Raw genomic sequence first — 47553 nt, 5'->3', positions numbered from 1 at the left:
AAATACTGAGCATTGACCCGTCACCATTGTGGCTCTACAGTGTACCTCTTATGACGAATGACCGCTTGTTAGCACTTTTAATATAGACGTATTTTTATATTAGAATATGAATGATTTATTTAAGCATCATTCTTTCGCTAGCTAGCAAATAGTCTATAATAGTTCAGCAACTTTATATCTTGAGCAATGAAACTTATTGGTGCTGTTCCTTATTTTATAATACCTTACATTCTAATTAATGGCTTATGTGACTTATGAAATTCATTTTATCAGCGCTACCGACTGCTATGATGACCGTTGCAGTCATGAGCGTGCCTGTCATGACTTACGCGAGCACTGATGCTGACAGTATAGAAGTATCAGATAATGTTACACCAGTGGCTGTGACACAAATCATAGATGCTGATAGTCCAACTGATAATGATAAACCAACTGTGGCGCCTTTTCATACAGTACCAAACCCTCAAAACGCTGAGTCGCAAGCACTGTCTACGCTTGTTGACCCTATCACACATAAAACAGTCGGTAACAGCTACGCATTAGACGTTTCAAGCTTTTTGAGTTTAGAGCAAGCGCAGAAGCTGCTGGTACAAGTATCACCTAAAATCGCTGCCAATCAAGCAGCGATTGCCGCTAGCGAATACCAAACTGACGCGCTAAGAACTATCGACAATCCGCTCGTATTTGCTCGAGTATCTGCCAGTGCCTATCATTTAGATGAGGATATAGATTTATCTTCTCTTAGGAGCGGTATCGTCAACGAAGTAAACAATGGGGTAGATAATATAGTCCCTCCTACAGCAGACTTACCAGATTTTGGTGAGCTGGTTGGTGAGCGTATTCCCGACTCCTACAACCTCAAGCGCTCAGGCTCTACATCAGGCGCAGGTCTTGGAGTCGTTTGGCCTATTTATACTGCTGGACGTACAGACGCATTGACTGGCGCCTCGGATGCACGTACACAAGAAGCGATGGCTGATAGCGTACTGGATAAAAATGAGCTTTATAATACGTTAATTGAGCGTTATTTTAAGGCACAGCTAGCGATTATCGCCGCTTACTTACGAGAAGACGCTTACGATACATTGCAGCAGACCGACCATATGGCCGAGCGTCTGTTTGAAGAAGGTTTTATCTCACGTGTTGATAGACTAGAAGCACAGTCAGCGCTTGCCGATGCCAAAAGCGAATCCGTCAATGCCAATAATGACGCGCGCCTAGCTATGATTGCACTACAGCGCCTACTACGTACCGACTATCGCATCAAGCCAACCACACCCTTGTTTGTCTCTAGTCGCCCTCTACCAGATGTGAGCTATTTTCAGGACTTGGCACTAAACAACCATCCCGGACTGCAAAAAGTTGCAGCCAAGCGGGCACAGGCTCAGCAGTTACATGCGCTATCAGATACGGGCTACAAACCTACGGTATTACTATACGGTTATGGTCAGGTAGAGAAAGATCCAAGCTGGGTCGCTGGTATATCTGCCAGTTGGAAACTATGGGGCGGACTCGATAAAGCCGCATCGCTAGCATCCAGTAGTGCCAAAATACGTCAGGCCGATCTCTCTGAGATTGAAGTTAGTGACAATTTATTGCTACTGGTAGAAAAAAACTGGCACGATGTCAATAATGCTCAATCACGCTATCAAGCATTACAAAGTAATGTTGATTTGGCAGCAGAAGTATTGCGACTACGACGTTTAGGATTACAAGAAGGTGTAAATACTACCGTTGACGTGGTGCAGGCACAGACGCAATCGCTCAAAGCACGTACTGAACAAGCACAAGCTGCTAATGACTATGTACAGTCACTGGCTGCCCTTATGCAAAGCTGTGGTACGCCACTTGCTTTTAATGCTTATCTCAATGCCGCTGACATTCAATTGCCTACTTTATATACTGAGCAATGATGTAACGTGAGAAACCATAAGTCGTGCTGATAAATGCTTTGTATTACCATGAAGTCGACATCAAAAATACTATTACCAACCCTATTACGAACAGCTGCTTTTATGAAAGAATTGACCTCTAAATCAATAAAAAACTGGCTACAGACGTTACTAGAAACGTGGCGTATTGCCAATAATTCTAATGTTTGGGCGCATTGCGCAAGCGTAGGTTTCTTTGGATTCTTATCAATTTTTCCCGTGATGGCTGTGTTTGTCCTACTTTATGGTCTTGCGTTTTCTCCCGCCGAGATGCAAGAGCAAATCTCGCTTTTGAGTCAATTTATACCTGATACAGTATATGAAGTGCTCAACTCCCGTCTGAGCGAGTTGGTTTCTACAACTACGTCTGCTCTGACTTTCAGCCTGCTTATATCGTCCTTGCTCGCACTTTACGCTGGCTCTAAAGGTATTAAGTCTTTAATTATTCTTATTAACCTTGCGTTCCATATTACGCAAGAGCGTAGTTTTGTACAAAGCACGATTCGCGCAGTTGGTTTGACCTTTGCAGCAGTAGTCGTATTGATTATCGCGGTCTCCTCTATCGCGATTATTCCTTTGGGGGCGGCCTACTTCCCTTTCCCTCAGATAGCAAAGACAATTGCGCTTTGGAGCAGGTGGCCAATATTGACAGGTATCATATTCTTAAGCTTTTTGGGTCTTTATCGCCTAGCCCCAAATCGTGATGCCGTCGCTCTCAAAAAGTTGATGCCGGGCGCTGCGCTGGCAACGGTTTTATGGATTATATTGTCCATCTTATTTTCAATTTATGTGCAAAATTTTAATAACTATAGTGCGGAGTTTGGCGCGCTTTCAGCTGCTGTGGTCATTATGCTATGGCTCTACTATTCAGCATTTATCGTCGCTCTTGGTGCTATTTTTAATTCTGAAACCATAGACAACGCCAAGCCTTATGCGTTTCGAGTGTACTAGTAATAAACCCTTTATTTTCAACTTTGTTGCTTTAGGAATCTCATTGTCATGACAGAATTACCACGCGAATCAGACGACTCAAATAAATCAGCTGATGCAACCGAGTCAGTGACCTCTCAAGATACACAAAATTCAGTCGATCCTGTAGAAGACGTGTCTGATATTGAACCAGAGCAACCGACACCTGCTTATAATCGTAGCGCCTCTAAAACTGACAAATCTGCGCGTATGAAAAAAGCACTACTTGCCCTATTCATACTGATTGTCCTTGGTACGATTGCGTACGGCCTATACAAAAGTAATGCGCATAGCGAGCCAGAAGTTATTACGCTACAAGGGCAAATGCAGATGCAGCAAACGTCTATCGCTGCAAAAGTACCAGGGCGTATTGCCCAAATTATGGTAACAGAGGGTGATACGGTAACGGCTGGTCAGCAACTGGTTGAGATGGATTCGCCTGAGATTAATGCCAAGATTAATCAAGCACGTGCTGGTAAGCAAATCGCGCAAAGCCAATTAGACAAAGCAGAAAATGGTGCGCGCCCGCAAGAAATCGCCCAAGCAAAAGCCGCTTGGCAAGCCAATAAAGCCGCGTCTGACTTGGCAGAAAATACCTATCAGCGTGTCAATCGCCTTTACGAAGAAGGACTGATGGCGCGACAAAAGCGCGATGAATCATATGCTCAATATCTTGCTACTCAAGACCAAACCGAAGCAGCCCGCTTGCAGTATGATCTGGCGCTAGAAGGCGCACGTACTGAAGATAAGTCAGCGGCCACTGCACAAGTCGCACAGGTCGATGCAAAACTTGATGAGGCGTTAGTAGCAAAAGAGGAAGCGAACCTAAGAAGTCCTATCGCTGGTATCGTCGATAATGTCATCGTGAGTGCTGGAGAAGTCATCGGTCAAGGAGTTCCGCTCCTGACGTTGGTGGATACCAATGACCAGTGGGTAGTACTTAACGTCACTGAGTCTTATTTAAATCAATTTGCTATTGGTCAGACATTTACCGGTACTATCCCAGCGCTGTCATCAGCGGATAAGTCTTATACAAAACAGTTTACCGTCTATGCGACATCGACCCTATCAGACTTTGCCACTTGGCGTCCGACCAATAACGATGATGGTTTTGATGTGCGTACTTTTGAGGTAAAGGCACGACCATCTAAGCCCGATGCTCGTATCCGCTCAGGTATGAGCGTGGTCGTACGTATCAACCCTACTCCTGTCAATCAGAACCAAGAGTAAGCCATGCACTTGACTAAGTTAAGTGAGGCTTTTTTACGCAGTGCAGCCTACGAGCGCCGTTTTTTGGCAAAAAATCATTGGGACTTTAGCATGGTGGTATGGATACCACTGGCAACGGTGCTGCTAATATGGTGGATATTTTCACAGACTCAAATTACCGATTTGCCTATCGGAGTCATCGATCAAGACAACAGCGCTGTTGCCAATACTGCCGTCCGTTACTTAGAGGCCAGTCCTACTTTGACGGTCAGACAGCTTTATTACTCTCAAGCGGATGCAGAGGCTGCGATTTTACAGCGCGATATTTACGCTGTCGTCATTATCCCAGAGGACTTTTCTCGTAATATCTTATCGAGCCAGCCTGCTCCGTTGACTCTACAAGTTAATGCACAGTACGGTACGCACTCTGGTATTATTCAGGCAGGTGTCCAAGCGGTCGCTAGTACATTATCCGCAGGTGTAGAGATCAAGCGATTGGTCAAACAAGGCGTAGCGCCATCACAAGCGATGACGGCTTATGCGCCTATCAGTGTGCAGCGTATTAGCTTATTCAATGCTGCGACCAATTATCAGCAGTTTTTGGCTTCGACCGTCATACCTGCCTTATTACATATATTGGCAATGGTCATTGGCGCAACCACGATTGGCCGCGAGTTACGTGATAAGAATATCGGTCGCTGGTACCGTTTTATTGATACAGGCAAACCTAGTCTAACCTTATCCAGAGCTTCAAAAACGTCATCTTCGCTATCAACCAAACAAGATAGCAGCGATAACAAAGCATCTTCAAGCGCAAACGTGCCCCATTCGGTCAGCTTATCAGTATTGGTCTTTGGTTTATTGGGTAAATACTTTTGGTCAATATTGGCCTATAGCTTATGGTCGGCTTTGGTATTGTGGCTTGTAACGTCGAACCAAAATATAAGCATTGGGTCAATCATCGCAGTATATATCGGCCTATTGTGTTTGATGATACTGTCATTCTGGCTTGGTGCTATTTTTACTTTGAACTCCTTTTCACTGCGTATGGGTTTGTCAACCACTGGTTTTATTTCAGCGCCTTCTTATGCCTTTGCTGGTGTGACCTTTCCTTATATTGCGATTAGTGATAGCGCGCAATACTGGTCAAATGCATTGCCACTGACACATTACCTCAAGCTACACATTGCTCAATTGCAAATGCAAGCGCCTATTGCTATCTCTGTGCCTATTGTCTACGGTCTGGCGCTTGCCACTATCATCGCCATGCTACTGACAGCCCTATTGACCAAACGCGCATTGGCGCATCCTGAACGCTGGGGAGCCCGCTAATGTCCGCACAATCAAAGCTCAAGCGCAAAGAGCCTCAATCAGCCATCGCTCCAGCATCTCAAACATTTTGGACAAGCTTTATTCAAACGTTCAAAGACGTTTTTGGGGATAAAGGCGTACTTTTGATGCTGATTATTGCCCCGATTATCTATGGGTTTTTCTATCCTTGGCCCTACTCAACTGAAGTGGTCAACCATGTACCAGTGGGTATCATTGATCATGACAACAGCAACTTATCGCGTACTCTTGTTCGCTATGCGAGTGCTAGTCCATACCTAGATACTGAACGATTTATCAATGAGCAGGCGGCCAAAGAAGCCATATGGTCAGATCAAATTGCAGGCTATATGGTGATTCCAGCTGGTCTCGAAGAACAAGTTCAGTCCGGAGAGCAAGCACACGTTAGCGTACTGGGTAATGGCGGTTATTTTATTTTAAATAAAAACGTCCAATTGGGATTCTCTCAAGCAGTAGGTACGGTATCCGCAGGCATCAAGGTAAAGAAAAGCATTGCGAAAGGCGCTTATGCATCTACCGCAGCACAGAATACTCAAGCCGTACCGCTACGGATTATGCCACTGTATAACCAAACTGAAGGCTATGGTGCTTATGTCGTACCTGCTGTCTCTGTTATTATTTTACAGCAGACACTTTTAATGGCGACTGCGATGCTGATTGGCACATGGTACGAGCAGCGCCGTCACAGTACGAGTGTACGTGGTTGGCTAGGACGCATTGGGGCTTTGAGCTCACTTAGCTTTATCGTTGGCTGCTTTTATTATGGGTGGGCGTTTGAGCTACATCATTATCCACGCGGACAAAACATGCTTGGTACGCTGCTGTTTTTAGCACTATTTTGTCCGACAGTCGCAACGCTCGGCTGCGTGCTCGGATTATGGTTCCGGCAGCGTGAGCGCAGTATGCAGATCTTAATTTTTATCTCCTTACCGATATTCTTCTTAAGCGGCTACCCTTGGCCAGCAGACCAATTGCCTCAAGTATTACAAGTAATACGTTGGCTGGTACCGACTACCCCTGCAATCAATACCTCTGTACAGCTTAACCAAATGGGTGCCAGCATCTCTCAAGTCGCTATAGGATTTTACGCGTTAGCTGGCTTATGGTTGCTCTATTTTGTTTTGTTGCTATTTTTACGCAAGCGTATTCCACAGCGAAAAGCCTACTTGTAAATCTTCAAACTAATGAAATCTATAAGCATAAAAAAAGCGCCTGCACTATTAATAATATAGTAGCAGGCGCTTTTTTATTTATACGATATCAATAGCGGTGGTTTAAAACACTCGGTTCAAACCATTCAATGCTGCCACACGATATGCTTCTGCCATCGTGGGATAGTTGAAAGTCGTATTTACAAAGTACTCAAGCGTATTGTTGCTCTTACACTTCATCACGGCTTGACCGATATGAATAATCTCTGAAGCGTGGTTACCGTAGCAATGGATGCCTAGAATCTCTAACGTATCACGATGGAATAATATCTTTAATACGCCTGAACGTTCACCAATGATTTGAGCACGTGCCAGATGTTTAAAGAATGCCTGACCCACTTCATACGGCACTTTTTCATCCGTGAGCTCTTGCTCTGTCTTACCGATACAAGAGATTTCAGGAATCGTATAGATACCAGTCGGTACACTAGATACTGGCTCAGCATCACTATCACCAACCATAAAGGCAGCGGCACAGCGACCTTGGTCATAGGCAGCAGAAGCTAGTGATGGCCAACCGATTACGTCACCAGCAGCATAGATATTGTCGACGTCCGTACAGTAAGTATCATCTACTTTTAGCTGACCACGTCCGTTTGCTTTTAACCCAATGGCTTCTAAATTCAGGCCTTCTGTATTACCTGAGCGACCATTTGACCAAAGAATGGCATCAGATTTGATGCGCTTGCCGCTCTTTAAATGCAAGACCACATAATCATCATGAGTCTCAAGATGATCAATCTCTTCATTACTACGGATAAGCACACCGAACTGTCTAAAGTCATGCGCGATGGCATCACTGATTTCGCTGTCTAAGTAGTTGAGCAATTGATCTTGGTTATTGATTAGATCAACTTTGTAGCCAAGACCAGTAAAGATAGACGCGTACTCACAGCCAATCACCCCTGCACCATAAATGATGATTTTTTTGACCACATAATCCATTTGCAAGATTTTGTCAGAGTCAAAAACGCGTGGATGGTTAAAGTCTAAAATCTCAGGACGGTAAGGACGGCTACCGACAGTGATGATGGCTTTATTGAAAGTGATGGTTTCGTACACATTTTCATCGACTTCAATACGTAGCGTATGAGCGTCAATAAAACTTGCCCAACCTTGAATAACTTCGATACGGTTGCGCTCATAAAAACGTGTGTGGGTACTGACTTGACGACGGATAACTTGACGCGCCTTGGCCAGTACTTCATTTAGCGGTACTTGCTTATATTCCATCGCCTTGGTAAACATTGGATCGCGGCGGAAATTAATCAAGTTAAATACAGATTGGCGCAATGCTTTACTTGGAATTGTGCCGACGTGAGTAGAGTTACCCCCTACTTGATCACGTGGATCGACAACCACCACTCTTTTACCAGACTTAGTCAGCTTCATGGCAGCGGCTTCACCAGCAGGTCCCGCCCCCAAAACAACGGCATCGTACTCATACTCATGATCGTCACTTTTTAGACGACGAGAGTCTTTGGTAAAACCAGATTTAATATCGATTCGTGTGTCATCAAGCGGATTCACAAGGTCCGGATGATGCATGACATCATCAGTCACTTGTTCATGAGTCTGCTCTATCTTTTCTTTTTTGTTCTTACCTTCGGTATGTTCAGGGCTTGGCACGTGTCCGCTAGATTTATTTGATACTTCGGTATGAATATCTTTACCAGTATCGTTGGTCTCGTCGCTTGCACTTTTACTTACCATGATGTCCTCTTTATTTGTTGATTCTATTTGTGTACGAGTTAATATTCTTAAATTTAGGCAATTTATTGAGGTTGAGCCCACAATAAGCCATAAATGTAGTTTGTACACTATTCACATAGAGTAACCACTACAAAAGCCTTTAATTACCCGATACGGCGCTTAAGACCTGTCATCTGCAAAATACGCGTGGCAATTTCTTCAACAGACATCTCCGATACATCTAAGCTTGGGATACCGTGCGTGATATAAATACCCTGAATCGCGCGCTGCTCTTGCTGGCATTGCTGATAGCTAGAATAACGACTGCCTGCACGGCGCTCTTGACGGATTTTTACTAAGCGATCAGTATCAATAAGCAAACCAAACAATTTGTCTTTGTGCTCACGTAATGCTTTCGGTAACTGATTGTCGTACAAGTCATCTTCGGTCAAAGGATAGTTAGCCGCTCGAATACCGAATTGTAATGCTAAGTATAAAGAAGTCGGCGTCTTACCAGAGCGCGATACACCCACCAAAATAATATCGGCTGCATTATAGTGACGAGTACGCGCGCCATCGTCATTGTCTAAAGCAAAGTGAACTGCATCGATACGCTCTTTATAGGTTTCAGAATCGACATCATCATGTGCATGCCCTGAATGACCATCTGGCTCCACACCAGTCTCTTCTGCAACACGGCCAATCAGACCTTCATACATATCTAAATTGCAACTGTGTGCTGAGTTGATCTTTTCACGAATTTCAGGATTGACGATCGTATCGAACACCAACGGCAACGAACCATCTCGCTGATAGGCCATGTTGATTTGTTCAACCGCATCTTCAGCACGCTCTAAGCTATCGACGTATGGCAATACTCTTGTCTCAAAAGGAACCGAGGCAAACTGACTCAAAATAGCGCGTCCAAGTGTCTCAGCAGTAATTGCTGTGCCATCTGAGATAAAAAACGCCGTTCTAATGGCTTGTGAGCTGTCCAAGTTTAGCGCATGGCGATTTTGGATAGTGGACTTAACTTGTTCAGATGGATTGCTTGAGTACATATCGTTGACACCTCGGTTGAAAACTCAATAGTGACCTTCATTTAGTTTTTGGTATAGATCTTAGTAATAATTCAAACTTGGTAAACGTTTAGCAGTTATTACTATTAATAGCGTGACTTTTACTCGGCTTTTTATAGTTGCGTTTATAACTCGTATAACTTGGCTTTATAATTCGTATAACTTGGCTTTATAACTGCCTTCTTAAAACGAACCTTTTTTAGCACCTATATCGCACATTTATTATGCAATGTGCATCAACTATCTATGCGCTACATTATACGCATATTAGCTTCTTAATAGAAATCAATGTTACAGGCGTACACTTAGCACCAACATTGTTTTCATCTTGTTGTCATAGCTAACCCGCCTCTCATTAAGGCAGTTTTTTATGGCACCTTCTATATAGGAACATAAATTATAGAAATACTCTAAATGCCATCTGTTTAAACATGTCTACTTTATGCAGTAATTGGCTTTTGAAACCATATAACATCGTCACTAACAATGATATTTTTTATCCTAGTAAATACGAAACCTGGTGGGACTGGCTCTAATTTATGTAGCAAACCCCACAATTTGTATATTTTTAACAAGTTTTTTGGTGAAAACCCTCGAAATTGTCCTAATATGGCGGTATAATTCACCGTTATAATCTTTACTAAATAACCTTATTTTCTGGAGTTATCATGGCAGCGCAATCTACAGCACTTGTAATCAATCTTGATCAGCTAGGAAAAGACGACATCGAAATGGTTGGTGGTAAGAACGCTTCGCTTGGCGAAATGATCAGCCATCTTTCTGATTTAGGCGTTAGTGTTCCAGGCGGCTTTGCCACCACTTCAAATGCATTCAACCGCTTTTTGACTGAAACAGGCTTGCTTGACAAAATCAACAGCGAGCTAAAAACACTAGACGTAAACGATGTTAATAAGCTTGCGGCTACTGGTAAAAAGATTCGTACTTGGATTATTGAACAAGAACTGCCAAAAGATCTTGAGCAAGAAGTACGTCAATCATTTGAAACCATGAGTGGCGGCGAAGACATCGCTGTTGCTGTACGTTCTTCTGCCACTGCTGAAGATTTACCAGATGCGTCATTTGCCGGTCAACAAGAAACCTTCTTGAACATTCGCGGTATTGATAACGTCCTGATTGCTATTAAAGAAGTATTTGCCTCTCTATATAACGACCGTGCAATCTCTTACCGTGTACACAAAGGTTTTGAGCACGAAGGTGTTGCACTATCTGCTGCCGTACAGCGTATGGTACGTTCAGAGACTGGTGCTGCTGGTGTTATGTTCACGCTAGATACCGAAAGTGGCTTTGATCAAGTGGTATTCATCACCTCAAGCTATGGCCTAGGTGAAATGGTTGTACAGGGTGCAGTTAACCCAGATGAGTTCTATATCTCTAAGAAATTGCTAGCCAATGGCAAACCGTCAGTTATTCGTCGTAACTTAGGTAGTAAGCATAAGAAAATGGTTTATGGTGATGAAGGCAGCACGGCTAAATCAGTTAAAACCGTTGATGTTGAAAAACAAGATCGCATGCAGTTCTCTCTATCGACTGAAGAGCTAACCTCACTTGCCAAGCAAGCGGTAACGATTGAACAGCATTATGGCCAAGCGATGGATATCGAGTGGGCAAAAGACGGCGATACTAACGAGATTTTTATCGTTCAAGCACGTCCTGAGACTGTTAAGAGCCGTCAAGACAGCAACGTAATGGAACGTTATGTCATCGACACGACTGGCGCAAAAGTATTGTGTGAAGGTCGTTCAATCGGTCAACGTATCGGTTCAGGTAAAGTGCGTATCGTTAGCAACCTAAACGAGATGGACAAAGTAGAAGAAGGCGACGTACTCGTATCAGACATGACTGATCCGGATTGGGAACCAGTTATGAAGCGCGCTTCTGCTATCATCACTAACCGTGGTGGTCGTACTTGTCACGCTGCTATTATCGCGCGTGAGCTAGGTGTGCCAGCTATCGTTGGTTGTGGCAACGCAACTGAGCTATTGGTTGATGGTCAAGACGTAACTGCTTCTTGTGCGGAAGGCGACACTGGTTTCATTTATGAAAGCCAGATTGATTTTGAAGTACAGACTAACTCTGTTGAATCTATGCCAGAGCTAGCATTCAAAGTGATGATGAACGTTGGTAACCCAGATCGCGCATTCTCATTCACCCAAATGCCAAACGAAGGTATCGGTCTTGCACGTCTAGAGTTCATCATCAACCGTATGATTGGCGTGCATCCAAAAGCGCTGCTAAACATGAACAGCTTGCCACGTGAAATTGCGCAAGCAATCCAAGAGCGTATCGCAGGCTATGCATCACCTGTTGACTTCTATGTTGATAAATTGGTTGAAGGTATCTCAACGCTAGCTGTTGCCTTTATGGATCAACCAGTGATCGTTCGTATGTCAGATTTCAAATCAAACGAATACGCTAACTTGCTTGGTGGTAAGTTATACGAGCCATCAGAAGAGAACCCAATGCTTGGTTTCCGCGGTGCTAGCCGTTATGTGTCTGATAACTTCCGTGACTGTTTTGAGCTTGAGTGTAAAGCACTAAAACGTGTACGTGATGACATGGGCTTGACCAACGTTGAGATCATGATTCCATTCGTACGTACTGTTGGTGAAGCCAAAGAAGTCATCGAGTTACTTGAGAAAAATGGTCTAAAACGTGGCGAAAATGGTCTACGCGTCATCATGATGTGTGAGCTACCAACCAACGCCCTATTAGCAGAAGAATTCCTAGAGCATTTCGATGGTTTCTCAATCGGTTCTAACGATTTAACTCAGTTAACGCTTGGTCTTGACCGTGACTCAGGTATCGTCTCACATCTATTTGATGAGCGTGATCCTGCTGTTAAGAAGCTATTGTCTATGGCTATCGAAGCTTGCCGTAAGCAAAACAAATACGTCGGCATCTGTGGTCAAGGCCCATCAGACCATCCAGATCTAGCGTTTTGGTTAATGGAGCAAGGTATCAGCTCAGTGTCATTGAACCCTGACTCAGTATTAGATACTTGGTTCTTCTTAGCTGGTGAAGAAGCGAAGTAAACCGCTACGTTTAGTCACAGCGGTCATTCACACAGTCATTAAAGATACCACTATTAGGGTCTATTTGATTTTTTCAAATAGACCCTAATATAATGTCCTAAGACATGACTAACTATGCAGGCAATTATGCAGATTTTCCTTGCTCGAAATAACGTACAAGCTGGCCCATATCAGTTGGAGCAGCTGAATATCATGCTGGCATCTGGTGAAGTATTGCTTGATGATTTGATGTGGCATGAAGGCTTAGCTCAGTGGCAGCGCATAGGTGATCTTACCAATAACCAAACGGTGTATCGCCCGACCAGTGCTAACACGCCTGAAGTAAACGACTCTATCATCAATAACGTGACCGTCTTCCCTGAAGATACCAATAAAGCGAAAGATGATAAGTCAGTATCGTTAGACAGACTATATGGCAAGCCTGAACGTCCTAAAAACGTGAAAGCCGACATGACGACCAATCGTCATCAAACGCCGCACAACAATGTCTCACTGAATAAGTCTACTCTCAAAAAAGCTGTTGCAGACAATGATAAAGTCGTCGGCAACGTGGTACTTGCGCCAATTATGTCACGCGTATTGGCAACCGCGCTTGATTGGCTGCTACTAATAATGGCGTTTCTTCCATTAATGCTAGCTATGAGAAAGTTGGGAGACATGCCCACAGACTTACAGAATATGGAAGCAGTAATTAAATATTCTTTGAGTCTTTCTGAAAGTATTCCGCAAGCGACACAATTAATATCCAATGCGATGGTTTTCGGCCTTATCGCTTTGCAATTACTTTTTATTATCTTGCGGGGCCAGTCGTTAGGTAAATTGATTACGGGAATTCGTGTTGTAGATCAAACCACCCATCATTTACCTTCTTTTCTTAGATTGGTTGTGATACGTACTCTTTTTCTAGCACTACTTTATATCCCCCTTTCTACTTCATTTATAGTACTGATACCTTTAGCCATTCATTACTATATGGCATCTAAAAGCCCTGAAAATATTGGTTGGCATGACAAACTTGCCAAAACCTTAGTGGTCAAAGCAGACAGTAGCCAATTGGTAAAAAAATCAAAACCTGAATAATAGTATTTGATTTGGATATTGGTTTTATAGCTCGTTATACTTAAAAAAGCTGCGTACTATCGCGGCTTTTTTATTTATCAAAGCTTATTTAGCCTCTTTTTATATTTTATTGACAGTAGCTTGGTGATTAACCTTTGTGTTAGTTGCCGAGTACTGTTATAATACGGCGCTTTATAAACTAAGCTTATTCTTGATTGTTTTTTATAAAATATGACTAGAATTGGGCTTACCTTATAAATCTCCTTGCTATTAACATAGGGTTAATAGCTACTAATCCGTAAGGAGTCATAATGCGACATTACGAACTGGTGTTACTTGTACACCCAGACCAAAGCGACCAAGTGGTCGGCATGGTTGAGCGCTACATCAAGTTAGTTCAAGACAACAACGGTGTTATCCATCGTCTAGAAGATTGGGGCCGTCGTCAACTGGCTTATCCAATCAACAAGATTCACAAAGCTCATTACGTTCTTTTCAACATTGAAACTGACGGTGAAACTTTAGCTGAACTTGAAGAATTATTCCGTTATAACGACGCGATCATTCGTAGTCTAGTTATGCGCCGTGACGAAGCTGTCACTGAAGAGTCGCAGTTAGCCAAGAATGCCGATGAAAAACGCGCACGCAAAGCAACTACTCGTCGTCCAGACAATCGTGAAAACGATAATGACGACAACGACAACAGTGAAGACTAATTAAAGGAGAATACTCATGGCACGTTTCTATCGCCGTCGCAAATTCTGCCGTTTCACTGCTGAAGGCATCACTCACATCGACTATAAAGATGTTGAATTGCTAAAACAGTACATTAGTGATAATGGTAAAATCGTACCAAGCCGTATTACTGGTACATCTACTAAATATCAGCGTCAATTAGCGACTGCTATCAAGCAAGCTCGTTACTTATCGCTACTTCCATACACTGATAACCATCAAGGTTAACCGCTAACTAGGAATGACTCATGCAAATTATTTTGTTACAGCGTATCGTCAACCTTGGTAAACTCGGTGAAACTGTCGATGTAAAACCAGGTTACGGACGTAACTTTCTTATCCCTCAGGGCAAAGCGCTACCTGCTACTAAAGCTAACATTGAAAAGTTCGAAGCACGTCGTGCTGAACTTGAAGCTGAAGAAGCAAAAGAGATCGCTGTTGCTCAAGAGCGTGCTGATGCATTGACTGACGTTAATGTTATCATGCGTGCTAAATCAGGTGACGAAGGCAAGCTATTCGGCTCTATCGGTACTCGCGATATCGCTGAAGCATTGACTAACTCAGGTCTAGAAGTAGACCGTGCTGAAATCAAGCTACCTGAAGGCACTCTACGTCAAGTTGGCGAATACAATGTTGATATTCAGCTACACCATGACGTTACTGCTAGCATCTTAGTTACTATTCTTTCTGAAGATGGTAACAACGAAGATTCAGCTGACGAAGAAGCTGCTGAAGAAGACTATTCTGAAGAGTAATCTTCTATATAGTTAGACTCAGTCTGCAAAAAGCCAGCAACTTAGGTTGCTGGCTTTTTTAAGTGCGTCCTTTTTGACATTAGAGTTTATATATTTAGACAATTTATAACGCTAACTTGCACTCCTTTATCTCGATAAATTAGGATTTTATATATTCCTAAACAGCTTAGGATTTTCAAAAAATCTATTGCTATGATAACAGTGTTATCTATGCAATATTGTAGTAACTAAATGCAACAATTGCCTTAAAAACGCTATACCAAACAACAAGATACTGCCTATATAATCATCTTTATTACTATTAGCAGAATTGATAATCTACTGCTATCTAATGTACTAATAGGGCGCAAGAACATGAAAGAAAATCATAACATTCATACCAATGACAAGCTTATCTGTACTCAAGGTAATGCATACTACTCCGAAGGTGAGGTGTATACAGTTGGCAGAATAGTCAATGACAAATACTTTCAGCTGCTGACCAGTGGCAATGATGATCATTGGTATGCCACGTTGGATGATCAAGGCATTTACGTCAGCTTTGATACTGCAACTGCTACCAATAACAAAGCTTTTTTTGATAAGATTGCCTAACTATAAATAACGGTACTTCTTAGAATACCTATTCTAAAAATAATCATTACTCAGGTAGGTAAATATTGTTTAGACAAAAACTGGTCATTATAGATGGCCAGTTTTTTTTGGTTTGAAGTATTAGCAATTGATAGTTATAAAAGTATTTCCACACACCTCTTCGACGTTTTATTACTAACTTCTCTCATTTCAAAATTAAGTATCTCTCGATTTTTTGTCAACAGCGCCAACTATTTAACGAATCTATTTCCTAGCGGCGTCTATTTGCTATAAAATATGCCCCTTTAAAATTTCGTATCGTTAGTGATGCAGATAGTTGGTCCAATATCGTTTAAATGTAGATATGGTAAAAGCACTTGCAAGCACTACGCAAAGTAGAATTAGCAAGCTATATACCGTATTTAATCTCGATATAATTGGCTGTATTGCATTGGTAATCAATTAAGATATAAACCATATTGAGACAGTGATGATTGTATTTTGGCTTGTGCTGACCATTCTTTTTATTATTTTCGCTACCGCAAAATTAAAGTGGCATCCCTTTTTAGTATTGATTCTCTCTGCTTTTTTGGTCGCGCTATTTTATCAAGTACCGCTTAATACTGTCGCCAAAACGATCTCTGATGGTTTCGGTGGTATCTTGGGCTATATCGGTCTTGTGATTGTATTTGGTACAATTATTGGCTTAATCCTTGAAAAAACGGGTGCTGCTATCGTAATGGCAGAGTCAGTCATTAAAGTATTGGGGCCACGCTTCCCTACTTTGACCATGTCTATCGTCGGTGCAGTCGTTTCTATACCTGTATTTTGTGACTCTGGATATATTATCTTGAACTCTCTAAAAGAGTCTTTGGCTGAGCGCTTACATGTATCAAGTGTCGCGATGAGCATTGCCTTGGCCACTGGTCTATACGCTACCCACACCTTTGTCCCACCGACGCCAGGCCCAATCGCAGCGGCAGGTAACTTAGGTCTAGAGTCAAATTTGGGTTTAGTCATCATGGTCGGTGTGGTCGTGACAGCAGTTGCAGTACTGGCTGGCTGGTGGTGGTCTAATCGCTTCCTTAACGCTACTCCTGACAATATCAATGCGGCAGATGCTCCAGCAGCAATGCCTGAAGGAATGAAAACTCGTGACGATTACAGCCATTTGCCTTCAGCGACAATGGCTTTCTTGCCGATTATCGTTCCTATCATATTAATCTGCTTATCGTCGGTGGCTAATTTCCCAAGTGCACCGTTTGGTAGTAGCATGGTAGCGGAGATTTTGATATTCATTGGTAATCCGCTTACTGCACTACTTATCGGTTTGTTCTTATCCTTTTTCTTGATTAAATCAAGCCAAAAAACGCAAGAAATCAGCGACAGTATCTCGCAAGGTTTGGTAGTAGCAGCCCCTATCCTATTGATCACTGGTGCTGGTGGCGCATTTGGTGCCATGCTAAAAGTGACGCCGATTGGCGATTATCTAGGTTCGACGCTATCTGCCTTAGGATTGGGTATTTTTATGCCATTTATCGTCTCTGCTGCGCTAAAAACAGCACAAGGCTCAACCACGGTCGCATTGGTCACAACCTCTGCAATGGTTGCCCCACTGTTGAACCAAATTGGCTTGGACAGTGAGCTTGGCCGTGTATTCTGCGTGATGGCAATTGGTGCTGGTGCCATGACCATCTCGCATGCCAATGACAGCTTCTTTTGGATTGTTAGCCAGTTTAGTCGCATGAGCGTGGCACAAGCGTACAAAGCTCATTCAATGGCCACTGGTATCCAAGGTGTGACTAGCATCGTATTTATCTGGTTATTGACCCTAGTGTTTATCTAGTTCATAAAATTGGGTATTTATACATACGTTTATTTGATGATTGCTAAGTAAACGTTTTAAAACATGACACTATCGCAATGATCGTGTCATTAAGATATTCAAAGAGAGCCGTATGAAAATTTTGATCGCCCCTGACTCGTTTAAAGAAAGTTTAGAAGCACTGGACGTGTGCCATGCCATTCAATCTGGCTTTAGCCAAGTGTTTCCAGATGCTGACTATAAGCTGTTGCCAATGGCCGATGGCGGTGAAGGTACCTCAGCGGTATTGTCTTATGTATTGGGCGGGCGCTGGAAAGAAGTCAGAGTACATGACCCGTTGATGAGGCCGATTACGGCAAAGTATCTGTTATTGCCTGATGCGACTGCTGTTATCGAAGTGGCTCAAGCGTGCGGATTGCACCTACTGACAGCTGATGAGCGTAATCCCGTTATTGCGAGTAGTTATGGTGTTGGGGAGCTGATCGAAGATGCGTTAGAAGAAGGTGCTAAGCGTATCGTTATTGGTCTAGGTGGTAGCGCAACCAATGATGCAGGTCTTGGCATGCTAATGGCGCTAGGCATAACATTTCATGACATGAATGATAGCCTGCTCACTCATGGTGGTGGCGCACTTGCCAGCCTACATAAGCTCGATAATACTAGCCTTCATGCAAAGATATCAGACACGTTATTTGAAGTTGCTTGTGATGTGACCAATCCGTTATGCGGTCTGCTGGGTGCAAGCGCAGTGTTTGGCCCACAAAAAGGCGCTTGTCCAGAGCAAGTCAATACCTTGGACAAGGCACTCAGTCACTTTGCGACTATATGTGGAGAGCACGGCTATGAAGACTGTCAACACGTCGAAGGCGCTGGCGCTGCTGGCGGTCTTGGCTATGCGATGATGACATTCTTTCAAGCTCAGCTAAAGTCAGGCTTTGATACGGTTGCTGAAGTGGCGCACCTGTCACAACATATCGCAGAGGCTGATCTTGTCATCACTGGTGAAGGCAAACTAGATGCACAAACAGCCATGGGTAAAGTGGCAGGCGGTATCAGCCAAATCGCTAACGCCAGCCGTACACCTGTTATCGCTATCTGCGGCAGCGTCGATGGGCTAAAACCTGCTCAGACCAGCCAGTTCGATGTGGTCATGCCGAGTATCCAAAAGGTAGACACGATTGATAACGTGTTGGGTTCTGCTTATAACAATATTGAGACGACTGCTGCTAATATCGCTGCAAGTATCAAACTTGGGCAGACTTTAAAATAGACGCAATCTACCATAGTCGCAATCTATCAATGAACCTCCTCCACTAAATGCACAGCTATCGAGCGTTTTATTAGCCCTTTGTCAGCTGTGCATTTATCATTCTCAACATGTCTATAGCCATTTTTTTACTTCATCAATGACCGTATACATTCTATTAGAAAGTGCCTGCTGTCTTCTGACTGCCAGATATAGCGTTTCGCTAACGGCAACTGGTAAATGATGACTGTTAATCAGCTCAGGCTTTGGATAAGCAGCCACGGCATGGGCTGGCAAAACAGTAAAGCCTATTCCTCTGCTGACTGGCTCTAGTATCAGGCCAATCTGATTCGAAAAGCCCTTTTTCTCAAAGTCATTGATATGCTGAAATTGCTCATAATTGGCAGTTAGTAGCATACCTGCATGATGGGCGCCATCCGGATGATCGATAAATCCAAGCTCGATAAGCTGCTCCCAGCTAGGCTCTACTGTAGCCGCAGGGGTTACTAGTATCAATGCTTCTTGCGCCATAGGCTTGCAGCTAACCGTTTCATCATCTGAGATATCCGTCATAAAGCCAATATCAATCTCGTGATTTGCCAGTGCTCGCTCAATATCAGAATTTGGAGCAAAGCGGTAATCAATCACTAGTTTTGGATGCTGCTGCTGTAATGTCAAAAGCTGCGGATATAACTTGAGTCCCACACTACCCGGTGACATCAACCGCACCAATCCTTCATAAGGCGGATCTTCACCGATACGCTGTTCTAAATTTGATAATCGCTGCAATATCTCACCTGCTTCTTTATAAAGCTGCTCACCTGCATTGGTCAATGAGAACTGCTTTCCTTGTCGAATCAACAAGTCTGTATCTAGTTGCTCCTCTAGCTTACTTATGTGTTGGCTCACACCGGACTGCGTCATATATAGACGTTCAGCTGTGCGGGTAAAGTGCCCAACTTCAGCAAGCGTACAAAAGGTGCGTAACCATGTGATATTTATCATTACGTTTCATACTTATTTATATAATATTTGATAATTTTACATAATGAATATGCGTTTGTATACTGGCCTCACGTTAAACAAGAGTACAGCAAACAGGAGCACAAGCTATGAACAACGTTTATCCAAGAAGCTTTTCGCACATCGGTCTGTCAGTCCCTGACTTAGATGCCGCCGTAAAATTTTATACTGAAGTGATGGGTTGGTACACCATCATGGAACCAACTGAGATTGTCGAAGATGATAGCCCGATCGGTGAGATGTGTATCGAAGTATTCGGTGCTGGTTGGGGCAGCTTTCGTATCGCTCACCTATCTACTGGTGACCGTATCGGTGTTGAGATTTTTGAATTCAAAAATCAAGAAAACCCTGAAAACAACTTTGAATACTGGAAAACTGGCATCTTCCACTTTTGTGTTCAAGATCCAAACGTTGAAGAACTGGCTGAGCGTATGGTTGCAGCAGGCGGTAAAAAGCGTATGGAAAAACCACGTTACTACTACCCTGGTGAAAAGCCATATCGCATGATTTATATGGAAGACCCGTTTGGTAACATTGTTGAAATTTATAGCCATAGCTACGAGCTTATCTATAGCGAAGGCGCATACTAGGTTCAGTATAAATTTAAGTTAGTATAGATTTAGATTATATCTGATTGAAAAACCAATAGCGTACTCATCATCTGAGTGCGCTATTTTTTCGTGCGCTTTCTATGTGCTCCATCTATCATATAGAATATGAGCCATGCTACTATTTAGTCAGCTATATATAAAACTATAAACCAACCCATTATCAAGGATGATAAATGACTCAATTAGGCACCACTCTAGACCTAGACGACCTTCTGGTTATTAGAGAAGACAATAAAGAAAGTGGCGTCGTCACGCTCACCTTAAACCAACCCAAACAATTCAATGCCCTGTCCGTTGAAGTACTATCTGCCATGCAAGCAGAATTAGAGAAGACAATAAAGAAAGTGGCGTCGTCACGCTCACCTTAAACCAACCCAAACAATTCAATGCCCTGTCCGTTGAAGTACTATCTGCCATGCAAGCAGAACTGGATAATATCGCTCAAGACGATACGATCAGAGTCGTGGTTATTCAAGCGACAGGCAAGGCATTCTGTGCTGGTCATAATCTAAAACAAATGCGCGCACACTCAGATGCAGCATTTCACCGTGCCCTATTCCAACAATGTAGCAAAATGATGCTTACCATCAACCGTATGCCACAAGTCGTCATTGCAAAAGTACAAGACATTGCCACCGCTGCAGGGTGTCAGCTGGTCGCAGCTTGTGATTTGGCCGTTGCCGCTGATAATGCAAAATTTGCCACCTCTGGGATAAACGTTGGGCTTTTTTGCTCTACACCTGCTGTAGCCGTCAGCCGTAATCTACCTCGTAAGCAAGCATTTGAGATGCTGATTACGGGTGAGTTTATCGACGCGCATACTGCCTTGCAATATGGATTAATCAATCGAGTTGCGCCAGTAGAGCAACTTGATCTGACACTACAGTCACTGATAACAGTAATCACTGCCAAGTCTCCGGTAGCGGTGAGAACTGGCAAAGATATGTTTTATAAACAACTGGATATGAACGTTGAAGATGCATATGACTATGCCAGTGAAGTAATGACGGGCAATATGATGGTAGACGATGTGGGTGAAGGGATTGATGCTTTTATTGAGAAGCGCCAAGCAGTATGGAAAGGGTGTTAGTACCTATGACACTAATGACTGTATCGTTTAGCTGACGTCATATAGCGTAGGCTTTATCTAGAAAGCTAGCACGCCCTTTTTCAATAATTAAACTTGCTTATTGCCAAGCATAAAAAAGGCCACGATATCATTATCATGGCCTTTTTTATTTCTATTTGATACGGATGCTATAGGTACTATGAGCAGTCTTTACTCAGCAGCGATGGCGATCATCTCAACCAATAGCTCAGGACGTGCCAAAGCTGACTCGCCACAAGCGCGAGCCGGTGGCTGAACACCTTCAAACCACTGGTCATAAACTTCATTCATAGCAGCAAAATCAGCCATGTCTTTGATCCAAACCGTGACTGATAGTAGCTTTGATTTATCACTGCCAACTTCTTCTAGCAACGTTTGGATTTTTTCTAGACAAGTCAATGTTTGCGCTTTGATATCGTCTTCTGCATTACCTACCTGACCACACAAATAGATCGTCTGGTTATGGATTACGGTTTTGCTCATACGTTGATTGCTGTGTAGTTTCTTAATCATGTCTATACCTTTCATTTATTAATTTAATTCTGTGCTAACTATAGTCAATCCACTATAAAAGCGTTACAGCGTTAACCTCGCTTGAAGTATGACATATACATCTGCACTCGGTTGCCTTGTACCGCTCTTAAATTGGATCAACTATATATCAGATGCACGCTTAGTTAGAAAAACGCTGGGCACTAAATGGTGCAAGATCGACCAATGCAGGCTTATCGTGAATCATCTCTTCAACCAGACGACCTGTCATTGGCCCTAAGGTGAAGCCTTGATGGCTGTGACCAAATGCGAACCATAGTTTGTCATGCTTGTCTGCAGGACCGATTACTGGCTTCATATCAGGCATACAAGGACGTGATCCTGCCCATGCTTCGCTCTCAACCGCATCTTCTAATGGCAAGATTTTTTTAGCCAGCTTCAATACGGTTTTTAACTGGCCAAAGTTCTTTGGCGCATTCATCGTGGTCATCTCAGCACCAGTAGTAATACGGATACCCTGCTGCATCGGCCCCATCACAAAGCCTTTGTCCATATCAAACATACTGTGATTAATGGTGTTCTTTTCTGTCACTTTGAAATGCTGATGATAACCGCGCATTGGGAACAACGGCAGATTATAGCCAAGTGGTCTGATCAAATCATTAGACCATGGGCCTGCTGCGATAACCAATTTATCACTATAGTAGGTATCGTTATCAGTGATAATTTTCCAGCCTTCGCCATCTTGAACGATTTCTTTCACATCGCTTTCTTTAATCGTACCCTGCATATCTTGGAAGTTTTTTGCATAAGCTTTGACTAGCGAGCTTGGGTTCGATACTTGCCAAGAGTTTTTCCAATGAATCGCGCCAACGAAACCTTCAAAATTGGCGCGAGGCTCCATTGCTTTTAGTTGTTCAAGGTTCAATACATTGTGCTCAACCCCTTGATTACGCGCATCAATGGCGGATGCTTGCGCTTCTTTGAAAGTCTCTTCTGAGCGATGCAATTGTAGCCAACCATCACGAGTAATGAGCTCGTCAGCACCAGAAGCGCTAATCATGGTTTGGTGCTCACTAGTACAATGCTCAATCAACGTCTGCCACTCTGACTCGATTTTTTTGACAGACGCAGGCGTGGAGTATTTCCAGTATTGCAGCAGCGCTTGATGATAACGTAGAATCGCCGGTATGCGATAACGAATATCAGTACCTTGGTTCGGCAATACTCGGATCATCTCTGTCAGCTGACGCGGAAAAGGATGCGTATGAATCGCTTCGCGCTGAATCAATCCTGCATTGCCATATGAGGTCTCTGACCCTGGCAATTTCTTGTCTAAGAGTAATACATTTGAGTTATTTTTTTGTAGATGCCACGCGATTGACGTTCCAACCATACCTGCACCGATAACGATAACTTCATAGCGCATAACCTATCCTTTTCTTAGGGTGTTAATACAGAGTATCAAATATAAAGGTCTAACAGAATTAGGTGGTAATAGTAACGCATTAGGATAAATTTGAAACCCTTATCTGATAAATATTTTCGCGTCACATACTTTTGGTTATGGGGTTTTTGAGAAGGTATTTTTGATAGGAAGAATATTGGCCTTGAGCAATAATCTAGCAACAATTTTAGTGAAAATAGCGTCAAATTATCCAATGTTTTTAGTTATAAAACGTTCAAGTATTTGACAGCTCACTTGTCTATATTACTGCATAGCCTTATTAGCTTATGTTTAATTGATTGGATAATCAACTAAACATGAAGTATTACCACCATATTGGGTCATCGTCTTCTATCATGGTCCGCCTTGTCGTTTCAACCGTTACCTCATCCGCAGATAGCTCAGCGATAAAACGTGACGGCTTGTCAAAATATCCAGAATAACTGGAAAAATAATTCGGCGCGGTCAGATACAGCTGAGTTTTTGCACGACTACAGGCAACATAAAACAGCTTACGCTCTTCTTCTAATGCTTCAAAGTCATCCAAAGAACGATGATGCGGCGTGATGCCATCTACCAATGAGTTAACAAACACGACTGGCCATTCAAGCCCCTTAGCACTATGAATGGTCGAGATAGTAACTTTGTCATTGCTACTGTCTTGTCCATTATCCAGATTACCCATGACAGCAACCGAATCATTAGGTGGGTCCAAAGCGAGATTTTCTAAAAAGCTATCAAGGCTTGTGTGCTCTGTCGCTAAGTTCTTTAATACCCGAAAATCTTCGGTACGCTCACGCCAATTTTCTTCAATCAGCTTTAAGACTGGAATATAAAACTCAAGAATATGCTCGATAGCTGTCTCGACCGATTCAGCTTGCTGTGCCTTGGTAAGCGCATGATATAGAGGTTCTAGCTGATCACTTTTTTTTGCAAAAGGCGCTGCTAGTAAGGATTCAAATGCATTATTGTCAGCAGTAATAGCTTGGGTTAATCGCGTCGCCGTTACTGCTCCTACCCCTTTAAACAAAGTTAAAATACGATGCCAAGCAATCGTGTCATTTGGGTTATAGAGTATTTTGACAAAGGCCAATACGTCTTTGATATGACGTCTTTCAATGAACTTGATACCGCCCACGACGATAAAGGGAATATTGCGCGCCATAAACTCTAGCTGTATGTAATTGGATTGAAATGACGTACGGCATAATACCGCAAAGTCTTTGTAGTCATACTCTGGCTTTAGCGCGACAATCTTATCAGTGATATAGCCCGCTTCTTTTGGCTCATCACTGAGTCGTCGAAATACTGGCTTGTGTCCTTCTATTGGCGCATCAGAATACAGCTGCTTTTGATAGCCTAGCGTGATTTGCGCGGACAACGCATTGATATAATTTAAAACGGACGGCGAGCTGCGATAATTTTGCTCAAGCTTAATAAGTTTGGCATGAGGATAAGTCTCACCGAACAGCAAAATGTTTTCATAATTGGCACCGCGAAACGCGTAAATACTTTGATTGTCGTCACCGACTACCATCAGCGATACCGTCTCAGGCTCACATATTAAGTCGATTAGCTGCTTTTGCGGAATATTAGTGTCTTGATACTCATCAACCATAATGTAACGATACTGGCTTTGCAGCAGCTGTCGAAAAGTGTCATTGGTTTTTAAATGACGTACCACTTGGCTGATAATATCGTCAAAATCATATAAGTGATTGGCGCGCTTGTACTCATGAAAGTCAACTGCCAGCTGCTCGATGATAGGAGTATGCACAGCGATATCTGGGTAGTTACTTTCGATTAAGTCGCGAATATGTATACGTCTATTTCTAGACGTCGATATGATATTTTGCAGCGTTTTTTTGCGTGGAAAGGCTTGTGACTTGGTCTGATTAGGATACTTTTTTTCTTTATGCACCAAGTCGATAGCATCCTCACTATCACCCGTATCCAAAATCGTAAACCTTGGATTGATACCGAGTAGTCCTGAATACTGACGCAGTAACATATTGCAAAACGAGTGAAAAGTACCACTAGTGATATCGTTGAGCCGCTTATCAGTTGGTAATTTACCCTTGGCCAAATCTTCATCAGAGAAACTATTGGTCAATAAAGTCTTTGCACGACTTTTTATTTCATTTGCCGCCTTACGCGTAAAAGTCAGTAGCAAAATCTCTTTAGGCGACACCCCATTTTCCAGTAGATAACTGGTCCGATAGGTCAAGGTTTTGGTTTTGCCTGAGCCAGCTCCAGCAATGACCAATACTTTGCCCTCGATCGTAGTCGCGGCCATTAGTTGATCGGGATTTAACTCTCTAGCATAATCGACCTTTAACCCCAGTCCACTATCTAGCCTCTGCTTTAACAATTTGATGTTTTTCGGCTCAGCAGTATCGATTAAATTTGCCTCTAACTTTTTAATAGCCTGCTCAAGCCGAGTCAGTTTAGGCTTCATCTCAAGGAAGTTCTGCGGGTATTTATAGTGGCGTGTGTCAAAAATCGAGGTTGTCATTGTCTAAAATTGCCTTACATTTTATTTTGGCGATATTATCAGCGTATATCTGACTGTCTATAGCTTTAGAATAATTATGATTTGCTAAACTTAGCAGAGTATATATGCTGAATTTTCGTGAACTTTCAGTCCTTATCTATGAGTGACAGTTTACCATATTAAAAAATAGAGTTTACCAACCCACATAAGCTATGTGTCACTCCTATGTGTCACTCCTATTGGTTAGCCTTGTTCATTTTTAAGCCTTTAATATGACCTGCTTTTATCGTAAAGATGCATATTGTCATCGGGTAAAAACCTGAGCATATACCGTAACAACCTCACCCCTATTCAGGTAAATTTGCTACAATGTGCCCAATTTTGATTTATCATTTAACCAAACTTTATACCAACTGATTTTATTAATACATTGAGAGAATGTTATGGGTTTTAATTGCGGCATCGTCGGCCTACCAAACGTGGGTAAATCCACCTTGTTTAATGCGTTGACCAAAGCGGGTATCGCCGCTGAAAACTTTCCATTTTGTACCAAAGATCCCAACACGGGTATCGTGCCAGTACCAGACCCACGCCTAAAGCAACTGGCTGATATCGTCAATCCTGAACGCGTTCTACCAACGACCATGGAGTTTGTTGATATCGCAGGTTTGGTCGCAGGCGCATCAAAAGGCGAAGGTATGGGTAACCAATTCCTAGCCAACATCCGTGAGACCGATGCGATTGCTCACGTTGTACGCTGTTTTGATGATGACAATGTCGTCCACGTTGATGGCCGCGTTAGCCCGATTGATGATATCGAAACCATTAACACTGAGCTCGCATTGGCAGATTTAGAAGCTGTTGAGCGCGCAATCCACAACCAAACCAAAAAGGCTAAAGGTGGTGATAAGGACGCGCAAGCATTGCTTGATGTGTTCAAAAAAGTTGAACCATTATTAGCAGAAGGTAAAGCGGCTCGTGCTGCTAACCTAGACGCTGATGAGAAAAAACTGATCAGAAGCTATGGTTTAATTACGCTAAAGCCAACCATGTATATCGCTAACGTCGCTGAAGATGGTTTTGAAAATAACCCATACCTTGACGCTGTTCGTGACTATGCCACTGGTGAAGACTCTATCGTCATCGCCCTATGCAACCAGATCGAATCTGAAATTGCCCAGCTTGATGAAGACGATAAAAAAGACTTCCTAGCTGAGATGGATATGGAAGAAGCGGGTCTTGATCAAGTCATTCGCGGTGGCTATGACTTACTTGATATGCAGACTTACTTTACCGCTGGCGTAAAAGAAGTACGTGCTTGGACTGTCGCTATTGGTGCGACAGCGCCGCAAGCAGCTGGCGTGATTCATACTGACTTTGAGCGTGGTTTTATTCGTGCTGAAGTCATTGCGTATGATGACTTTATCGAATACAACGGTGAAAAAGGCGCTGCTGCTGCTGGTAAATCGCGTTTAGAAGGTAAAACTTACATCGTACAAGATGGCGACGTGATGCACTTTAGATTTAACGTATAACTTTAAATAGTGTAGCGTGTTTAAAGTTAATTAGCCGATGTTGGATATTCTCCATCATCGGCTTTATTTTGTCAGCATATTGTTATATTATAACATATCTTTATTTTGCTTATTTGAGGGTTCATACTGTGACTAATTATTTTTCTTTTCCTTTTTCTAGACTTGCAGGTATTACGATACTAGGTAGTGTGATGGCAGGCTCTTTACTGGGTTGTCAGCCAAACAGCGATACCGATGCAGCGGTATCTGAAAAAGCAACAGTAGATAATCATGCCGAACATGAACAAGGTCATGAAATGCATGATGATAAAGAGCATGAAGATCACGGCCACGAAGAGCATAGCGATATAGAACATGGTCATGAAGGGCCTAATCATGAAGATCACAGTCATGAAAGTCATAGCCACGAGGAACATGCGCACGCAGGTCATGATCATGCAGCTCATGCCAGCAACAGCACTCCTTTCTCTTGTGAGCCTACTGCTATTATTGGTGTTTCTTATCATAGCGACAGTACACCACAGACAGCGCATTTGCTCATCGATGGTATCGAATACGATTTAACAGCTACTGCTAATAGTGAAACTGATGCTGATAAGGGCATCTATACCAGCGATATTGGATTAGACGATACACACGGCATCATATGGCAAGTAAATGGAGACAAAGCCACATTGCTTAATAAAACACTGGACAGCGATGTAGCTATCGACAAGGAAGACGTACTTTTTAACTGTCAAAAGTCTTAATATAGTTGATTCCATATAATTTGGATACAAGCAAGGCGAATGAAAGCACTACCAATAGTAGGCTAAGCGAAACTGACACCGTATCCAATTTATAGGGCATTAACTCTGGTCAAAGAAGTCTAAAACGGGTACAAGGTAGCCGACGGCAGATTGTACAAATAGTAGCTCTAAGGAGGGGAACGCCGTAGCAGTTTAGTAGTTCTCTGACTATATAGCTGAACCAAGGGCGCTATTTTGCTATGCTAGAGGCTCCCTTGGTTCCGGATGTTTCAATATGCTAAATAAACCAACTTCCTTATCGTCCCCTACCACACAATGGTCACATCTTCTCAACTCACAACGTCTTGGTGCTTCCAAAAAATTTAACGCCAATACCAGTACTCGCTCTCAGTTTCACAAAGACTATGACAGACTGGTATTTTCTCACTCTTTTCGCCAGTTAAATCAGAAAACCCAAGTCCATCCATTGACCAATCAGCTCGGTATACATACGCGTCTGACTCACTCGCTAGAAGTGTCTTCTATTGGTCGCTCTTTGGGAATGATGGCTGCCGAAAAAATTCATGATGCACTAGGTAGCGGCCTACCAACAGGAGTTTCACCTGCAGACGTCGGTGTGATCGTACAAGCAGCTTGTCTCGCTCATGACATTGGCAATCCGCCTTTTGGCCATGCTGGAGAGTATGCGATTCGTGATTGGTTTCGGCAGCCTGAACCGCAAGCGATTTTGCAAAATTTAAGCAGCAACGAGCGATTAGACTTACTGGCATACGAGGGTAATGCTCAAGGCTTTCGCCTATTGGCACGTAATGAGCATCATCCTGACAAGGGTGGTATGCGGCTCACCTGTGCCACGCTAGGCGCCTTTATGAAGTATCCGTGGTTGGCAACTCACAGTAACGATGTCAATGACAACCATTATAATGTGCAAAAATTTGGCTGCTTTTATAGTGAGGCCTCTCAACTAGAAGAATTAGCGGCATGCTTGCATTTACCACGCTCGGAGCAACATGATGGCTTTGCGCGCCATCCATTGGCTTATCTGCTAGAAGCGGCAGATGATATCTGTTATGCGCTAATCGATTTAGAAGATGGCATCAATCTGAATATGCTAACCTATAGCGAAGTGGCTACGATATTTTATGAGCTGATTGGTGAACGTCCGAGTAGCGTAAACTTGCCAGCGCATATGTCTGTCAGACAAAGTCTCGCCTCCCTGCGGGCACGAGCCATGATGCGTTTGGTCAATACCGTCACCGATGCCTTTGTAGCCAACAGTGATGCATTGCTAGCTGGCACGTTGCAAGGCAGCCTATTTGCCCATTGCGATACCAGCGTACAAAATGGTATTAATCAAGCTAAGCAACTGGCACGCGAAAAAATATTTAATCATCCGAGCAAAGTAAGAATGGAGCTGATGGCCAATCAGTGCTTGCATAGCCTATTGAATGCCTTTATGCCACTCGCTTGGACAGGGTCGCAATCTGCTACTATGCAGCCGCCGATGTCTTTTGAGCAGCAACGTCTGTTAAGATTACTACAGCCCCATCTTGACGAACATCGCCGCATCTTGTCTGACGATATCTATCATAATGTCTTAAATATTTTGGATTTTATTACAGGTATGAATGACCATGAAGCTTATCGACTGGCGCAAGAATTGCAGGGTCATTGGGGCACAGTGGTTTAAAAGACCAGTACAGGTTTAGTAAATTAACACGAATGACGTATTTCAGTCGTATTTATGCGTTGAAATGAGTATGATAAACACCTACCGGACAATTTTGAAATATTATGAGCAGTCGCGAACAAAAAAAACTTCAAACTCGGCACGCCTTTTTTAATGCTGTGCTCGATTTATGTATGACAGGGCAATCTTTTAGCTCTATCAGTCTCAGACAAGTAACACGCGAGGTTGGCGTTGTGCCGACTGCGTTTTATCGCCATTTTGATGATATGGAGTCACTCGGGCGCGCTTTGGTCATTGAGGAATTGGGCGGTACGTTAGCCACGTTAAGTGATAGCCTGCAGATTGGGCGCAAACGTAGCTTTGATCGTCAAATCGCAAAAAGTATTCAGCTATTCTTGTATATGGTCAGCGATCAGCCTTATTACTGGCAGTTCTTGGTCAGTGAGCGTTATGGTGGGTCAGAAGCAGTACGAAAAGCCATTAATGAGTTGATTAAGATACATGCTCAAGGGTTGGCCGACGACTTAGCGTTGCAGCCAGCGTTTACCCATATCAACGCTTATGACCGTCGCCTATTGGCTGAGGCTGGCGTAAATATGTTCTTCTCTTGGATTATTGATTGGCTAGAGCTGACCTATACGGAAGATCATGATGATGAGATTGATCTAAACGAAATCGAAGAGAACAAACAGCTAATGCTGCATAACTGTACTCGTCAAGCACAGATGCTTTTTTACGGGGCATATAATTGGAAGTCTAGCGAAGAAACACGCCTAAAAGACTAAATGTCGATCCCAATACCCTCTGCTAAAAGCTCGGACGAAATGCCCATAGTCGCTGTGTCACTACTTTGACTTCCTTGGGCATTTTACCGTCTACCTCACTACTATTAACTGCTTGATTATTATCAACGACAGTTTTACTAATCAGAACAGTAGCAAAACGCTCCCTCGCCTGACCGACAGTTGCATTATCAGTCGCTGTGATAAGTGCCATAAATGCTTGGCTATCAACGGCAAGCATGGGTGTTAAGGCTTTTCGTTGCTCATCATTCACACTGCCAAATATCGGTAATTGCCATACTGCATCAATAGACGTCAGCGCCTGCTGTGCGCGCATATCTACCAGTGATTGCATCTGTTGACTGTTAGCACCATCCATTAGTGCGGCTAACAATACAGGACTGGCAGTATTGATATTAATCGGCACATAATAAGGCACCGCGGTAAGATAAGGCCGTAGTACTGCTAGAGTTTCAGCGCTCACCCCTGTCACTTCTAGTAGCTGATCGATACTGACAAAAGGCTGATTTGGCAGAGCATCTGTTGCTACAGCGTTTGACTGCTGCGCATATACCGTACTTTCATCACCACCATCTTGATATACCTCGCCGTCTGCATCTTGCCAATCAAGTATAGCAATAGCGATATCAGGCTCTAGATTTAGTTGCGTGAGTAGTCGTTGGAATACTGCTAAAGCAGTGGTATTGGCCGACCCATCTTGATACAAGTTATTAATGTTAAAACGACCAGACTCATCGCGTAGCTCGACGCTGACACTGTGACTAGCCAATGCATAAGGTGGTATGGGCTGCGCCCAGATATCTTGCGCACTATCAGTATCATTGATGTTGCTATCAGCGCGAATCATCGTCACTGCCAACTGTTGACCTGCATCGATATCTTGCAGCAACTGATTTTGATCGAACAACAGCCCACTACGCCTAATTGCAATTTTTTGGCTAGCAAGCATCGATCCTGCAACCACAGTAATACTTACTACCAGTAATAAGATAGTCAGCAGTGCAACACCGCGTTGAGAGTTCGCAGTCATCGACATACATAGCCTTTGTTATTGAGCAATTGATGCATTTTAACTACTACCTTCTCAATTATTCGTTCCCGCACTGCTATTATTGTCACTATCGTCATTACCGCTGTTGTCATTATTGACATTGGCATTATCATTGCTACCACCATCTGTATCATTGGCTGTGCTTTGACTATTGCTATACGATATCGGTTGCGGAGCAAGTGCCCATTGCCAAGTGATTGGCATGTCTTGGTATGTAAAGCTAACCGCGATTCCTTTCGGTAATAAAATAGCTGTGGGCTTAGGACTCCCTGGATTCGCTGATTGTCTCACCGCTGTATTTGTACTACTGTTCGCGTCATCGCTTGGAAATCTGGTACTTAGCTCTGGTAGATAAGCTTGCCAGCTTCCTGCTGTGACACCTTCGAGCAATACGCTGTCTAGGCTGACGCTGTCACGCCCGCCTTCCATACTGGTATACTGGCGACGTATCAAACGCTCATCCGCAAAAATATATTCGATATGTTGGATGCTATTGCTACTCTGATATCGTGGATCAGGATCGGCAAAGCGTACAAAGCTGATATGCTCGCCATCTAAGCTCATAAAGGGCTCAGGCGCTATTTCGTTCATTTGCTCGCTTGATTGGGGTTTGTTGTTCGCGTTAGTACTATCGCTTGGACTGTTATTGGCCGCACTGACACTCTGGGTAGTCGACGCTTGATAAGGGATAATTTGACCCATGTCTTGCTGTAACTGTAAATAAGCGTACTGCAAGACAGCCAGATTGTCAGCATGAAATTGCGCGCGCTCACGAGCACGGTTGACCCCATCAAATACCTGCCAGCCTGCAACGGCTAGCATCGAAAATATTGCCATGGCAACCATTAGCTCAAGCAGTGTAAAACCACGCTGATGCCTCACAGACCGCTCCCTGCTTGCCCGCTGTTACCTGTGCTTAGACCACTTAAATCCAGACTGCCCGTATCTTGCTCAGCATTACTTAGCATCACAGTGATATCAGTGACCGATGTGCGTGTCTGCCCATCTATAATAGGCGAAACTGCGATATTTACTTCTTTTAGGGCAGGTGTGATGGCGTCACCGACTGTCATTTCTATTTGCCAATCACGCCCTTGAGCGTTCACGGTTTGGGTGCGGTTGGCGGTCAGCCACGTCTCTTGAATACGTAAATCAGCGGCGGCATTTTGGGCGATGAAGTGAGCAAGCGTACGAGTACGCAATATATCAACTGAGCTCAGATATGCACTACTGGCACGACTCGCCGCGACTGCTACCACTGCCAAAATAGCCAAAGCAACCATCACTTCGATAAGGGTAAAGCCGCTCTCGCGTCCACACTTGAGTGATATAGATTTTGGTGACACAGGCTGGCTTGTCATAGGAGGTTTATATAATCTAGCCACTATAACCCCTGTCCGATTCGCATGCTACCATCTGGCATTATCGTAATCACCTCGCCCACTAAACGCGAATCATGAAGCACTTCAATGGTGACAGGCGTTGCTTGTCCCGTACCAAACCACAATACCTGCGGTACATTTTGATCGCTAAACCAAGGCTGTAACGTTTGGGTTCGTCCCATATTTTGTAAACTACTAGAATCCAAACTTTGAACTCTAATACTTACGCCAGTAGGCAGTTCAGGCAAATTGATGCCCGACTCAACCTCCCAACTTGGCGTTGGTTTTTTCTCATTAGTAGAGCCTGATAGACCAGCAACCTCTGCCGACAGCTCCATAGCATTCTTAGGCTGACTGTCGGTGCTATCTGACATCATCTCTGTTGTCTGGTACGCGACATATGGATTTGATAGGGTAACAATGACTGGTTCTACTTGACCTTGCTTATCTGCCTGCATACGCAAACCCATCGGCTGCATACGTTCAGCCGACAATAGGCGAACGTAGCTCAACGAATCGGTCAAATGCTCATAAAAAGCGCGGTTTTTGCGGGATTCACTGCTACCGACAGACAAACTCATCATGCCAGCAAATATAGATAAGATAACCACTACCACCACGATTTCTACCAATGTAAAACCAGTCTGTGTCCGACTGTTTATTGATGAGAATGATGATAAGTGATGGGTATTAGTTGATATGGAGGCGCAGCTGTGACAATGGTCTGTAGGTCTTGTATCTAAGCAGCTTGACTGAGACGTTTGATTAATTAGAGTAAAAGAGCAAGTAGCCGCTGAACTGGACTGAGTCTTGACAGTGACCGGCATATTGCACCTATAAGCCCAATTTTAATTTTCGCAGAATGAGAAAGGGTTTTAAAGAATGTAGAAGATATATGAATTCGTGCTGCAATAGTAAGCATTACAACACGATTTATTAAAGCCGAAAAAGGTTCACAACCCAAAAATTACTTGCTACTTTATTAATAACTACTTTAGTAGTTGGTATTACGGTGCTCTTCTGATTCAGTATCGATTTGCTCTACCAGCTCTTGCATATCCTCATCCATGACCTCTTCATCGTCAGCAGGATAATGGCTTGGCAACTCTAGCACTTGCTGAACAAAGGCATAACGTAGCGTATCACGACGACCTAAGTAGCGTTGGTAAAAGCTTGAGTTTAAGAGCCCTGCACCGCCCTGACCAATCGCCCAAATAGACGATAGATAATCACGAGTACTCAAGTTACTGTGCTCGTCTTTTAAGTATGCGCTAATAATATCAATCAAACGCTTCATGCGCTGGCGACGGATATCATATAACTCACCAAACAAACGATTGAGCCCAGTCACTGATGCTGCCAGACGCTCTTCGATTTGGTTCAATAGCATGGCTTTTTGCGGGTTGAATAACTGCTGAAAAATCATACGGGCAACGCCTGCTGACGGGCAGTCATCAATACGGTTAATCTCAAACAATTGCTCTTCGTAACGAATAATAATACGCAGATAAAGCTCATCTTTACTGGAGAAATGCTTGTACAGGGTGCCTTTAGCCAAATCGAGCTGATCTGCCAAACTGTCTAAAGTGATATCACCATCGCCTGACTCAAGTAGCAATTGTTCTGCCATCGCTAAGATGTTCTCTTCTCGTGCCTTGAACTGGTGCTGACGACTCATAATCTCTCCTAAAACATGACAAGATTAAGCATATGACCATCAATTATGTGCGTACATTTGGCAATGAGCGTATAAAACTATACAAGAACTGCTGAAATACCATAAAAGGGATATGCTTATATTTACAAATAGTCATTAATAATCAGATAGTTACATTTAGTAATTCAAATACTAAAGGGGATTGAACTATACGACTATCACATAAATGACTGACTGGTCATAGCATAACCATTTTAGCGATACTGTGCCAGTAAATTTTCAAAGTTTTTTGCGGTTAATTCTCCGACCTCGTTACTATCACAACCATACATATCTGCGATGAAGCTGGCGACATAAGGTACGTAGGCGGGCTCATTGGGACGACCACGCTTAGGCACAGGCGCCAAATATGGACTGTCGGTCTCAATCAAGATTCTGTCTCTAGGCATGTGCCTTGCAGCGTCTTGGATATTTTGGGCACTTTTAAAACTGACAATGCCTGAGAAAGAGATATAAAATCCCAAATCTAAAGCACGTTTTGCGGTCTCCCAGTCTTCAGTGAAACAATGGATAATACCATGCTCAGCACCTTCACTCTTTAAGACATCGATCGTATCTTCTTTTGCATCGCGCATGTGTATGACAAGCGGTTTTTTTAGTTGCTGACTTGCATGGATATGACGTGCAAGACTGGCTTGCTGCTCTTTTTTATTTTCTGTAGACCAGTAATAATCTAGCCCTGTCTCGCCTATTGCCCATACATGGTCTTTGTCAGCAGTCTCTACTAGACGCTCAACCGTTGCTGATTTCAGTACATCAATATCTTCACAAGGATGAATCCCTACACTCATCCCTAGATTTAATGTCTCGTCACCATAGGTGCTCACAATATTGGCAATCTCGTCATATTCTGCAAAATCACACATAATCGCCATCGCACGGGTAACATTAGCAGTTTTCATGGCGTCAATCGCGCCAGATAATTTACCATCGTATTTCGTCAAATCTAAACGGTTGAGGTGACAATGAGTATCTGTAAACATAAATAATCTCGTTGTTAAAAACTTATTAATTAAAAGTCTGGGAATTAAAAATTTGAATCTTGTTTGCATTGATTGCTGTGAAGGAAGCTGTTTTCAAGTGGCATCATATTTTCTACTCTTAAAAACCTATTCACCAATCCATGTCCTAATACATGAGACTAATTAAGAGGCACGACTCGCATCACCTCTTCTATGGTTGTCACACCTTCACTAATACGTTTTGCCCCTGATAGACGTAATGGCTGTAGACCTTCGCGATAGGCTTGTTGTTTGAGTACATCTAAGTTTGTATCGGCTGCGACCAGTTTTTTTAATTCGTTAGACAACGGCATAATCTCGTATAGGCCGACTCGTCCCTGATAACCAGTGTGTCGACAATGCTCGCAGCCTTGAGCCACATAAATTTGTGCTGGTGCAGGAGCGCGCCAAGGCTGTACCAACTCCTGCCATTGAATGGCAATCTCACTGTCTGGCACAACGTCTACCGCTTTTTTGCAATGTGGGCATAGCGTACGTAACAACCGCTGTGCCATTACGCCTAAGATAGTCGCTGATGTCAAAAATGGTTGAATACCCAAATCATGCAAGCGAGTGATTGAACTTGGCGCATCGTTAGTATGTAGTGTCGAGAGCACCAAATGCCCTGTTAATGAGGCTTGTACTGCCATATTGGCTGTTTCGGCATCACGAATCTCCCCCACCATAATAATATCAGGATCTTGACGCATCAAAGAGCGAATGCCGTCGGCAAAGTTTAGATCGACACCTGGATTTACTTGCATTTGGTTAAATGCAGGTTCAATCATTTCAATAGGATCTTCAATGGTACAGACATTGACTTGTTCAGTCGCTAGCTGCTTGAGAGTACTATACAAGGTCGTGGTTTTACCTGACCCTGTAGGCCCAGTGACCAAAATAATCCCATTTGGATGAGCAGTCAATTCATGCCACGTTTCAAGCTGCTTGCCGGATAGACCAAGCTGAGCGAAGGAGCGCACCAGTACTTCAGGATCGAACACCCGCATGACCAACTTTTCACCAAATGCGGTTGGCATAGTCGATAAACGAAGCTCTGTCTCTAGTCCCTTCGGCGTTCGCGTCTTTAAACGGCCATCCTGCGGCTTACGCTTTTCTGCAACGTTTAGTCGCCCTAGAATTTTGATACGTGCGGTCACCGCGACGATGATTGCCAATGGCATCTCATACACCGTATGGAGTACACCATCGATACGGAAGCGCACCTTACCTGTCTCACGACGTGGCTCTAAATGAATATCACTAGCTCGTTGCTCAAAAGCATATTGCAACAACCAGTCAACAACTCTGACAATATGCTGGTCATTGGCATCGGGATTAGTATTGTCACCTAATTGCAATAATGCTTCGACATTGGTCACATCGGCAGCTGCACGTTTATGGACACTATTTGCGCCTGCAATCGCTTGGGTGACTTGATAGAACTCTTGCCGGTAGCGTTTAATCTGCTCAGGATTGATATAGACCGTACGATAGCTTTTTGATTTGATTAACTTTTCAATACTTGAGTGCCAGTCAGTATAAAAAGGCTGATCCGTTCCGATAACCACTTCGTCTACAGCGACCTCAATCGGTAAAATATGCTGCGAGCGTGCATATTCAAATGACATCAATTGTGTGACCGCAGGGACATCAACTTTTAGAGGGTCAATACGAACGAGAGACATGTCTGCTTTAGCCGCCAACCATTGGTTGAGCCAAGCCAAAGTTAATTTATTTTCAGCGCTATTGTCCGTCGCATGGCCATTCGGCAAACCGAATTCACTAATTGTTAGTAGAGGGTGCTGAGCTTTGTCGCGACGGCTAGTAATGACTAGGTTATAGCCGCGTTGGTCAATCACTTTATCTGCCAATAGCTCATCTAAACACCAACGCAAATCAATCACTATCGAGTACTGTTGAGCAGACATATCTCTCTTCTTCTATTATTTTAAAATGTGTTGTCAAAAATGACATCAATGCAAGCCAGCTACACCGTAACCACAGCGATTATCTGTAGCTGTCCTGATTCTATCAACTGAAAACTCACATCAACGGATTTATAACGCATAACAAATGGCGTAGCGATCTCTGTCCGTCGATAAGCTGGACGAGGGTCTTGGGCAATTAGCTCTTTGATAATGCTCATATCTGAGGCTACTAATTGATTTTGTATATGATGAATCGTAGACGCAACTGTCGCATTATTTAATCCAGTGTTTGCGTCTTTAATACTTGTATCATTGTTATTAGCATCACTAGGCTCGCCTGCGCTTACTAGCATCATAAACTGTTCGTTGGCGGCATCGGTCACAGTCACAGTTAATAAATCTGGAGCGGTTGGCGCAAATCCATTTTTCGTTTGTGTCAGCGCATCACTATAGGCCACATATGGCTTTATATCGATGATTGGCGTGCCATCTATCATATCAGCACCTTCGATAATTAATAATACACGGCCTTGAATTATTTTGACCTGTTCGAGCTTGACGACAGACAACCCTAGTCCTGAAGGACGATACATACTGCGACTGGCAAACACCCCTATTTTTTGATTACCGCCCAATCTTGGTGGTCGTACTTGAGCGCGAAAGTCACTACTGGTTTTATTATTGTTTTTATATCGATAATTATGATGAAACTGCCAACTCACCCATATATGACTAAACTTGTCCAAGCTATCAAATGCAGCTGGCGTATCATATGGCGCTAACATCTCAATGACGCTAGTCAGAGCGACTAGGTTTGGCTGGCGCGGCGCACCAAATTTTTGCGGAAGCGGAGCACGGTGATACCCGATAACAGGAGCTTGATGGTAGTTATCTAACAGGGAATTCTCATCAAGCATAGACCAACTCCAGTAATACAAAACTGCCCTTATAAAGCAGTTTTGCCAAATGATACAAAATTACTCACTAACGATATTCCATTTTATCATGCTAGACAATCACTGCTAGACGGATTTTTATTTTAAAGTTTGGTATTATGAGCAAGAAATTTGATGAGAGTCATTTACATTTGGGCGATATGACCAGTAATGCTGTCATCGTTGACGCAAATTTACTATGTCTAATGACTTAATATTTGGCTATATATAAGCTGATAAACCAGCTGTACTGCGCTTATCCATCATTTACTCGTTCATAAAAATAGCAGTTTCGACAACGATCAAAAGACTGATACGTTTTTATAATGTTCAATTTAACATTGAAAATTCTGATTTAATACTTATTCAAACTTAACACACAAATAACAACTTATTAACGAGGACTTTATGTCAAAACTTCGCACCGAAACGGTCACAGAGGTTCATCACTGGAATGACTCTCTATTTAGTATCAAAACCACTCGTGACGATGGCTTGCGCTTTCGTAATGGCGAATTTGCGATGATTGGACTTGTTGTTGATGGCAAGCCACTATTACGCGCTTATTCAATTGCTAGCCCTAACTATGAAGATCATTTAGAATTCTTCTCTATTAAAGTTCAAGATGGTCCGTTAACTTCACGCTTACAGCATATCAAAGTAGGTGATGAGCTGTTAGTCAGTAAAAAGCCAACAGGCACACTAGTATTGGACGATCTGTTACCAGGTAAGAACCTTTACATGCTCTCTACTGGTACTGGTCTTGCTCCGTTCTTGTCACTAGCACGTGATCCTGAAGTGTATGAGCGTTTTGACAAAATTATCTTAGTACATGGCGTACGTCATGTTCATGATTTGGCTTATCGTGAAATGTTTGAAAATGAGCTGCCTAATGATGAAATCTTTGGTGAATGGTATCGCGAAAAATTCATCTATTATCCAACCGTTACGCGTGAAGAATTCAGAAACCAAGGTCGTGTCACTGATTTGATGAAATCAGGCAAATTGTTTGAAGATATTGGTTTACCGCCAATGAATAAAGATGACGACCGTGTCATGCTTTGTGGCAGCATGCCATTTAATGCTGAGGTTTCTGCTATTTTAGATGATTTTGGCTTGACTGTTTCACCACGTATGGGTGTGCAGGCAGATTACGCAGTTGAGCGTGCCTTTGTCGGCTAGAGTGATGCTATTTAGTATCATTAGAACAAATGAAAAATTGTATAAAATAATGCTTGACGCAAGTAAATAGGCTGCTATAATACGCAGCCTATACAGTCAACACTGTAGCCCAATTAGATAATATTTAGTCAATAACTATTATCACCTAACATGCCAGTGTGATGGAATTGGTAGACATGACGGATTCAAAATCCGTTGCCTTTAAAAGCGTGTCGGTTCGAGTCCGACCACTGGTACCAATATTTAGTACAAATCAGCCTCCTTTATCGGAGGTTTTTTTGTGCTTATTATATTCGCCCTATCAAACTCTTAATTTACTTATATCGATACTTCAAATGGCATGACAGCGCTTATCTTAATCGGTACCGCATAACTCCATGGCATGCCAGCACTACAATAAAAATATCCATCATTAAATGACACAATATAAGCGGTAAAATCATTACCACACTGATCCATCATCGCTTGTTCATCGCTTTCATCACACACCGCACACCATATATTTTCATCACCCCGCGCTAGCATTGCTCGTGTCAAATCGCTCCCTTTTAATTCATGACTCATCATCAGCTCCTTAATTATCTTAAACTTTCTCATTACTATTTTTTTAGAAAGTTAATTTGCCAGTACTCAATTTATAAGTTTGGTATGAGCTATAAACAATGTTTTATCAGGTAAATAAAATTCCTGTAAAAAACCATTTATTACTTTCATAACTATTAATTGTTTTGGTTAATATATTGTAAAACGATAGCATTAGAACTGTAACATATAACCATAATATTCATGATGTAAGGCAATAATATTCAGACAGGCGGTATGGAAAGTCTGAAAAACTTAAGGTATGTACCATACAGAACATTTATTAGTGGACATATGTTAACTATATTTAATTTATTAGTATTTTAACGCCATATATATCTGACTATTAACCTTACACTATATTTAATTATTGATATATAAATTATTCACATATTGCCATATTTTTATGGTTCTATATTCGAAAAACCCCTTTACCGTTTAATAATCGATACTAAAATAAAAGTATTGAGTGATGTAAAATATTAACCATGAAAACTCCTACAGCGTCCAGTCCACGTAAAATCATTCATATAGATATGGATGCGTTTTATGCCAGTGTAGAACAACGTGACTTCCCAGAATTACGGGGCAAACCACTAGTGGTTGGTGGAGACCCAAATGGACGCGGTGTTGTAGCAGCGGCTAGCTATGAGGTTCGTCAGTTTGGAGTGCGCTCAGCTATGTCTTGTTATGAGGCTCGCAAACGTTGTCCAGAAGTCATATTTGTCAGACCACGTTTTGAAGTATATCGAGCTGTTAGCAGCGATATTCGCAATATTATGTACAGCTTAACGCCTCATGTTGAGCCGTTATCGCTAGATGAGGCTTATCTCGATGTCACTGGTCTTACTGTACATAAAGGCTCAGCGACATTAATGGCAAATTGGTTAAGAGCACAAATATTGCAACATACAGGATTGACTGCTTCTGCTGGCGTGTCCTTCAACAAGATGTTGGCCAAGATTGCCTCTGATATCAATAAGCCTAACGGCACCGCTATTATCACACCAGAAGACGCTGATGCTTTTATTAGTACACTGCCTATTGAACGATTTCACGGGATAGGTAAAGCAACGGCAAGACGATTACATGCGATGGGCGTGACTAACGGTGCTGATCTACGCCGTATGTCAGCCGAAGTATTGATTAATGAGTTTGGTAAGCGAGGACAGTTTTATCATGATATCGCTCATGGTCGCGATGAACGCGCTGTCAAGTCTGAGCGCCTGCATAAGTCTGTTGGTTCGGAGACTACTTTTAGAGAAAACCTAAACGATGACACGGCGTTACGTATACAAATCTATGAACAAAATGCGGATGCCTTCTCGCAACTGCACAAAAAAAATCTCATCGCTCATACTATAACGCTCAAGGTTAAGTATGCCGACTTTACTCAGATTACCCGTACGCACACGCTGACTACCGCTTTTAGTAGTGCTGAATCTGCTCATTACTGGTTAGACAAATTATTCTTAGATATTCCGCGCCAGCTCCCTATCCGATTAGTCGGGGTCACTTTTTCGTCATTGACACCTGCAGCTCAACTATTGCCTCAATTAAATTTATTTGAGTAAAATAAACGGTGGTGTATCAAAAAGTATGCTAGCGATAAAAGTCAATAAGAAATCTATGCTAAGTTCCCTGATTCTATAGGGCTTTAAAGGCTTCAAAAATTGTTCGAATTTTAATCAGCATACTTTTTGATACACCACCAAATAAACAAAGACTAACGTAATAAACATGAGAACAGTTAAAAACTATTACTTTTGCTTAGGCTATTCAAATATGTTTTGTGCACGGTGACTACTTAGTAAAGCAACCTTTTATAGCAGTATTTCTGCTACAATTATGCCAAAATTTCTATCCATTTAAAGACTAATTATGACCAACACTCACACTGCATCTTCCGATTCTAATGCCCCACTTACTACCAATAACAACAGTGACGTCTTAGATTATCTAAGCGTGGAAGATTACGACTATGACCTACCAGATCGTTTGATTGCGCGATATCCATTAGCGCAGCGTTCTGCTTCAAAACTTTTGTACTTGCCTGCTCACACTGACACAAATGCTACGCCTGTAGAAGACTGTTTGTTTTCTGAGTTGCCTGATTTATTAGATGCTGGAGACCTGATTGTATTTAATGATACAAAGGTGATGAAGGCACGCCTATTTGGTCAAAAAGATACTGGCGGTAAACTTGAGGTTTTGATTGAGCGATTGGTTACTGTCTCAGACTTAGATATAACGACACTGCATTTAGAAGATTCAAATAATGAATCAGTGAACCAAGGACATATTGCCCTTTGCCATGTAAAAGCCAGCAAAGCACTGAAACTTGGTCAACGTTTTCAACTGGCCGATAGTCATATGAGTGGCGCGATGATTGGTCGTCAGGACAACTTGTTTATTTTAGCCTTTGATGCGCCAATTTTGCCTGATTTAGAACTTTACGGCGAGCTACCTATCCCGCCTTACTTTGAACGTCAGGCCGATGACACTGATAATACTCGTTATCAAACGGTGTTTCATGATCCCGCTAAGCTTGCAAGTGTCGCTGCACCGACAGCAAGTTTGCATTTCGATGACTTGGTGCTCAATAAGCTGGTGGAAAAAGGCATCAGTACTGCTTTTGTGACATTGCATGTTGGCGCTGGTACCTTTGCGCCAGTTAAAACAGACAATCTACTCAATCATACTATGCACAGTGAGTATGCACATCTGCCACAAGCAACTGCTGAGCTGATTAATCAGACGCATGCAAATGGCAATAAGGTTATTGCTATTGGTACCACGGTGACTCGCGTCCTTGAAACGGCGTATCAAAAAACAGCTATCAATGGGCAAGCACTCTCTAGTTGGTCAGGGGACACAGACATTTTTATTTATCCAGGGTTTAAATTCGGTGTCATTGATCGACTGTTAACAAACTTTCATTTACCCAAATCGACGTTGCTAATGTTGGTATCAGCTTTTTCTGGCAAAGCATCGATTGAACAGGCATATCAACATGCTATTGAAAAAGAATATCGATTCTTTAGTTATGGCGATGCCATGCTACTTGATAAGAAAATAAGCTGAACATTAAATAAACATTTATGCATTGGACGCAACAGTTGTGAAATAAACTGGTAAACTAAACCGTACTTTGTTATAACAGCAAAGATAACTTATTTTGTAAAGGACTGCTCATGTCTTGTCATTTATCTCGTCGCTTGACTCCTGTACATCGCGCGGTATCGATGGCATTACTTTATTCTGTAGGTTTGGCCGCTATTATTCCAAGCGCACAAGCGGCAACTATCGGTAAGACAGTGGTTAGCTCAGCTCAGCATGAACCGTTGAGCGCAAGTATCGTGGTCACCGACATACGAGCGGCTGATTTTTCAGCGAGCTTAGCCAATCCAGTTATCTATCAGCAGATGGGATTAACGCCGACCGATTCAATGCAAGTGCGCTTTCAAGCAACTTCAGCGACCAGTGGTCAGGTATTAATCAGCACATCGCAGCCTGTGTCCAAGCCCTTTGCTGATTTGGTGTTATCAATCAATGATAATGGGCAGCAAAATGTCGTACCAAAAACATTATTAATGCCGTTAAAAGATAGTCTACCGATTAATAGTGCTTCCAAGAACAGTGTCAAAGGCTCTCAGAAACTCAATTTACCAAGTGTTTCTGCAAGCGCTGCAAAACCGTTAACCGTAAGAAAAGGTGCACCGCCGCCACTAATATTAGTATCTAACGCTGCTGCAAATAAACCAGCTCTAGCAAACATAGCAACAGTTGACTCTTCTATTTCTAGATCAGTGTCTAACATACAAGCTCCGACAGTGACAGCTACTTCGCAGACTAGCAACCTTACTTACGCGCCTAGTCGTCTTGATAATGGGCGCTTAAATAGCGACTCTGATATAAAAAATGCTAGCAGTAATGCAAAGAAAACTGATAACGGCCTTAGTTCAGCGAACCGTTTAGATAGCAGTTTCTTAAATGCAAATAACGATACTGAAACTACGAAAGCTGTCATCAATGACAGCGATAAGGCAAGTATTAAAAATACTCTAATCTTAGATAAAGTATTGATTGATAAACCACTCGATACTCTAAATATTCAAGTCACACGGCAGATACAGCCGAGTCGTAAAAAAACAGATGCTGACACATCACCCGTATCTACTCTGACTCCTAGTATCATCGCAAGCAATACTGAGAAAAATGCTACTAGCGTCGTGGCAGCTTCTATTGGCAATGCAACGTCGAAACCCCCTAATAGCGCTATTAATAATGTACCTTCAAATGATAGAGCAACAGATAGCTCGACAATCAATCAGTACCAAGTACAACGTAACGATAGCCTATGGATTATTGCTCAGCAGATCGCGCAAGAAAATAATCTAGATACTTCCGTCGTGATGAAGCAAATTCAAACACAAAACCCTGATGCCTTTATCAATAAAGACGCAGATCAATTAAAAGCAGATGCTAAGCTTATTTTGCCTAGTTATGATGTTATACCATCGCAAAAAAACTTAGAAGCGGCTATCGATGCACAAAGACAATATATTCGTAGAGCAAATACAGCGGCGATGCAAAAAACAGCTCAGAGACCTTTTAAAAAACCTTCTATAAGTACGCAAGCGGCCAAGCGCCCTGAAAAAGCCACGACAACTAAAACACAGACCTTATCAAAAGCACAATTCTCTGTGCTTGCGCCCGGGCAAGATGGCAATGCAGATGGCACTCAAGCAAAAGCGGCATCAAACACAGGGAATGGTTTGAGTACAGATATATTAGAGACACTTAAAGCATCGCGGCAGCAGGCAGCATCACAGGCTCAACGATTATCAAGTACAAGTAGCACTCTTAGTAGCTATACTAAAAAAATTCAATTACAAAACCAAAAATTGGCTGAGCTACAGGCTCGTCTCGAAAAATTACGTAATCAATAATTGCCTAACTGACTCATACATTAGATTGTGATCACAGGCGTAGGAATAACTATGGACAATATGCTATATATCATCGCCGGATTGGCGCTTATTCTGTTAGTGGCTGCTTTATTCTTGCGCAAAAACAAGGCGCAGAAATCGTCATCATCGCCTATTAATTCAAGAAAAGATATGTCTACTCCATCACCAAAAGTAGATTATGGTACTCCTACCCACACTAATGTCAGCAACAGCCATAAATTTGACCATATCACTATTGCACAGCGTTTTATGGATCAGCAGCGCTATGACAAGGCGATCGAAACTATTAAACGTGGTTTAAGTGAAAAACCTCATAACAGTGCATTGTCTCTTAAACTACTCAGCATATACGCGACGATAAACCAGCCAGAAGATTTCAACCATATTTATGAGTCTATAAGAGCTCATAACGATAGTCAGACTATCGCTCAAGCAGACGAGATAAGAAGTCTATCTTTTGAGGAATTAGAACCTGCCGCTGTGCAAACGCTAGCCACAGACAATACCAAAGACGATTTTGGCGCTATCGACTTCGATTTACCTATTAGTCAGAATGATAGTACTAATGCAGTAGCTCATCAGCCAATTGAAGAAAGTAATAACGATACTGCACTAAATGAGACTGCAATAAATGATCCTATCGACAGCTTAGAGTTATCAGATAAAGTCGACAATGTTAGTTCTATTACCGAAAATCCGAATGATAGCTTTGATCTGACTCTCAGCGATCTAGAGAATGATTTCGATGCGCCTAATACGACAAGTGAAACGCCTGTCACACTATTGGACAATGTAAATAACGACGTTTTAGAGAGCTCCGCTAACGATAATATTAGTAATAACGAAGATAACGATCTCAGTGACTTTGAGTTTGACTTTAATTCATTTAATGATACTTCGAATGAATCATCTATAGACACTAACCTCTCATATGATGATAATGAGAAAGCCGCACTAGAAGAAGATTTTATCTTAGATTTCGATGATTTAGCAGCCGATACAGACAAAGACAATATCGTCCCTAATGACGTATCTACGAATTCAGAACAACACTCTATTGATACTATCCAAAACGGTGAAGATGACTTTGCTTTATCTTTGGGCAGTCTAGATGCATCAGATGATATCAGTACTGTCTCCAATGACGACCTATCTACGACTGAAAACGACAGTGATTTTGACAATTTCATTCTGGAAAATACTGATTTTGGAAGTAATGCTTCTGAGAGTATGACCCTTGAAGAAGACAATTTTGCAAATATTAATCTTGAGGAACCATTACTCAATGATGATATCGAGGTTAATGATGTTAGCGTTGTTGAAGAATCGAATATCGCACCTGCTGCACCATTGAGATTTGACGACAATACACTGATAGACGATGATTTTAATATTGACGATGCTGATTCTCTATTTGACACTCCGTCGACTACTACCCCAGTCTCTACAGCTGCACCAGTTGAGAGTGACACTCCTATTACGCCTCAAGAGACTGAGTCAGCAGAAGATTTCTCATCACGGTTCGCAGCAGATTTTGATTTCGTAAAGTCACTAGACAGTAATCAAGTGACGTTAGACTTGGCAGATCAATATCTGCAACTGGGTGAATATGACAGTGCAAAGCGTCTACTCAATGAGGTGATAGCTCAAGGTAATAGTGAACAGAAACAGCAAGCACAGTTACTACTTGAACGTACTGCGTAGTTAATCGTCTAGTCTCTTATCAGCAAGTACTTCCTAATCACGGGATGCTTGCTGATTTTTTTGCATTTAACTCTAATACTATCTATTATTGAACCCTTCAGCCATCGTTGCTCAATCCTCTAGCGCCTCTTTTCTTCCATAATTGTTTACTGTGTTGATACTATGCCATCTTCTGTTATGCTCAAAAACCTATCCGATCCTATTCAACTGATTTATGCTGGCGGTACCTTTGGTAGCTATGGCAGACCATTGGCGCCATTATCAGCAGAAGTGTTTTTGCCTACTTTACAAAAGCTTTTGTCTGCACAAGACAGTACGAATAACTTACCGACCGTCTCATGGTTGGAAAACGCCCTGATCAAAGACAGCAGCCAGCTTACCCCTGTCGATTTTACCCATTTCTATCAACTACTCCTGAATGCTTATGCCAAAGGTGATAGACGCTTTGTACTCATCACT

Annotated in this window: 41 protein-coding genes and 1 tRNA gene (1 of these 42 cut by a window edge); 27 read left to right on the top strand and 15 right to left on the bottom strand. The window is 42.6% G+C overall.

Features of this window, described 5'->3' with window-relative positions; genetic code table 11:
- The first annotated feature begins 254 nt into the window (after positions 1 to 254).
- From CXF60_RS06700 to CXF60_RS06680, 5 genes are all read left to right on the top strand, one after another.
- Positions 255 to 1913 carry a TolC family protein gene (locus CXF60_RS06700; protein WP_102091305.1) on the top strand — a complete coding sequence of 553 codons (1659 nt, stop codon included), beginning with the start codon at positions 255 to 257 and terminating at the stop codon, positions 1911 to 1913.
- Positions 1914 to 2015: 102 nt separating this feature from the next.
- On the top strand, positions 2016 to 2882 hold the full coding sequence (locus CXF60_RS06695; protein ID WP_180958108.1) for a YihY/virulence factor BrkB family protein: 867 nt from the start codon (positions 2016 to 2018) through the stop codon (positions 2880 to 2882).
- A 48-nt stretch (positions 2883 to 2930) separates the two neighbouring features.
- A complete protein-coding gene (locus tag CXF60_RS06690) occupies positions 2931 to 4130 on the top strand; it encodes an HlyD family secretion protein (RefSeq protein ID WP_102091303.1) in 1200 nt (399 codons plus the stop codon).
- A 3-nt stretch (positions 4131 to 4133) separates the two neighbouring features.
- Positions 4134 to 5441 carry an ABC transporter permease gene (locus tag CXF60_RS06685; protein ID WP_102091302.1) on the top strand — a complete coding sequence of 436 codons (1308 nt, stop codon included), beginning with the start codon at positions 4134 to 4136 and terminating at the stop codon, positions 5439 to 5441.
- On the top strand, positions 5441 to 6631 hold the full coding sequence (locus CXF60_RS06680) for an ABC transporter permease (RefSeq protein ID WP_102091301.1): 1191 nt from the start codon (positions 5441 to 5443) through the stop codon (positions 6629 to 6631). The genes CXF60_RS06685 and CXF60_RS06680 overlap by 1 nt, the downstream gene beginning before the upstream one ends.
- A gap of 102 nt (positions 6632 to 6733) precedes the next feature.
- Here the strand turns inward: CXF60_RS06680 and sthA are convergent, their stop codons facing one another.
- Complete coding sequence (sthA, locus tag CXF60_RS06675) at positions 6734 to 8383, bottom strand: Si-specific NAD(P)(+) transhydrogenase (protein ID WP_057759390.1); 1650 nt, start codon at positions 8381 to 8383, stop codon at positions 6734 to 6736.
- 143 nt (positions 8384 to 8526) lie between these two features.
- Positions 8527 to 9423: a posphoenolpyruvate synthetase regulatory kinase/phosphorylase PpsR gene (locus CXF60_RS06670; protein WP_101205440.1), complete on the bottom strand. Its 897-nt coding sequence runs from the start codon at positions 9421 to 9423 to the stop codon at positions 8527 to 8529.
- Between the two features lie 686 nt (positions 9424 to 10109).
- On the opposite strand from CXF60_RS06670, the gene ppsA reads away from it, so the two are divergent.
- From ppsA to CXF60_RS06630, 8 genes are all read left to right on the top strand, one after another.
- The gene (gene ppsA, locus CXF60_RS06665) at positions 10110 to 12494 is read left to right on the top strand and encodes a phosphoenolpyruvate synthase (RefSeq protein ID WP_102091300.1); all 2385 of its coding nucleotides are present in this window, start codon (positions 10110 to 10112) and stop codon (positions 12492 to 12494) included.
- A gap of 114 nt (positions 12495 to 12608) precedes the next feature.
- Complete coding sequence (locus CXF60_RS06660; protein ID WP_102091299.1) at positions 12609 to 13574, top strand: RDD family protein; 966 nt, start codon at positions 12609 to 12611, stop codon at positions 13572 to 13574.
- 290 nt (positions 13575 to 13864) lie between these two features.
- Positions 13865 to 14269: a 30S ribosomal protein S6 gene (gene rpsF / locus CXF60_RS06655; RefSeq protein WP_101205443.1), complete on the top strand. Its 405-nt coding sequence runs from the start codon at positions 13865 to 13867 to the stop codon at positions 14267 to 14269.
- 16 nt (positions 14270 to 14285) lie between these two features.
- The gene (gene rpsR / locus CXF60_RS06650; RefSeq protein WP_010198808.1) at positions 14286 to 14516 is read left to right on the top strand and encodes a 30S ribosomal protein S18; all 231 of its coding nucleotides are present in this window, start codon (positions 14286 to 14288) and stop codon (positions 14514 to 14516) included.
- A 20-nt stretch (positions 14517 to 14536) separates the two neighbouring features.
- A complete protein-coding gene (rplI, locus tag CXF60_RS06645) occupies positions 14537 to 15043 on the top strand; it encodes a 50S ribosomal protein L9 (RefSeq protein ID WP_057759378.1) in 507 nt (168 codons plus the stop codon).
- A gap of 354 nt (positions 15044 to 15397) precedes the next feature.
- Positions 15398 to 15637, top strand: coding sequence for a hypothetical protein (locus CXF60_RS06640; RefSeq protein WP_101205444.1), 240 nt, complete (start codon positions 15398 to 15400; stop codon positions 15635 to 15637).
- A 469-nt stretch (positions 15638 to 16106) separates the two neighbouring features.
- Positions 16107 to 17462, top strand: a complete 1356-nt coding sequence (locus tag CXF60_RS06635; RefSeq protein WP_102091298.1) for a GntP family permease — start codon at positions 16107 to 16109, stop codon at positions 17460 to 17462.
- A gap of 112 nt (positions 17463 to 17574) precedes the next feature.
- Positions 17575 to 18711, top strand: coding sequence for a glycerate kinase (locus tag CXF60_RS06630; RefSeq protein ID WP_102091297.1), 1137 nt, complete (start codon positions 17575 to 17577; stop codon positions 18709 to 18711).
- 111 nt (positions 18712 to 18822) lie between these two features.
- Here the strand turns inward: CXF60_RS06630 and CXF60_RS06625 are convergent, their stop codons facing one another.
- Positions 18823 to 19692 carry a LysR family transcriptional regulator gene (locus CXF60_RS06625; protein ID WP_102091296.1) on the bottom strand — a complete coding sequence of 290 codons (870 nt, stop codon included), beginning with the start codon at positions 19690 to 19692 and terminating at the stop codon, positions 18823 to 18825.
- A 107-nt stretch (positions 19693 to 19799) separates the two neighbouring features.
- Here CXF60_RS06625 and CXF60_RS06620 point away from each other — a divergent pair, with 107 nt between their 5' ends.
- The 3 genes from CXF60_RS06620 to CXF60_RS06610 all read left to right on the top strand — a co-directional run bounded on the left by CXF60_RS06620 (position 19800) and on the right by CXF60_RS06610 (position 21411).
- On the top strand, positions 19800 to 20300 hold the full coding sequence (locus tag CXF60_RS06620) for a lactoylglutathione lyase family protein (RefSeq protein ID WP_102091295.1): 501 nt from the start codon (positions 19800 to 19802) through the stop codon (positions 20298 to 20300).
- Between the two features lie 194 nt (positions 20301 to 20494).
- A complete protein-coding gene (locus tag CXF60_RS06615) occupies positions 20495 to 20689 on the top strand; it encodes a hypothetical protein (RefSeq protein ID WP_102091294.1) in 195 nt (64 codons plus the stop codon).
- The gene (locus tag CXF60_RS06610; RefSeq protein ID WP_102091293.1) at positions 20626 to 21411 is read left to right on the top strand and encodes an enoyl-CoA hydratase; all 786 of its coding nucleotides are present in this window, start codon (positions 20626 to 20628) and stop codon (positions 21409 to 21411) included. Before CXF60_RS06615 ends, CXF60_RS06610 begins: the two co-directional genes overlap by 64 nt.
- Positions 21412 to 21600: 189 nt before the next feature.
- Here CXF60_RS06610 and CXF60_RS06605 read toward each other — a convergent pair whose 3' ends face one another.
- The 3 genes from CXF60_RS06605 to CXF60_RS06595 form a co-directional block, all read right to left on the bottom strand.
- Positions 21601 to 21939, bottom strand: a complete 339-nt coding sequence (locus CXF60_RS06605; RefSeq protein ID WP_102091315.1) for a RidA family protein — start codon at positions 21937 to 21939, stop codon at positions 21601 to 21603.
- 163 nt (positions 21940 to 22102) lie between these two features.
- The gene (locus tag CXF60_RS06600) at positions 22103 to 23350 is read right to left on the bottom strand and encodes an NAD(P)/FAD-dependent oxidoreductase (RefSeq protein WP_102091292.1); all 1248 of its coding nucleotides are present in this window, start codon (positions 23348 to 23350) and stop codon (positions 22103 to 22105) included.
- Positions 23351 to 23693: 343 nt separating this feature from the next.
- A complete protein-coding gene (locus tag CXF60_RS06595) occupies positions 23694 to 25883 on the bottom strand; it encodes an ATP-dependent helicase (RefSeq protein ID WP_102091291.1) in 2190 nt (729 codons plus the stop codon).
- 422 nt (positions 25884 to 26305) lie between these two features.
- Between CXF60_RS06595 and ychF the strand changes: the two genes are divergently transcribed.
- From ychF to CXF60_RS06575, 4 genes are all read left to right on the top strand, one after another.
- Positions 26306 to 27397, top strand: a complete 1092-nt coding sequence (ychF, locus tag CXF60_RS06590; RefSeq protein WP_101205452.1) for a redox-regulated ATPase YchF — start codon at positions 26306 to 26308, stop codon at positions 27395 to 27397.
- Positions 27398 to 27525: 128 nt separating this feature from the next.
- Positions 27526 to 28146, top strand: coding sequence for a hypothetical protein (locus tag CXF60_RS06585; RefSeq protein ID WP_145990206.1), 621 nt, complete (start codon positions 27526 to 27528; stop codon positions 28144 to 28146).
- A gap of 274 nt (positions 28147 to 28420) precedes the next feature.
- Positions 28421 to 29836, top strand: coding sequence for a deoxyguanosinetriphosphate triphosphohydrolase (locus CXF60_RS06580; RefSeq protein ID WP_102091289.1), 1416 nt, complete (start codon positions 28421 to 28423; stop codon positions 29834 to 29836).
- 104 nt (positions 29837 to 29940) lie between these two features.
- On the top strand, positions 29941 to 30621 hold the full coding sequence (locus tag CXF60_RS06575) for a TetR family transcriptional regulator (protein ID WP_057759356.1): 681 nt from the start codon (positions 29941 to 29943) through the stop codon (positions 30619 to 30621).
- Between the two features lie 22 nt (positions 30622 to 30643).
- Here CXF60_RS06575 and gspK read toward each other — a convergent pair whose 3' ends face one another.
- The 8 genes from gspK to tsaA form a co-directional block, all read right to left on the bottom strand.
- Entirely contained in the window at positions 30644 to 31675 is a 1032-nt protein-coding gene (gene gspK, locus CXF60_RS06570; RefSeq protein ID WP_228707058.1) for a type II secretion system minor pseudopilin GspK, read from the bottom strand.
- A 48-nt stretch (positions 31676 to 31723) separates the two neighbouring features.
- Positions 31724 to 32572 (bottom strand): type II secretion system minor pseudopilin GspJ, encoded by an 849-nt coding sequence (gene gspJ / locus CXF60_RS06565; protein WP_102091288.1) that lies wholly within the window; start codon positions 32570 to 32572, stop codon positions 31724 to 31726.
- Positions 32569 to 33036 (bottom strand): type II secretion system minor pseudopilin GspI, encoded by a 468-nt coding sequence (gene gspI, locus CXF60_RS06560; RefSeq protein WP_228707057.1) that lies wholly within the window; start codon positions 33034 to 33036, stop codon positions 32569 to 32571. Before gspI ends, gspJ begins: the two co-directional genes overlap by 4 nt.
- 38 nt (positions 33037 to 33074) lie before the next feature.
- On the bottom strand, positions 33075 to 33899 hold the full coding sequence (locus CXF60_RS06555) for a prepilin-type N-terminal cleavage/methylation domain-containing protein (protein ID WP_102091286.1): 825 nt from the start codon (positions 33897 to 33899) through the stop codon (positions 33075 to 33077).
- Positions 33900 to 34066: 167 nt separating this feature from the next.
- The gene (locus CXF60_RS06550) at positions 34067 to 34750 is read right to left on the bottom strand and encodes a TetR/AcrR family transcriptional regulator (RefSeq protein WP_057759351.1); all 684 of its coding nucleotides are present in this window, start codon (positions 34748 to 34750) and stop codon (positions 34067 to 34069) included.
- Between the two features lie 233 nt (positions 34751 to 34983).
- Positions 34984 to 35772: a TatD family hydrolase gene (locus CXF60_RS06545; RefSeq protein ID WP_102091285.1), complete on the bottom strand. Its 789-nt coding sequence runs from the start codon at positions 35770 to 35772 to the stop codon at positions 34984 to 34986.
- 158 nt (positions 35773 to 35930) lie between these two features.
- Complete coding sequence (locus tag CXF60_RS06540) at positions 35931 to 37718, bottom strand: type IV pilus assembly ATPase TfpB (protein WP_102091284.1); 1788 nt, start codon at positions 37716 to 37718, stop codon at positions 35931 to 35933.
- Between the two features lie 59 nt (positions 37719 to 37777).
- Complete coding sequence (gene tsaA, locus CXF60_RS06535) at positions 37778 to 38635, bottom strand: tRNA (N6-threonylcarbamoyladenosine(37)-N6)-methyltransferase TrmO (protein WP_102091283.1); 858 nt, start codon at positions 38633 to 38635, stop codon at positions 37778 to 37780.
- Between the two features lie 426 nt (positions 38636 to 39061).
- Between tsaA and CXF60_RS06530 the strand changes: the two genes are divergently transcribed.
- Entirely contained in the window at positions 39062 to 39835 is a 774-nt protein-coding gene (locus CXF60_RS06530) for a ferredoxin--NADP reductase (protein WP_101205461.1), read from the top strand.
- Between the two features lie 152 nt (positions 39836 to 39987).
- Positions 39988 to 40074, top strand: a tRNA-Leu gene (locus CXF60_RS06525).
- A gap of 79 nt (positions 40075 to 40153) precedes the next feature.
- Here CXF60_RS06525 and CXF60_RS06520 read toward each other — a convergent pair.
- Entirely contained in the window at positions 40154 to 40399 is a 246-nt protein-coding gene (locus CXF60_RS06520) for a hypothetical protein (protein ID WP_057759343.1), read from the bottom strand.
- Positions 40400 to 40905: 506 nt separating this feature from the next.
- Here CXF60_RS06520 and dinB point away from each other — a divergent pair.
- From dinB to CXF60_RS06495, 5 genes are all read left to right on the top strand, one after another.
- Positions 40906 to 41991, top strand: coding sequence for a DNA polymerase IV (dinB, locus tag CXF60_RS06515; protein ID WP_102091282.1), 1086 nt, complete (start codon positions 40906 to 40908; stop codon positions 41989 to 41991).
- 307 nt (positions 41992 to 42298) lie between these two features.
- Positions 42299 to 43501 carry a tRNA preQ1(34) S-adenosylmethionine ribosyltransferase-isomerase QueA gene (gene queA, locus CXF60_RS06510; RefSeq protein ID WP_102091281.1) on the top strand — a complete coding sequence of 401 codons (1203 nt, stop codon included), beginning with the start codon at positions 42299 to 42301 and terminating at the stop codon, positions 43499 to 43501.
- Positions 43502 to 43611: 110 nt separating this feature from the next.
- The gene (locus CXF60_RS06505) at positions 43612 to 45369 is read left to right on the top strand and encodes a type IV pilus assembly protein FimV (RefSeq protein WP_102091280.1); all 1758 of its coding nucleotides are present in this window, start codon (positions 43612 to 43614) and stop codon (positions 45367 to 45369) included.
- A 51-nt stretch (positions 45370 to 45420) separates the two neighbouring features.
- The gene (locus CXF60_RS06500; protein ID WP_102091279.1) at positions 45421 to 47094 is read left to right on the top strand and encodes a FimV/HubP family polar landmark protein; all 1674 of its coding nucleotides are present in this window, start codon (positions 45421 to 45423) and stop codon (positions 47092 to 47094) included.
- A gap of 162 nt (positions 47095 to 47256) precedes the next feature.
- Positions 47257 to 47553, top strand: partial view of an asparaginase gene (locus CXF60_RS06495; protein WP_180958106.1) — the beginning only. The gene runs 804 nt beyond the window's last position; only the first 297 of its 1101 coding nucleotides appear in the window; it begins with the start codon at positions 47257 to 47259; its stop codon lies beyond the right edge, outside the window.

Source organism: Psychrobacter sp. 4Bb (assembly GCF_002836735.1).
In the GTDB taxonomy this organism is placed as follows: Bacteria; Pseudomonadota; Gammaproteobacteria; order Pseudomonadales; family Moraxellaceae; genus Psychrobacter.
Note: the sequence above shows the minus strand (reverse complement) of the source record. Positions and strands in the feature narration are given on the sequence as shown.

What these genes read in the sequence shown, in the direction of transcription:
- CXF60_RS06700 (WP_102091305.1), top strand. Translation starts at nt 255, where the DNA reads ATGAAATTCATTTTATCAGCGCTACCGACTGCTATGATGACCGTTGCA.
- CXF60_RS06695 (WP_180958108.1), top strand. Translation starts at nt 2,016, where the DNA reads ATGAAAGAATTGACCTCTAAATCAATAAAAAACTGGCTACAGACGTTA.
- CXF60_RS06690 (WP_102091303.1), top strand. Translation starts at nt 2,931, where the DNA reads ATGACAGAATTACCACGCGAATCAGACGACTCAAATAAATCAGCTGAT.
- CXF60_RS06685 (WP_102091302.1), top strand. Translation starts at nt 4,134, where the DNA reads ATGCACTTGACTAAGTTAAGTGAGGCTTTTTTACGCAGTGCAGCCTAC.
- CXF60_RS06680 (WP_102091301.1), top strand. Translation starts at nt 5,441, where the DNA reads ATGTCCGCACAATCAAAGCTCAAGCGCAAAGAGCCTCAATCAGCCATC.
- sthA (WP_057759390.1), bottom strand. Translation starts at nt 8,383, where the DNA reads ATGGTAAGTAAAAGTGCAAGCGACGAGACCAACGATACTGGTAAAGAT.
- CXF60_RS06670 (WP_101205440.1), bottom strand. Translation starts at nt 9,423, where the DNA reads ATGTACTCAAGCAATCCATCTGAACAAGTTAAGTCCACTATCCAAAAT.
- ppsA (WP_102091300.1), top strand. Translation starts at nt 10,110, where the DNA reads ATGGCAGCGCAATCTACAGCACTTGTAATCAATCTTGATCAGCTAGGA.
- CXF60_RS06660 (WP_102091299.1), top strand. Translation starts at nt 12,609, where the DNA reads ATGCAGGCAATTATGCAGATTTTCCTTGCTCGAAATAACGTACAAGCT.
- rpsF (WP_101205443.1), top strand. Translation starts at nt 13,865, where the DNA reads ATGCGACATTACGAACTGGTGTTACTTGTACACCCAGACCAAAGCGAC.
- rpsR (WP_010198808.1), top strand. Translation starts at nt 14,286, where the DNA reads ATGGCACGTTTCTATCGCCGTCGCAAATTCTGCCGTTTCACTGCTGAA.
- rplI (WP_057759378.1), top strand. Translation starts at nt 14,537, where the DNA reads ATGCAAATTATTTTGTTACAGCGTATCGTCAACCTTGGTAAACTCGGT.
- CXF60_RS06640 (WP_101205444.1), top strand. Translation starts at nt 15,398, where the DNA reads ATGAAAGAAAATCATAACATTCATACCAATGACAAGCTTATCTGTACT.
- CXF60_RS06635 (WP_102091298.1), top strand. Translation starts at nt 16,107, where the DNA reads ATGATTGTATTTTGGCTTGTGCTGACCATTCTTTTTATTATTTTCGCT.
- CXF60_RS06630 (WP_102091297.1), top strand. Translation starts at nt 17,575, where the DNA reads ATGAAAATTTTGATCGCCCCTGACTCGTTTAAAGAAAGTTTAGAAGCA.
- CXF60_RS06625 (WP_102091296.1), bottom strand. Translation starts at nt 19,692, where the DNA reads ATGATAAATATCACATGGTTACGCACCTTTTGTACGCTTGCTGAAGTT.
- CXF60_RS06620 (WP_102091295.1), top strand. Translation starts at nt 19,800, where the DNA reads ATGAACAACGTTTATCCAAGAAGCTTTTCGCACATCGGTCTGTCAGTC.
- CXF60_RS06615 (WP_102091294.1), top strand. Translation starts at nt 20,495, where the DNA reads ATGACTCAATTAGGCACCACTCTAGACCTAGACGACCTTCTGGTTATT.
- CXF60_RS06600 (WP_102091292.1), bottom strand. Translation starts at nt 23,350, where the DNA reads ATGCGCTATGAAGTTATCGTTATCGGTGCAGGTATGGTTGGAACGTCA.
- CXF60_RS06595 (WP_102091291.1), bottom strand. Translation starts at nt 25,883, where the DNA reads ATGACAACCTCGATTTTTGACACACGCCACTATAAATACCCGCAGAAC.
- ychF (WP_101205452.1), top strand. Translation starts at nt 26,306, where the DNA reads ATGGGTTTTAATTGCGGCATCGTCGGCCTACCAAACGTGGGTAAATCC.
- CXF60_RS06580 (WP_102091289.1), top strand. Translation starts at nt 28,421, where the DNA reads ATGCTAAATAAACCAACTTCCTTATCGTCCCCTACCACACAATGGTCA.
- CXF60_RS06575 (WP_057759356.1), top strand. Translation starts at nt 29,941, where the DNA reads ATGAGCAGTCGCGAACAAAAAAAACTTCAAACTCGGCACGCCTTTTTT.
- gspK (WP_228707058.1), bottom strand. Translation starts at nt 31,675, where the DNA reads ATGTCGATGACTGCGAACTCTCAACGCGGTGTTGCACTGCTGACTATC.
- CXF60_RS06555 (WP_102091286.1), bottom strand. Translation starts at nt 33,899, where the DNA reads ATGCCGGTCACTGTCAAGACTCAGTCCAGTTCAGCGGCTACTTGCTCT.
- CXF60_RS06550 (WP_057759351.1), bottom strand. Translation starts at nt 34,750, where the DNA reads ATGAGTCGTCAGCACCAGTTCAAGGCACGAGAAGAGAACATCTTAGCG.
- CXF60_RS06545 (WP_102091285.1), bottom strand. Translation starts at nt 35,772, where the DNA reads ATGTTTACAGATACTCATTGTCACCTCAACCGTTTAGATTTGACGAAA.
- CXF60_RS06540 (WP_102091284.1), bottom strand. Translation starts at nt 37,718, where the DNA reads ATGTCTGCTCAACAGTACTCGATAGTGATTGATTTGCGTTGGTGTTTA.
- tsaA (WP_102091283.1), bottom strand. Translation starts at nt 38,635, where the DNA reads ATGCTTGATGAGAATTCCCTGTTAGATAACTACCATCAAGCTCCTGTT.
- CXF60_RS06530 (WP_101205461.1), top strand. Translation starts at nt 39,062, where the DNA reads ATGTCAAAACTTCGCACCGAAACGGTCACAGAGGTTCATCACTGGAAT.
- CXF60_RS06520 (WP_057759343.1), bottom strand. Translation starts at nt 40,399, where the DNA reads ATGAGTCATGAATTAAAAGGGAGCGATTTGACACGAGCAATGCTAGCG.
- dinB (WP_102091282.1), top strand. Translation starts at nt 40,906, where the DNA reads ATGAAAACTCCTACAGCGTCCAGTCCACGTAAAATCATTCATATAGAT.
- queA (WP_102091281.1), top strand. Translation starts at nt 42,299, where the DNA reads ATGACCAACACTCACACTGCATCTTCCGATTCTAATGCCCCACTTACT.
- CXF60_RS06505 (WP_102091280.1), top strand. Translation starts at nt 43,612, where the DNA reads ATGTCTTGTCATTTATCTCGTCGCTTGACTCCTGTACATCGCGCGGTA.
- CXF60_RS06500 (WP_102091279.1), top strand. Translation starts at nt 45,421, where the DNA reads ATGGACAATATGCTATATATCATCGCCGGATTGGCGCTTATTCTGTTA.